Source organism: Pseudomonas sp. B13(2017) (assembly GCF_002113245.1).
GTDB classification, from domain to species: domain Bacteria; phylum Pseudomonadota; class Gammaproteobacteria; order Pseudomonadales; family Pseudomonadaceae; genus Aquipseudomonas; species Aquipseudomonas putida_Z.
Genome location: NZ_NEJX01000008.1, coordinates 115,344 through 171,116 on the forward strand (window position 1 = coordinate 115,344; position 55,773 = coordinate 171,116).

A 55,773-nucleotide genomic window follows, 5' to 3' on the forward strand; every position below is an offset into this window, starting at 1 on the left:
AAACGCCGGAGCAACAGCAGGCCATCGAGGCTCGTAACCTGGGCCGAGAAGGTGGCGCGCGGCCTACCATGCGCGAATACACGCCACGGCGCATCGACCTGGTGACCAATGAGCTGGACATCGACTTCGTGCTGCACGGCGATGGCCCTGCCTCTACCTGGGCAGCCCAGGCGGCACCCGGGCAAACCCTGGACATTGCCGGGCCGCGGGCTTCGATGGTGGTGCCAGACATCTTCGACAGCTACCTGCTGATCGGCGACGAAACCGCCATTCCGGCCATTGGCCGCCGCCTGGAGGAATTGCCAGCGGGCCGCCAGGTACTGGCGGTTATCCAGATCGAAGACGAGCAGGAACGCCAGCCACTGCCGAGCAAGGCGCAGGTGGAAGTGATCTGGGTACGTCGCCAACAGGAAGACCTGCTGGCGCTGGTGAAGAACCTGACCTTGCCACAAGGTCGGCTGTATGGCTGGGTGGCACTGGAAAAAGCCCTGACCCGGCAGGCCAAGGCACTGTTGCTGGAGAAAGGTTTGCCTGAGGATGCGCTCAAGGCTGTGGCCTACTGGCGTGCCGACGGGACTGCGGACGACGAATGATTAATTATTGCTGCCCCGGCCCTATCGCCGGCAAGCCAGCTCCCACAGGTACCCCGCAGCGTTCAAGGGCTGCGCAATTCCTGTGGGAGCTGGCTTGCCGGCGATAGGGCCAGTGCAGGTCAAGCCAATCTGTGCAGCCCCCGCCACCTGTCCAGCCCCAGCAACACCAGCCCAATCCCCCAGAACCCCGCCAACACCCCCAGGGCATTGAGCAATACCTGCCCATACCCCAGGCTCGCCACATCGATGAACGGGTAGGCATACACGCCAATCTCGCTCCCCCGCCACAGCGCGTAGGCAAAATACGTCGCCGGGTACACCGCCCAGACCAGCAGATGCCATAGCCGCAACCTGCCCTTGGGCACCTCGCACCACCAGTACAAGGCATATAGCACGGGCATTACATCGTGCAGCAACTCGTCCGCCAGCCATTGCCAGCCCTGCGGTTGCCACAAGTGACGCAACAGCACGCTGTAGGCCAATGCCACCAGCACGATGCTGGCGGCCACCGCAGAACTCACCGCAGGCGACAGGAAAAAGCGCTTGGCACGGCCTTCCCGGCCGAACGCCGCATAACTGAGCACCGTTGCCACCAGGGTATTGGTCAACACGGTGAAATACCCGAACACATTGATCAGGCCACCCACCAGACTGGCCTGTTCCTGCCAACGCGCCAACAGCACCAGGTACACCTGCACGGCCAGGCCGAACCAACCCAGCACGGCCATGCCGGTCAGCCAGGGACGGCGCGGCATGTCAGGCCTGGCGCTGCAGCTTCACGTACAGCTGCTCGACCTTTTCCCGTGCCCACGGCGTCTTGCGCAGGAAGGTCAGGCTCGACTTGATGGTCGGGTTGCTTTTGAAGCAGCGCACATCGATGCGCTCGGCCAGGCCCTGCCATTGGTAGTGCGCCACCAGCTCGGTGAGGATCTGTTCGAGGGTCTTGCCGTGCAGCGCGTTGTGTTGGGCCGTGCTCATGCCAGTGCTCCGTAGGAAAGATGCGCACCTTACACGAGTGTAGTGGTGGGTGGGATCAGGTGAGTCGACAGAAAAACCGCTGGCCAAGCGCAAAACCTCTGTGCTGAAATAGAGATGTTATATTGTAACAATACAAAAGCATCTGCCAAGGAACGCCCCATCCCCATGCTGTACACACCGCTTCGCCTCTCTCCCCTCGCCGTCGCGCTGTGGCTGGCCGCATCACCCAGCCACGCCGTGGAACTCGAACCCCAGGTCATCACCGCCAATCCTTTGGGCAACAGCCAGCTGGCCGCCCCCAGCACCGTGCTCGAAGGCAACAACCTGCTGCAACAGCAGCACGGCAGCCTCGGTGAAACCCTGAACAAGCAGCCCGGGGTCGCCTCCACCTGGTTCGGCCCAGGCGCCAGTCGCCCGGTGATTCGTGGCCTGGATGGCGACCGCATTCGCATCCTGCGCAATGGCGTCGGCGCCCTGGATGCTTCATCGCTGTCCTACGACCACGCGGTGCCGCTGGACCCGGTGACCGTCGACCGTGTCGAGATCGTCCGTGGCCCGGCTGCCCTGCTCTACGGCGGCAACGCCATCGGCGGCGTGGTCAATACCTTCGACAATCGCATCCCGGATACCCCCATCGAGGGCATCCAAGGTGCCGGTGAACTGCGCTACGGCGGCGCCGATACCACCCGCAGCAGCGCTGGCAAGCTGGAGGCCGGCAACGGTGCCTTCGCCCTGCACCTGGATGCCAACAGCCGCCAGTTCAACGACCTGCGCATCCCCGGTTACGCGCGCAGTTCCAAGGTGCGCGACGCCGACGAACCCGGCGGCAAGCACCGCCTGGAAAACAGCGACGGCCGCCAGGACGGTGGCGCCGTGGGTGGCGCCTACCATTGGGACCACGGTTACGCCGGCCTGTCGTACAGCCGCTACGACAGCAACTATGGCTCGGTGGCCGAGCCAGGTGTGCGCCTGGACATGAAGCAGGACCACTACGCCTTCGCCTCCGAGCTGCGTGACCTGGACGGCCCATTCACTTCGGTCAAGGTCGATGCCGGCTACACCGACTACGAGCACCGTGAAATCGAAGAAGGCGAAGTCCACACCACCTTCAGGAACAAGGGCTATGAAGCACGTATCGAAGCCCGCCACCAACCGCTAGGGCCGGTAGAAGGCGTGATCGGCGCCCAGGTCAGCCGCAACGAATTCTCCGCCTTGGGCGAGGAAGCCTTCGTCCCGCACACCGACACCGACAGCCTGGCGCTGTTCATGCTGGAGCAGTGGCAAGCCACCGAGCGCCTGAACCTGAGCCTGGGCGCACGCATGGAGCACACCCGGGTCGACCCGGATGCCAAAGGCAACGAGAACTTCGCCGACGCCAACAGCGCCAGCAGTTTCAACGCTTTCAGCCTGTCTTCCGGGGCGGTGTACCAGCTCGACCCGATCTGGTCGCTGGCCGCCAACCTCGGCTACACCGAGCGCGCCCCGACCTTCTACGAGCTGTATGCCAATGGTGCCCACGTGGCCACTGGAGCCTTTGAAGTCGGCGATGCCAGCCTGAACAAGGAAAAAGCAATTTCTACCGACCTGGCCTTGCGTTTCGACAATGGCACCCACAAGGGCAGTGTCGGGGTGTTCTACAGCCACTTCCGCAACTACATCGGCCTGATCGGCACCGGCAACACCCGCGAGGGGCATGACCACGACCATGGCGAGGATGACCATGACCACGATCACGACCATGACGGTTTCCCGGAATACCAGTACCAGGGCGTGCGGGCGCGCTTCTATGGCATCGAGGCCCAGGACCGCTGGCAACTGGCCGAGAACCGCTATGGCAGCTTTGCCCTGGAGCTCTCCGGTGACTACACCCGGGCGAAAAACCTCGACAGTGGCGAGCCGCTGCCACGCATCGCCCCACTGCGCCTGAACAGCGGCCTGGTCTGGGAGCTGGACCGCTGGCAGGCGCGGGTCGACGTGCAGCATGCTGCGTCGCAGCATCGCAAACCGGCCAACGAAACCAGCACCGATGGCTATACCACGCTGGGGGCCAGCGTTGGCTACCGCTTCGAAGTTGGCCAGAGCCAGTGGCTGGCGTTTGTGCGCGGCGAGAACCTGACTGACCAGACCGTGCGCTATGCCAGCTCGATCCTGCGCGATATCGCCCCGGCGCCGGGGCGTAGTGTGGAAGTGGGTCTGCGTACCACCTTCTGAAATCGCGGGGGCGCTTCGCGCCCCTTTCGCCGGCAAGCCAGCTCCCACCGGTATTGCTTCTGCCTCAAGTGCAACGCGATCCTGTGGGAGCTGGCTTGCCGGCGATTGGGCTGCAAAGCAGCCCCCTCTGCAGCCAATTGTTACCTGTCGAACAACAATCCACTGCGACAATTTGTCTTTTTTTCTTACAACTTCCCCTATATCCTCCCCGCCGCAAGCTGAATCGCTTCATCGAAACCATCTTGTCGTCATTTCCATTGAAGGGCCCGCCCTTCGATGCGCTTGCCGTTTATTCAATAATCAAAAGATAGCGCTATCTCATGCTCCAACTGCCCAAAACCTGTTACATCGGCCTTGCCCTCAGCGCCCTGGCGACCCCCACCGGCGCCAGCGAGATGTTCGCCAGCGACTCCCCCTGGATGCTCGGCGACTGGGGTGGCACCCGCAGCGAACTGCTGGAAAAAGGCTACGACTTCACCCTCGGCTACACCGGCGAGATGGGCAGCAACCTGCATGGTGGCTACGACCACGACCGCACCGCGCGCTACAGCGACCAGTTCACCTTCGGCAGCCACCTGGACCTGGAGAAGATTCTTGGCTGGCACGACACCGAATTCCAGCTGACCATCACCGAGCGCCACGGCGACAACATCAGCAACGACCGCATCAATGACCCGCGTGTCGGCGGCTTCACCTCGGCCCAGGAGGTATGGGGCCGTGGCGAAACCTGGCGGCTGACGCAGATGTGGATCAAGCAGAAGTACTTCGATGGCGCACTGGACGTGAAATTCGGCCGTTTCGGCGAAGGCGAGGACTTCAACAGCTTCCCCTGCGACTTCCAGAACCTGGCCTTCTGCGGCTCGCAGGTAGGCAACTGGGTGGGCGGCATCTGGTACAACTGGCCGGTCAGCCAGTGGGCCCTGCGCGTGCGCTACAACCTCAGCGACGCGCTCTACGCCCAGGTCGGCGTGTTCGAGCAGAACCCCTCGAACCTGGAATCGGGCAACGGCTTCAAGCTCAGCGGCAGCGGCACCCAAGGCGCGGTAATGCCGATAGAACTGGTATGGAGTCCACAGGTCAATGGTCTGAAAGGGGAATATCGCGCCGGCTACTACTACAGTAATGCCAAGGCACAGGATGTTCTCAAGGACAGCAACGGCCAGCCGGCAGCCCTCAGCGGCGCCGCCTACCGCAGCAGTTCGAGCAAGCACGGCTTGTGGCTCGGCGCCCAGCAGCAGGTGACTTCGCTGGCGTCCGACCAGTCGCGTGGCCTGAGCCTGTTCGCCAACGCCACGGTGCACGACAAGAAGACCAATGCCATCGACAACTATGTGCAGGCAGGACTGGTATACAAAGGGCCCTTCGACGCCCGCGCCAAGGACGACATCGGTTTCGCCCTGGCCCGTGTGCACGTCAACCCTGCCTATCGCAAGAACGCGCGCCTGGCCAACCAGGCCGCCGGCCTCTACGACTACGACAACCCTGGCTTCCTGCCGGTGCAGGACACCGAGTACAGCGCCGAGTTGTACTACGGCATCCACCTGGCCGACTGGCTCACGGTCCGCCCCAACCTGCAGTACATCCGCCACCCGGGCGGGGTGTCGCAGGTCGATGGCGCCCTGATCGGCGGCCTGAAGATCCAGAGCAGTTTCTAACCCCCTTTTTGACCTGACGGAGAACCTACGATGAGCACTGAAGGTGCCAACAATGGAAGCCGCTGGCTACCGCGCCTGATCGGCGCGCTGCTGTTGCTGATGGGCCTGGCCCTGCTGGCCGGCGGCATCAAGCTGAGCCAGCTGGGCGGATCGCTGTACTACCTGATCGCCGGTATCGGCTTTGCCCTGTCGGGCATCCTGCTGCTGGCCCAGCGCCGCATCGCCCTGGGCCTGTACGGCCTGGTACTGCTGGGCAGCACCGTGTGGGCCCTGCTCGAAGTGGGCCTGGACTGGTGGCAACTGGTACCGCGCCTGGCCATCTGGTTTGCCATCGGTGTGGTCCTGCTGCTGCCCTGGGCGCGTCGCCCGCTGATCGGCCCGGCCAACAAGGCCAACACTGCGCTGCTCGGCATTGCAGTGGTCGCTTCGGGCGCTTGCGCCCTGGGCAGCCAGTTCACCCACCCCGGTGAAGTGTTCGGCGAACTGGGCCGAGACAGCAGCGAAATGGCCAGCGCCGCCCCGGCCATGCCCGACGGCGAATGGCAGGCTTACGGCCGCACCGAGCACGGCGACCGCTATTCGCCGCTGCGCCAGATCACCCCGCAGAACGCCTACCGCCTGGAAGAGGCCTGGCGCATCCGCACCGGTGACCTGCCGACCGAAAACGACCCGGTGGAGCTGACCAACCAGAACACCCCGCTGAAGGTCAACGGCATGCTCTATGCCTGCACCGCGCATAGCCGCGTGCTGGCCCTGGACCCGGACACCGGCGCGGAAATCTGGCGCTACGACCCGCAGGTCAAGAGCCCGGTCGGCACCTTCAAGGGCTTCGCCCACATGACCTGCCGTGGCGTTTCGTACTATGACGAAAACCGCTACGTCAGCCGCGACGGCAGCCCGGTACCGAAAATTACCGACGCCGGCCAGGCCGTGGCCCAGGCCTGCCCGCGCCGCCTCTACCTGCCTACCGCAGACGCCCGCCTGATCGCCATCAACGCCGACAACGGCAAGGTCTGCGAAGGCTTCGCCAACCAGGGCGTGATCGACCTCACCACCGGCATCGGCCCGTTCACCGCCGGCGGCTACTACTCCACCTCGCCAGCCGCGGTCACCCGTGACCTGGTGATCATCGGTGGCCATGTCACCGACAACGAGTCAACCAACGAGCCATCCGGCGTGATCCGTGCCTACGATGTGCACGATGGCCACCTGGTGTGGAACTGGGACAGCAACAACCCAGACGACACCCAGCCACTGGCTCCCGGCAAGATGTACAGCCGCAACTCGGCCAACATGTGGTCGATCGCCAGCGTCGACGAAGACCTCGGCATGATCTACCTGCCACTGGGCAACCAGACCCCGGACCAGTGGGGCGCCAACCGCACCCCAGGCGCCGAGAAGTACAGCGCCGGCGTGGTCGCCCTGGACCTTGCCACCGGCAAGGCTCGCTGGAACTACCAGTTCACCCACCACGACCTTTGGGACATGGACGTCGGCAGCCAGCCGACCCTGGTCCACCTGAAGACCGACGATGGCGTGAAGCCGGCAATCATCGTGCCGACCAAGCAAGGCAGCCTGTACGTGCTCGACCGCCGCGACGGCACGCCGATCGTGCCGATCCGCGAGATCCCCACCCCGCAAGGTGCGGTGAAGGGCGACCACACCTCGCCGACCCAGGCCCGCTCCGACCTCAACCTGCTCGGCCCTGAACTGACCGAACAGGCCATGTGGGGCGCCACGCCGTTCGACCAGATGCTGTGCCGCATCCAGTTCCGCGAGCTGCGTTACGAAGGCCAGTACACCCCGCCGTCCGAGCAAGGCTCGCTGATCTACCCGGGCAACGTCGGTGTGTTCAACTGGGGTAGCGTGTCGGTCGACCCGGTGCGCCAACTGCTGTTCACCTCGCCCAACTACATGGCCTTCGTGTCGAAGATGATCCCGCGTGAGCAGGTGGCCGAGGGCAGCAAGCGTGAAAGCGAGACCAGCGGCGTGCAGCCGAACACCGGTGCGCCGTACGCGGTGACCATGCACCCGTTCATGTCGCCACTGGGCGTACCGTGCCAGGCCCCGGCCTGGGGCTATGTCGCCGCCATCGACCTGTTCACCAACAAGGTGGTGTGGAAGCACAAGAACGGCACCACCCGCGACAGCACCCCGGTGCCGATCGGCATGCCGGTTGGCGTGCCGAGCATGGGTGGTTCGATCGTCACCGCCGGTGGCGTCGGCTTCCTCAGCGGCACCCTGGACCAGTACCTGCGCGCCTATGACGTGAACAACGGCAAGGAACTGTGGAAAGCCCGCCTGCCAGCGGGTGGCCAGGCCACGCCGATGAGCTACAGCGGCAAGGATGGCAAGCAGTACGTGCTGGTGACTGCCGGCGGGCATGGCTCGCTGGGCACCAGGATGGGCGACTACATCATCGCCTACAAACTGGCTGAATAAAGCTGCCGAGCCCCGCCAGCGGGGCTCACTCGCTGTACTGGCCTCATCGCCGGCAAGCCAGCTCCCACAGGTACTCCACTAGCCTTGAAAGCAGTGGGTCACCTGTGGGAGCTGGCTTGCCGGCGATAGGGCCGGAACAGGCCACCAAAGATCCCCTTCCCTCCTGCCATCATCTACCATTGAAACCCATCCCCCCCCGCCCCATCTAAGCACCATAGTCATTCACGCAGGTGCCCCATGAGCGACCAGCAGGATTTCCCGGAACATCCCGACGAACACAGCGAAGTCGAACACACCACTCCCCAGGCCGAAACCGGCCACGCCCTCGCCCTGCCCGGCCAGCAGCTGCCGGACAAGGTCTATGTGATTCCGATCCACAACCGTCCGTTCTTCCCGGCCCAGGTGCTGCCGGTCATCGTCAATGAAGACCCTTGGGCAGAAACCCTCGACCTGGTGGCCAAGTCGCCAGACCACAGCCTGGCCCTGTTCTTCATGGATACCCCGCCAGAAGACCACCGCCACTTCGACACCTCGGCGCTGCCGCAGTACGGCACGCTGGTGAAGGTGCACCACGCCAGCCGCGAAAACGGCAAGCTGCAGTTCGTCGCCCAGGGCCTGACTCGGGTACGCATCCGTACCTGGCTCAAGCACCACCGCCCGCCGTACCTCGTCGAGGTGGAATACCCGCGTCAGCCAGCCGAGCCGACCGACGAGGTCAAGGCCTACGGCATGGCGCTGATCAATGCGATCAAGGAGCTGCTGCCGCTCAACCCGCTGTACAGCGAAGAGCTGAAGAACTACCTCAACCGCTTCAGCCCCAACGACCCGTCGCCGCTCACCGACTTCGCCGCCGCCCTCACCTCGGCCACCGGCAACCAGTTGCAGGAAGTGCTCGACTGCGTACCCATGCTCAAGCGCATGGAAAAGGTCCTGCCGATGCTGCGCAAGGAAGTCGAGGTGGCGCGCCTGCAGAACGAGATCTCGGCCGAGGTCAACCGGCAGATCGGCGAGCACCAGCGCGAGTTCTTCCTCAAGGAACAGCTCAAGGTCATCCAGCAGGAGCTGGGCCTGACCAAGGACGACCGCAGCGCCGACCTCGAGCAGTTCGAGCAGCGCCTCGAAGGCAAGACCCTGCCGGACCAGGCACGCAAGCGCATCGACGAAGAGATGGGCAAGCTGGCCATCCTCGAAACCGGCTCGCCCGAATACGCCGTCACCCGCAACTACCTGGACTGGGCCACCGCCCTGCCCTGGGGCGTGTACGGCAAGGACAAGCTCGACCTCAAGCACGCACGCAAGGTCCTCGACCAGCACCACGCCGGCCTCGACGACATCAAGGAGCGCATACTCGAATTCCTCGCCGTGGGCGCCTGGAAAGGCGAGATCAGCGGCTCGATCGTGCTGCTGGTGGGCCCGCCCGGGGTAGGCAAGACCAGCATCGGCAAATCCATCGCCGAATCGCTCGGCCGGCCGTTCTACCGCTTCAGTGTCGGCGGCATGCGTGACGAGGCCGAGATCAAGGGCCACCGCCGCACCTACATCGGCGCCCAGCCCGGCAAGCTGGTGCAGGCCCTGAAAGACGTCGAAGTGATGAACCCGGTGATCATGCTCGACGAGATCGACAAGATGGGCCAGAGCTACCAGGGCGACCCGGCTTCAGCGCTGCTGGAAACCCTGGACCCGGAGCAGAACGTCGACTTCCTCGACCACTACCTCGACCTGCGCCTGGACCTGTCCAAGGTGCTGTTCGTGTGCACCGCCAACACCCTGGATTCGATCCCCGGACCATTGCTCGACCGCATGGAAGTGATCCGCCTGTCCGGCTACATCACCGAAGAGAAACTGGCCATCGCCAAGCGCCACCTGTGGCCCAAGCAGCTGGAAAAGGCCGGCGTGGCCAAGACCAGCCTCGGTATCAGCGACAGCGCCCTGCGCGCGGTGATCGAAGGCTATGCCCGCGAAGCCGGGGTACGCCAGCTGGAGAAACAACTGGGCAAGCTGGTGCGCAAGGCAGTGGTCAAGCTGCTGGAAAACCCCGAGGCCAAGCTGAAGATCGGCACCAAGGACCTGGAAGCCGCGCTTGGCATGCCGGTGTTCCGCAGCGAGCAGGTACTGGCTGGCAAAGGCGTGATCACCGGCCTGGCCTGGACCAGCATGGGCGGCGCCACGCTGCCGATCGAAGCCACCCGCATCCACACCCTCAACCGCGGCTTCAAGCTGACCGGCAAGCTGGGTGATGTGATGAAAGAGTCGGCCGAAATCGCCTACAGCTACGTCAGCTCCAACCTCAAGCAGTTTGGTGGTGACCCTGGCTTCTTCAACGAAGCGTTCATTCACCTGCACGTGCCCGAAGGCGCCACGCCCAAGGACGGCCCGAGTGCCGGCATCACCATGGCCAGCGCCCTGCTGTCGCTGGCCCGAGACCAGGCGCCGAAGAAGGGCGTGGCCATGACCGGCGAGCTGACCCTGACCGGGCAGGTACTGCCGATTGGCGGTGTGCGCGAGAAGGTGATTGCGGCGCGGCGGCAGAAGATCTTCGAGCTGATCTTGCCGGAGCCTAACCGTGGGGACTATGAGGAGCTGCCGGACTACCTGCGCGAAGGCCTGACGGTGCATTTCGCCAAGCGCTTCGCCGACGTGGCCAAAGTCCTGTTCTGAGCTGCTCCGGCCCCTTCGCGGGCTTGCCCGCTCCCACAGGGAAACCACAGTTTTCAAATACTGTGCAATACCTGTGGGAGCGGGCAAGCCCGCGAAGGGGCCGGCACAAGCAACACAAATCTCCTTGATCATCGGTTATCCTCAGGCCATCGTCAGCCTCCGGAGCCAACATGACCGCCCCTCGTCTGCTCGTCCCCCTGAGCTTCGCCCTGATTTCCGCCTGCGCCCAACAGCCCACGCAACCCGTCGAACTGGACGCCGAAAGCGAATGCCCGACGCGACTGCAGGTTGGCCAGGCGCTGATCCTGAGCTTGCCCAGCAACCCGTCCACCGGCTACCGCTGGCGCGTCGAAGCACCTGCCTCCAACGTACTGCGCAGCCTTGGCCCGGAGGTGTATAGCGCTCCCGAGGAGGAAGACGTGGTCGGCAGCGCCGGTGTCTCCACCTGGCGCTACCAGGCCAGCGATACCGGCGATGGTCAGTTGGTGCTGGTGTACCAACAGCCGTGGGCCGCAGATATCGCCCCCGTGCAAACCTTCGACTGCAAGATCATCGTCCGCTAAAGTCCGCAGCTTCGCTCATAGGCAACCTGCACACCCACCAGGCAGGCGCAGAGGTCCCTCAGCGCCCGCCCCTGAAGCGCTGCCATGGCAAGAATCGCGGCCTTTGGCTAAAATGCGCCTCCGTTTCACCCTGTATCGAGCCCGCCGTGAGCAAACAACCCGACCGCCTTTTCGCCCAGCCCTTGGAGCAAGTGCCCGACTTCGTCTTCAACGAGGATGTGGTGCGTGTGTTCCCGGACATGATCAAGCGCTCGGTTCCGGGCTACCCGACCATCGTCGAGAACCTCGGCGTGCTGGCCGCGCGCTTCGCCCAGCCGCATACCGCGCTGTACGACCTGGGTGCGTCGTTGGGTGCCGTTACTCAATCGCTGCGCCGCCATGTGCGCAGTGACGGCTGCCGGGTAATCGCCGTGGACAACTCCGCGGCGATGGTCGAGCGTTGCCGCCAGTACCTCACCGCCCAGGACTCGATGTTCCAGGAACTGCTGCCGGTGCAGGTGCTGGAAGCCGACATCCTGGCCCTGCCCTTCGAGCCCGCCTCGGTGGTGGCGATGAATTTCACCCTGCAATTCATCGCCCCCGACCAGCGCCTGGAGCTGCTCGGCCGCATCCGCCAGGCACTGTTGCCCGGTGGTGCGCTGATCCTCTCGGAAAAACTGCGCTTCGCCGATGATGAACAGCAGGACTTGCTCAATGAACTGCACCTGGACTTCAAACGTGCCAATGGCTACAGCGAACTGGAAATTGCCCAGAAGCGCAGCGCCATCGAGAACGTGATGAGGCCCGACACCCTCGAAGCCCACCAGGCGCGCCTGCGCGCAGCCGGTTTCTCGAAGGTGGTGCCCTGGTTCCAATGCCTTAATTTCGCCTCTTTGATTGCCCTGCCATGATCGATCTGTCCCCCCTCGTCCGCCGCCTGGCGGGCACGCCCCTGGCTTCCTGGTCGCAAGGCCTGCAAGCGCAACTGGAAGCCAAGCTGGAGAAGGGTCACGGTGACCTCGACCGCTGGCGCGGTGCGCTGGAAGCCTTGCCCGCCCTGAATCCGAGCGAAATCGACTTGGTCAACGGGCTGCGCCTGGACTGCGATTGCGACGACGCCACCCGCGCGCAGATGCGCCAGGCACTGATGGGCCTGTCCCCTTGGCGCAAAGGGCCATTCGACCTGTTCGGCGTGCATGTGGACACCGAATGGCGTTCGGACTGGAAATGGTCCCGGGTCGGCCCGCACCTGGACCTCAAGGGCAAGCGCGTGCTCGACGTGGGCTGCGGTAACGGCTACTACCAGTGGCGCATGCTCGGTGCCGGCGCCGACATGGTGATTGGCGTCGATCCCAACTGGCTGTTCTTCTGCCAGTTCCAGGCCGTTCAGCAATACCTGCCAGAGCTGCCCGCCTGGCACCTGCCATTCGCCCTGGAAGACCTGCCGGCCAACCTCGAAGGTTTCGACACGGTGTTTTCCATGGGGGTGTTCTACCATCGCCGCTCGCCCATCGAGCACCTGCTGGCGCTCAAGGACTGCCTGGTCAAAGGCGGTGAACTGGTGCTGGAAACCCTGGTGATCGAGGGTGACGAAAACCAGGTGCTGGTACCTGAGGACCGCTATGCACAGATGCGCAACGTCTGGTACCTGCCGTCGGTACCGGCCCTGGAGCGCTGGTTGCGCCGTGCCGGTTTCAGCGACGTGCGTTGCGTCGACGTAAGCGTGACCAGCGTCGAGGAACAGCGCAGCACCGAGTGGATGCGCTACCAGTCACTGGGCGACTTCCTCGACCCGAACGACCACAGCAAGACCATCGAAGGCCTGCCGGCCCCACGCCGCGCCACCCTGCTGGCGCGCAAATAAAAAAGGCGCCCGGATGGGCGCCCGAATACACCTGCGCCGAGGAGCTGTCACGGCGTAGGTGCTGTTACCTCAGTCCTTGGCCAACTCGCGGGCCTTCTCCTGCACCTTGCGCTCACGCTCGGCAACGGCCTGTTGCTTGTCGTCGTGCAGGCGCTGCTGGTCTTCGCGGAACGCTTGCCAGAATTGTTTGGAACGTTCCGCACCGCCCTCGGCGTAAACACTGGCGCTGCCCAGGGCAAGGGTGGCCAACAGCAGGTATTTGGTCAGGTTCATCGTGGTTGCCTCGTGATAACCGATCAGACAGGGCCATCCTAGCGAGGGCTAGCTAACGGCAAGGTGAGGCGGGGATTACAGTCTTGCAATGTGGCCTTGTTTTGCCTGTTCAGGCCCTATCGCCGGCAAGCCAGCTCCCACAAGATCATCACAAGTCTTGAAAACTGTGCAGTACCTGTGGGAGCTGGCTCCCACAGGATCACCACAGGTCTTGAAAACTGTGCAGTACCTGTGGGAGCTGGCTTGCCGGCGATAGGGCCCGAACAGACAGCCAGATAACACCAGGATTACAAATCCGTTATCTGCGCCGCGCGCCCTTACTCATGCCGTAACATCCCACGCCTTGACCCTGATGCCACTACAGGGTCGAGAATCGCCCCCTTTCATCACACCGAGCCCACCCATGCGTCTACTGATCATCGAGGACGAACTGCGTACCGCCGACTACCTGCAGCAGGGCCTGCGCGAGAACGGCTACGTGGTCGACTGCGCCCACACCGGCACCGATGGCCTGCACCTGGCCCGCCAGCAGCCCTACGACCTGGTCATCCTCGACGTCAACCTGCCCGAACTCGATGGCTGGACCGTGCTGCAGCGGCTGCGCGCCGAATCGGCCACGCGCATCATGATGCTTACCGCCCACGGCCGCCTGGCCGACCGGGTCAAGGGCCTGGACCTGGGGGCCGACGATTACCTGCTCAAACCTTTCGAGTTCCCGGAACTGCTGGCCCGTATCCGCAGCCTGCTGCGCCGCAACGACCAGCAACTGCAGCCCAGCACCCTGCGCGTCGCCGATCTGGAGCTGGACCCCGGCCGCCACCGCGCCTACCGCGCGGGGCAGCGTATCGACCTGACCGCCAAGGAATTCGCCCTGCTGCACCTGCTGATGCGCCAGACCGGCGAGGTGCTGTCGCGCACCCAGATCATCTCGCTGGTGTGGGACATGAACTTCGACTGCGACACCAATGTGGTCGAAGTTTCGATCCGGCGCCTGCGGGCAAAGATCGACGACCCGTTCGACAACAAGCTGATCCATACCCTGCGTGGCGTCGGCTACGTGCTCGAGGCACGCTTTTGAAAAACGCCAGCCTGTCACTGCGCCTGGGCCTGAGCGTGACGCTGATGGGCGCCGCACTGGTGCTGCTGCTGGCCTGCCTGGCCGTGTTCGCCCTCGATCACGAACTGGACAGCCGCGCACGCAAGGACCTGGCGCGCAAGATGCTGCAGGTCGAGCACAACCTTCGGGTCGACCTGCGTAGCGAAGACCTGGGCAGCCGCGCCCATCCCTTGCTCGACCTGGTGATGGGACACGACAACCTCAGCCTCAGCGTGCTGGCCCTCGAAGGCCGCCACCCGCACCTGCTCAGCCTGGGGCCAGCGCTGGAATCGCAGGTAGGCGATCTGCGCACCGATGCCCGCCTGGCCTTTCATGCGTGGCGCGACAGCAATGGCAACCAGATACTCACCGTGACCCGGCTGATGCGCCTGCGCGACGACACCCCGGTCAAGGTGATGATGTCGCTCAACCGCGCCGACGACAACGCCCTGCTGCAGGCCTACCTGCACTCCACCTTGCTCGCGCTGCCGTTGCTGCTGCTGCTGATCGGGGCCGGTGCCTGGTGGCTGATGCAGCGCGGCCTGAAGCCACTGCGGCACTTCCGGCGCATTGCCGGGCGGGTGTCGGCCCAGGACCTGCAACATCGGCTGCCCGCTACCGGCCTGCCGCTGGAACTGGCAGAGCTGGCCAGTAGCATCAACGTGATGCTCGACCGCCTCGATCAGGGCGTCAGCCAGCTGTCGCAGTTCTCCGATGATCTGGCCCATGAACTGCGCACACCGTTGAGCAACCTGATGGGCAAGGCGCAAGTGACGCTGGCCCGCGAACGGGACAACGCGAATTACCGGGAAGTGCTGGAAGACAGCATCGAAGAACTGACCCGGCTCAACCGCATCATCAATGACATGCTGTTTCTCGCCCAGGTCAGCCAACCCCAGGCCCAGGTTGCGCTCAAGCCCATGGCATTGGCCGACGAGACGGCGCGGGTTGTCGAGCTGTTTGCGTTCAGTGCCGAGCTGAAAGGGGTTGAGTTGCGTGTGCAAGGCTGGGGGACGGCGCAGGGTGATCGGCTGATGTTTCAGCGGGCACTGTCGAACCTGTTGAGCAATGCCATTCGGCACTGCCCCGATGACAAGCCTGTGGAACTGCGTATCGAGCGCGTGGGCAGCGAAGTTCGGCTTTCGGTGGAAAACCAGGGGCCTGGTATTGCTGAAGAACACCAGTCGCGCTTGTTCGAGCGGTTTTACCGAGTGGGCTCGGGGCGCTCGCGGCTGGAGGGAGGGACCGGGTTGGGGCTGGCGATCGTGAAATCGATCATGCAGTTGCATGGCGGGCGGGTCGAGGTCAGCAGCAGCCCCTTGGGGCCTACCCGGTTTACCCTGGTGTTTCCTGCCGAGTGATCGGCTGCCTGCACTGGCCTCTTCGCGGGCTTGCCCGCTCCCACAGGTACCCCACAGGCCTTGAAGCTTGTGCATTCCCTGTGGGAGCGGGCAAGCCCGCGAAGAGGCCGGTACAGGCAACCAACGATTAGCGCGAAGCCGCCACGATCAGCGCCTTCATCTCGGCCACAGCGGCCTTGAAGCCGACGAACAGCGCATGCGCCACCAGCGCATGGCCGATGTTCAGCTCATTGATGCCTTTGATTGCCGCCACCGCCTCGACGTTGTGGTAATGCAAGCCGTGGCCGGCATTGACGATCAGCCCCTGCCCCACGCCAAACGCCACGCCATCGACGATACGCTTGAGTTCCTCGGCCACTTCGGTCGGGGTTTCGGCATCGGCGTAACGCCCGGTGTGCAGTTCGATGGCAGGCGCGCCAACGCGACGCGAAGCCTCGATCTGCCGCTCGTCGGCATCGATGAACAGCGACACTTCGGCACCGGTACGCGACAGGCGCTCAACCGCAGCCTTGATCCGTGCTTCCTGGCCCGCCACGTCCAGGCCGCCTTCGGTGGTCAGCTCCTGACGGGTTTCGGGTACCAGGCAGATATGCGCCGGGCGGATCTTCTCGGCAAAGGCCATCATCTCTTCGGTGACGCCCATCTCGAAGTTCATGCGCGTCTGCAGCACGTCCTTGAGCAGCACCACGTCACGCTCCTGGATGTGCCGGCGGTCTTCACGCAGGTGCACGGTGATGCCATCGGCGCCTGCTTCCTCGGCATCCAGGGCAGCCTTGACCGGATCAGGGTAACGCGTGCCCCGGGCCTGGCGCAGGGTCGCCACGTGGTCGATGTTTACGCCGAGAAGCATGCGGTTGCTGTGAGTCACGAAAGGCTCTCCTGAAGATTGAGCCCCACAGCATACGTCGTGATCAGCGCTTGCGAAACAGTTCCCGGCTGACCAGCGGTTTTGCCCCCAGGTGAACCGCCAGTGCCTGGCGCATCAGGCGCTTGGCGGCGAGCAAGGCACCTGGGGCATCCCAGTCGGCTTCGGCCAGGGCCAGCAGTTCGGTGCCGCGGAACAGCCCGGGTTGCACCAGCTCGACCCGCTCCAGGCCGGCGTCCACACGCAAGCGGTACAGGCCATCGACCGCGATCGCCTGGTCATTGACGTCGTGGTGCAACGAAAACGCGTAACCGAGCTCGTCCAGCAGCCGCCATTCGAAGGAGCGCAGCAGCGGCTCCAGCGGGCGACCGGCGGCCAAGGCTTGCAAGGTCAGGGTGTAGTGCTCGAACAGCGCCGGGAAAGGCGCTTCGGCGGGCAGCAGGCGCATGAGCAGTTCGTTGAGGTACAACCCGCTGAACAGGGCATCGCCATGCAGCCAGGCGGCGATGCCGGCACTGTCCATGCGCCCGACATTTTTCAGCTCGCCACGCCCACGCAGTTCCAGCTCCAGCGGCACGAACGGCCGCACCAGGCTGCCACCCTTGCCACGCGCACGGCGCAGCACCGCGCGCATGCGGCCCTGCGGGGTGAAGAAGTCCACCAGCGCGCTGGTTTCCTTGTAGGCACGGCTGTGCAGCACATAGGCTGGCTGGCCGACAGGTTGTTCCATAAACGCTCTCTAAAAGCCCCAGACAACTGTGGGAGCGGGTTTACCCGCGAATGCGATGGTGAACCCACTGACGCATTCGCGGGTAAACCCGCTCCCACAGAGTAACCTGAGCCGTCAGGCGAATTTACAGGTCGCCGTAGCCCAGCGAGCGCAGGGCGCGCTCGTCATCGGACCAGCCGCCTTTCACCTTGACCCACAGGTTGAGCATGACCTTGGAGTCGAACAGCACCTCCATGTCCTTGCGCGCCTCGGAGCCGATGCGCTTGATGCGCTCGCCCTTGTCGCCAATGATGATCTTTTTCTGGCCGTCGCGCTCGACCAGGATCAGCGCATGGATGTGCAGCACGTGGCCCTGCTGCTTGAATTCTTCAATTTCCACGGTGATCTGGTACGGCAATTCCGCACCCAGCTGGCGCATGATCTTCTCGCGCACCAGTTCGGCGGCCAGGAAGCGGCTGCTGCGGTCGGTGATCTGGTCTTCGGGGAAGAAGTGCTCGTTCTCGGGCAGGTGCTTGGCGATCTGTGCTTCCAGCGCCTGCAGGTTGTGCCCCTGTTGCGCGGAAATAGGCATCACTTCGGCGTTCGGCAACTGCTCCTGCAGCCATTGCAGGTGCGGGATCAGTTCGGCCTTCTCTTCCATGCGGTCGGTCTTGTTGACCGCGATGATCAGTGGGCCCGTCACGTACTGCACGCGCTCCAGCACCAGTTGGTCCTCGTCGGTCCATTTGGTGCGGTCGACCACGAAGATCACCACGTCGACGTCCTTCAGGGCCGCCGAGGCGTTGCGGTTCATGTAGCGGTTCAAGGCCTTGTCGTTGGCCTTGTGCATACCGGGGGTATCGACGTAGATCGCCTGCACGTCACCCTCGGTCTTGATGCCGAGCATGTTGTGGCGGGTGGTCTGCGGCTTGCGCGAGGTGATCGCCAGCTTCTGGCCGAGGATGTGGTTGAGCAGGGTCGACTTGCCCACGTTCGGGCGGCCGACAATGGCCACGTAGCCGCAGCGGGTCGGGTTGCTATCAGTCATTGCCATTCTCCACGCCCAGGGCGATCAGTGCAGACGCGGCAGCGACTTGCTCGGCGATACGCCGGCTAACGCCCTGGCCACGGCTCTTGTTGTTCAGCAGCACCACTTCGCATTCGACGAAGAAGGTCCGGCAGTGCGGTTCGCCCTGGATGTCCACCACTTCGTAACGCGGCAGCTCGCAGCTGCGCGACTGCAGGAACTCCTGCAGGCGGGTTTTCGGGTCCTTGTTGGTATCGACCAGGGTCAGGCCTTCGAACTCATCGGCCAGCCACGCCAGCACGCGCTCCCGGGCCGTTTCCATGTCGGCGTCCAGGTAGATGGCGCCAATCAGCGCCTCCAGGGCATCGGCCAGGATCGACTCGCGGCGGAAGCCACCGCTCTTGAGCTCACCCGAACCCAGGCGCAGGTGATCGCCCAGGTCGAAACCACGGGCCAGGCGGGCCAGGGTCTCACCCTTGACCAGGCGCGCGCGCAGGCGCGACAGCTGGCCTTCGCGGGCCTGCGGGAAACGCTCGAACAGCGCTTCGCCGGCGACGAAGTTGAGAATGGCGTCACCGAGAAACTCCAGGCGCTCATTGTTGCGCCCGGCGTAACTGCGATGGGTCAGTGCCAGGAGCATCTGGTCCTGGTTCTTGAAGGTATAACCGAGCTTTCGCTCCAGACGGGCAAGGGGAGCACTCATGCAGCCACCCGTTCGTTGTTCAACGCGTTGTTCAAATCAACATCCTGAAAGACTGTTTGGCTGTGGCCCGCCGCGATGTGCGGCGAATCTCCCGATCCCTGAGAACACAGCCTATGTCAGAAATGCATTCGGCGCTGCCTGCTGGCCAGCGCCGATGGGTATCAATGGATCAGACCGACCCGCGACAGGTTGGGCAGGTGGCTGAGCTTGGGCTCTGGCCAGCTCATCCACACCGCGAAGGCCTTGCCGACGATGTTCCGGTCCGGAACCATGCCGTGCAGTTCCTTCGGGATGTTCGGGTCATCCCAGTAACGGCTGTCGTTGGAGTTGTCGCGGTTGTCGCCCATCATGAAGTAATGGCCTGCCGGCACGGTCCATTGCTGGTCCGGCGGCATGCGGTAACGGCTCATTTCCTTGCGGATCAGGTGTTCGGCCTCGCCGAGCTTTTCCTTGTACAGCTCGGCGCTGCCCAGGGTGCCCGGCTCGGTGCCCACCAGTTGTTCGGCAATCGGCTGGCCGTTGACGAACAACCGCTTGTCGCTGGTGTAGCGCACCTGGTCACCCGGCAGGCCTACCACACGCTTGATGTAGTTGACGTTCGGGTCGCTCGGGTAGCGGAACACCATCACATCACCGCGTTGCGGGTCACCCACCTCGATGACCTTCTTGTCGATCACCGGCAGGCGAATGCCGTACGAGAACTTGTTCACCAGGATGAAGTCGCCCACTTCCAGGGTCGGCTTCATCGACCCCGAAGGGATCTGGAACGGCTCGACCAGGAACGAACGCAGCACCAGCACGATAAACAGCACCGGGAAGAACGACTTGCCGTACTCGACCAGCAACGGCTCCTTGCCCAGGCGCTCGACCACCGCCATCTCGGGCTGGCTGACGCTGCCCTGGTAGTTGGCGATTGCCGCACGCCGGCGCGGAGCCAGGAACAGCAGGTCGATCAAGCCCAGCAGGCCGCAGACGAAGACGGCGATGACTAGCAACAGCGGGAAATTTAGCGACATAGGACCTAGCTATCCAACCTGAGCACGGCGAGGAAGGCTTCTTGTGGAATCTCCACGTTACCCACCTGTTTCATGCGTTTCTTACCGGCCTTCTGCTTCTCCAGCAGTTTCTTCTTACGGCTGACGTCACCACCGTAGCACTTGGCCAGTACGTTCTTTCTGAGCGCCTTGACGGTTGTCCGCGCGATGATCTGGCCGCCGATAGCTGCCTGGATCGCCACATCGAACATCTGCCGAGGGATCAGCTCCTTCATCTTCTCGGTCAACGCACGGCCTTTGTAGGCCGCGTTGTCGCGGTGCACGATCAATGCCAGGGCATCGACCTTGTCGCCGTTGATCAATACATCCAGCTTGACCAGGTTGGCCGACTGGTAGCGATCGAAATGATAGTCCAGCGAAGCATAGCCGCGGCTGGTGGACTTGAGGCGGTCGAAGAAGTCCAGCACCACTTCGTTCATCGGCAGGTCGTAGCGCACCTGCACCTGGCTGCCGAGGAACTGCATGTCGCGCTGCACGCCACGCTTCTCGATGCACAGGGTGATGACGTTGCCCAGGTGTTCCTGCGGTACCAGGATGGTGGCAGTGACGATCGGCTCGCGGAAATCGGCGACCGCCGAGACGTCTGGCAGCTTCGACGGGTTGTCGACGGTGATGGTCTCGCCGGTTTTCAGTTCCAGCTCGTAGATCACGCTTGGCGCCGTGGTGATCAGGTCCAGGTCGTATTCGCGCTCCAGGCGCTCCTGGATGATCTCCATGTGCAGCATGCCGAGGAAGCCGCAACGGAAGCCGAAGCCCAGGGCGTCGGAGCTTTCCGGCATGTATTGCAGCGACGAGTCGTTCAGGGTCAGCTTCTGCAGCGCATCGCGGAAGTCCTCGAAGTCGTCGGAGCTGACCGGGAACAGGCCGGCGTAGACCTGCGGCTGGATCTTCTTGAAGCCTGGCAGCACTTCGACCTCAGGGGTCGAGGACAGGGTCAGGGTGTCACCGACCGGGGCACCGTGGATGTCCTTGATGCTGGCAATGATGAAGCCCACTTCGCCGGCCTTCAGGTCGGCGGTCTGGGTGTGTTTCGGGGTGAACACGCCCACGCTGTCGACCAGGTGCACCTTGCCGGTGGACTTGACCAGGATCTTGTCGCCTTTCTTGACGCGGCCGTGGCGCACGCGCACCAGCGAGACCACGCCCAGATAGTTGTCGAACCAGGAGTCGATGATCAGTGCCTGCAGCGGCGCCTCGATATCGCCTTCCGGGGCGGGGATGGTCTGTACCAGGCGCTCGAGCACCTCGTCCACGCCCATGCCGCTCTTGGCACTGCAGGCCACGGCGTCGGTGGCGTCGATGCCGATGATCTTCTCGATCTCGTCCTTGACGCGATCCGGATCGGCCTGCGGCAGGTCCATCTTGTTCAGTACCGGCATGACCTCAAGGCCCTGCTCGATGGCGGTGTAGCAGTTGGCTACGGACTGGGCCTCGACGCCCTGGCCAGCATCCACCACCAGCAGCGCGCCTTCACAGGCCGCCAGCGAACGCGAGACTTCGTAGGTGAAGTCGACGTGGCCGGGGGTATCGATGAAGTTCAGCTGGTAGACCTTGCCGTCCTGCGCCTTGTAATTGAGCGTGACGCTGTGGGCCTTGATGGTGATACCGCGCTCACGCTCCAGGTCCATGGAATCGAGCACCTGGGCTTCCATCTCGCGTGCCGACAGGCCACCGCACATCTGGATGAAACGGTCGGCCAGCGTCGACTTGCCATGGTCGATGTGGGCGATGATGGAGAAATTGCGGATATGACTCAAATCACTCACGGGTCAACACTCGAAAAGGCTGCGAGCCGGACGCCCGCCGAAAAATAGCCGGGAATTGTACCTTAAGCTGCCGGGATATGGGAGATTCCTCTATCGGGCTGTACACAGCATTCGCCCCTGCAATTGTGAACTTTCATGAAAAAGGGCAGCCGAAGCTGCCCTTTCCTCCCTGCCAAGCCGCTTATTCAGCCAGCTTGAAGGTAATGAAGCTGGCACGGCCCTGACGCAGCACGCGCATCGACACCGAACGGTTCTTCGGCAGTTCCTTGGCGATTTCGGTGAATTCCTTGGCCGAACCGATGGCCTGGTTGTTCAGGTGGCTGATCACGTCACCCGGGCGCAGGCCGATCATCGCGGCCGGGCCATCCTGGACTTCCTTGATGACCACGCCACCCTTGAGCTCCAGGGCTTTCTTCTGCTCGGCGGTCAGGTCGGCCACCGAGACGCCCAGACGGTTGCTGCTGCGCTCGGCGCTGCCTTCGGCGCCGGTACCGATGTCGGCATCGTCGTCCGGCAGTGCGCCAACGCTGATGTCGAGGTTCTGGCGCTTGCCGTTGCGGATGATCTCAAGCTTGGCCTTTTCGCCGTCCTTGAGGCTGCCAACCAGGTGCGGCAGGTCGGCCGACATGACGATCGGCTGACCGTTCATGCTCAGGATCACGTCACCCACCTGCAGGCCGCCCTTGGCTGCCGGGCCGTTTTCCAGCACCTGGGCCACCAGGGCACCGGCCGGCTTGTCCAGGCCGAACGACTCAGCCAAGTCTTTGTTGACCTCCTGGATCACCACGCCCAGCCAGCCGCGGCTGACCTTGCCGTCTTTCTTCAGCTGGTTGGAGACATCGATCGCCACATCGATCGGGATGGCGAACGACAGGCCCATGAAACCGCCGGAACGGGTGAAGATCTGCGAGTTGATACCCACCACTTCGCCGTTCATGTTGAACAGCGGGCCGCCGGAGTTGCCCGGGTTGATGGCAACGTCCGTCTGGATGAACGGTACGTAAGTGTCGTTGGGCAGGGTGCGCCCCTTGGCGCTGACGATACCTTTGGTCACCGAATGGTCGAAGCCGAACGGCGAACCGATGGCCAGTACCCACTCGCCCACCTTGAGCTTCTCGGAATCACCCAGCTTGACGGTCGGCAGGTTCTTGCCTTCGACCTTGAGCAAAGCCACGTCGGTGCGCGGATCGGTGCCGACCAGCTTGGCTTGCAGCTCGCTGCGGTCCGACAGGCGGACGATGATCTCGTCGGCATCGGCTACCACGTGGTTGTTGGTCAGCACGTAGCCATCGCTGGAAATGATGAAGCCCGAACCCAGCGACTGGGCCTCGCGCTGGCGGTCGCCACGCGGCGAGCGCGGCTGCTGCGGCATGTTGCGCTCGAAGAACTCGCGGAACATCGGCGGCAGGCCTTCCAGGTCGGGCATCTGCCCGGCGGCCATGCGGCGGTCCGGCAGCTTCTGCTTGGTGCTGATGTTGACCACGGCTGGCGAGGCCTGCTCGACCAGGGTAGTGAAGTCCGGCAGGGCTTCCTCGGCCTGGGCGCTGAGCACCTGGCCGAGCATCAGCACGGCGGCGAACATCGATAGGTAGGATTTCAAGCGTGGTATTGACATACGGCTCCCGTCACAACGAGCGGTAGTTTAGAAAGGCCCCTGCACAAAGCAGGAAAGGCCAGGCTCCAAGAAGCCTGACCTATAGAAAATTTGCCGATGGATTGCAAATGACAATGCTTTAATTTCATTTCAGAGGCATGTCCGCACGCCTTGGCATGGCCCGCACGCAGGCCCCAAATGCGCGCCATCACTGGCGCGCCTGGCCATCCTGGGGGCGCATCGACAGCGCCACACGTTCTGCGGTACCCAGCGGAATCTCGCCGACCACAGTGACCATCACCTTGCCCTTGGGCGTGTTCAGCCGACGCGAGACCGCCGAAGTCGGGCCAAGCTGGGTACGCATGTCGGTCCCGCCCTCATCCTTTACCAGCTCGAGGAACACCGAGAAGCGCGCCAGGCCATCGTCGTACATCAGGCTGCTGACCGTGCTGTCATTCTTGGGGTCGCGGCGTACCGAGCTGTTGACCAGTTCGAAGCCAGGCGGCAGCCAGTCCGAACGCCAGCCGGCGACCGTGTCATTGGCGGCAGCGGCCACATGCTGCACCGGCTTGCACGCAGCGCTGGCGCGCAGGTCGTCGTCGCTAGGTGCTTCGGTATCGAGACGGGTCATCTGGAAGCGCTCCAGCAACTGCCCCTTGTCGTTGACCATCAACGAGCGCAGCGGCAGGCCGGTAGCACGGTCCAGGTGCAATTCGAAGGCATAACGGTGCTGGTCGCGCGGGGTGAGCGTCACGATCACGGCATCGCGCCCGGCGACCCGTGACTTGCCCGCCACGCTCAAGTCATACCAGCCCATCAGTTTCAGCGGATCAAGCACACGCTGCGCGGTGTCCGGGGGCGTTGTCACACCACTGGCCAAGGCCCCGCTGACGCACTCTACCTTGCCATCCACGCGCACGATCTCCTGGGCGGCGCCATCGAGCTGCAACAGCCGCTCGCTGACCTTGCCGTCGTCGACCCTGTGCCAGATCTCGTGAGAAGAGAAGCTGCCATTGCGTTCGTAGACAAAAGAGCCTTGGTAGCTCTGCTTTTGCTCGGCCTGTGCCAGCTTGCTCAACCACTCGCTCGCCTCAGGCGAGGAATTGGCCGCCAATGCTGGCACCGTCATGCAGCTGCCAATCAGCAGCGACAGGAGAGGTAGCGCGCGCATGATCCTCCTTACTTAACGGTTTTCCAGGCTGGCGGCGCGGGCATACGGCAATGCGGTTTCAGTGCCCTTGAGCGCAGATTCCTGGGCATGCTGGCGCAGGTAGCCTGGCAGACGCTGGTCCCAGCCGGCCTGGTTCTGCAGCACGCCGTTGGCCATCGGCCCGGTCGGTTGCTCACTGCTCTCACTATAGCCTGCCAAAACGGCCGGGCCTTGTGCTTGTGGCACACTCAGGCCTTGCTGGGCAGGTTGCTGGGCAGCAAGCTCGGCGCCAGTGATCTCGTCCTGGTTGTACATGCGCACACCGGCCAGCACCGCTACGGTGACCGAGGCAGCTACCGCCAGGCGGCCAATGCTGCGCCATGGCCCTTTCTTGGCCTTGGCCGGCACGGCTTCGTCAGCCAGCGCTGCAGACACCGCCGAGGCGATATCCAGATTGGGCAGCAGCAGCTCCTTGTGCATGGCTGCGCGGGCAACCTGGTAACGCGACCAGGTGGCACGGGTTTCAGCATCGTCTACGGCGTTCAACACACGACGCAGTTCAAGCTCGTCCGCTTCGTTATCCATCACCGCGGACAGCGATTCCTGCAAAGCTTCACGACTCATGGCGGTTCCTCTCTTGGCTGTCGCCGCTGTCTCAGGTTTCCTGCAGCAAAGGTTGCAGGGCTTTGTCTATGGCCTCCCGAGCGCGGAAGATTCGAGAGCGCACGGTACCCACCGGACATTGCATGACACTGGCAATGTCTTCGTAACTCAGCCCGTCGAACTCGCGCAGGGTCAGTGCCGTGCGCAAGTCTTCAGGCAGTTGCTGGATGGTGCGATGGACAGTGCCTTCGATTTCATCCCGCAACAACGAGCGTTCTGGGGACTCGAGATCCTTGAGACCATGATCGCCGTCGTAAAACTCCGCATCCTCGGAGCTCACATCACTGTCTGGCGGCCGTCTTCCACGGGACACCAGGTAGTTCTTCGCCGTGTTGATGGCGATGCGGTACAGCCACGTATAGAACGCACTGTCTCCGCGGAAGTTGCCAAGCGCACGGTAGGCCTTGATGAAGGCTTCCTGTGCTACATCCTGGGCCTCGTGGGTATCGTGAACGAACCGCACGATCAACCCGAGAATCTTGTGCTGATACTTCAGCACCAACAGATCGAAAGCTCGCCTGTCACCGCGCTGAACGCGCTCGACAAGCTGCTGATCCTCTTCCTGGGTTAGCATGAACACTCCTCAGTGAACTCGAAGGAGCGTTGCAACAGCCATCGTTCAGGCTTGCAACCATAGACTCGGGCTTTGCGCAAAAGTTCTCCCCTCCAAGCAAGTTTCCTGCAGCCCTTGGTCGGGTTGCACGGAAGACGCGGCACGGTCACGGCCGGCTACGTCGATAATCAGGTTTCGAGTACGCAGGGACAGCCCGGACAGGCCTGCCGCCCTGCGTCGCCGCGGCAAGTTGTGGCGCGTGGGCAGCCTTCATAGGATTTCCGGCCATGTCGGAAAGTTCCCACAAAGGTTGTCGCGACCAGGCAAGTGGCATGGAAATTGGCCACCCTGGGCTGCTATAAAGGCAACCCGGCCAGCTTTAACGATAGTTTCACAATGCCATCGGCGCGTGACTATTGTGCCGCGCCCCTTCCAAAGAATACTAGTGTCCCGACATGAGCCAACAATTCCAACATGATGTCCTGGTGATCGGCAGCGGTGCCGCCGGTCTCAGCCTGGCACTGAACCTCCCCAGCCACCTGCGAGTCGCCGTGCTCAGCAAGGGCGACCTGGCCAACGGCTCGACCTTCTGGGCCCAGGGCGGTGTCGCGGCAGTGCTGGACAATACCGATACCGTGCAGTCGCATGTCGAGGACACCCTCAATGCCGGCGGCGGCCTGTGCCATGAAGAAGCTGTGCGCTTTACCGTCGAGCACAGCCGCGAAGCCATCGAGTGGCTGATCGAGCAAGGCGTGCCCTTTACCCGCGACGAGCACTACAGCGTCGACGACGGTGGCTTCGAGTTCCACCTGACCCGAGAAGGCGGCCATAGCCACCGGCGCATCATCCATGCCGCCGACGCCACCGGCGCAGCCATCTTCACCACGCTGCTGGAGCAGGCCCGCAAACGCCCGAACATCCAGCTGCTGGAGCAGCGCGTGGCGGTCGACCTGATTACCGAACGTCGCCTCGGCCTGCCCGGCGAGCGCTGCCTGGGTGCCTATGTGCTCGACCGCAACACCGGCGAGGTGGACACCTTCGGTGCGCGTTTCACCGTGCTGGCCACTGGCGGCGCGGCCAAGGTCTACCTGTATACCAGCAACCCCGATGGTGCCTGCGGCGACGGCATCGCCATGGCCTGGCGGGCCGGTTGCCGGGTGGCGAACCTGGAGTTCAACCAGTTCCACCCGACTTGCCTGTACCACCCGCAGGCCAAGAGTTTCCTGGTCACCGAAGCCCTGCGCGGCGAAGGTGCCCTGCTGCGCCTGCCCAATGGCGAGCGTTTCATGCCACGCTTCGACCCCCGCGAAGAACTGGCCCCGCGCGACATCGTGGCCCGCGCCATCGACCACGAGATGAAGCGCCTGGGTGTGGACTGCGTGTACCTGGACATCACCCACAAGCCGGCCGACTTCATCAAGAGCCACTTCCCCACCGTGTACGAGCGCTGCCTGGCCTTCGGCATCGACATCACCCGTCAGCCGATCCCGGTAGTACCGGCTGCGCACTACACCTGCGGCGGAGTGATGGTCGACGACCGCGGCCACACCGATGTACCGGGCCTGTATGCCATAGGTGAAACCAGCTTCACCGGCCTGCACGGTGCCAACCGCATGGCCAGCAACTCGCTGCTGGAGTGCTTCGTCTATGGCCGTGCCGCCGCGGCCGACATCCAGGCGCACCTGGATGAAGTGGTCATGCCCAAGGCCCTGCCCGGCTGGGACGCCAGCCAGGTCACCGACTCGGACGAGGACGTGATCATTGCGCACAACTGGGACGAACTGCGGCGCTTCATGTGGGACTACGTCGGCATCGTGCGCACCAGCAAGCGCCTGCAGCGAGCGCAGCACCGCATTCGCCTGCTGCTGGACGAAATCGACGAGTTCTACAGCAACTACAAGGTCAGCCGCGACCTGATCGAATTGCGCAACCTGGCGCAGGTTGCCGAGTTGATGATCCTGTCGGCCATGCAGCGCAAGGAAAGCCGCGGACTGCATTACACCCTGGATTACCCGGGGATGCTGGACGAGGCCAAGGACACCATTCTCAGCCCGATCTAAAATCGGCGTCTCGGCCTTCGCGGGCGCGCCCGCTCCCACAGGATTCCCACTGCCTTGCAGGCTTGCGCAGTACCTGTGGGAGCGGGCAAGCCCGCGAAGAAGCCAACTCGGTATGGTTTTATACCCGGCTCACCCCTGCCCACCTGCGCCGGCTGAATTTCAACCGCACCCGCAAGCGCCTGTGCTCATCAGCCCCCAGCGCATCCCGTGGCACGCATTGGCTCTCCCCCAACCAGCGCCCCGCCCGCACAAAGCGCAACACCACCAGCGCCGGCAACGCCACGCTGTCCCGGCACAAGCGCACCGGCTGCCAGCCACGGGCACGGCTGAACACCTGCCAGCCGCGCACATCACGGCGCAGGCCAACAACGGCATGCTCATGCGTCAGCAGAATACGTCGGGGAATGGCCCAGCCTGCGTGGGCAATACAGGTGGCGACAACAGCAAGGGCCGACCACCCGGGCAGCGGGCTCGCCCATACGGCGAACCACGCCAGTACCTGGCACCCCAGGTAGGCCGCCAGCAGCAGGCGCGAGCCTTGCCAGCGGCACTCGAAGCACTCACTTGGGCTGGACACGGTCCAGGATGATGCGAACCATGCGCTGCAGCTCCGGGTCTTCGGACTCGGTGCGCTCCATGAACCAGCCGAACATGTCCTGATCCTCGCAGCTCAACAGACGCACGTAGAGTTCGCGGTCGGTTTCGTTGAGCGTGGGGTAGACTTCCTGGGTGAAAGGCACCAACAGTACGTCCAGTTCCAGCATGCCGCGGCGGCTGTGCCAGAAAAGCCGGTTGAGTTCAGTTTGTTCGACCATGGGGCCCTCCTCGAATGGCCCGCCAGTATACAGCCAGGCGAGCGAAGCGACACCGGGCGTTGGTCTAGTCACCTACCTATTTTGTTACCGGCGTTCTATGATGGCCGCCAGTCTTTAGCCACCGCGATGACCCATGGCCGATTCCGCTTTCTTCTGCCCCCTGTCCCACGAGGGCATCCTCGCCGTCCGCGGCTCCGATGCAGGCAAGTTCCTGCAAGGCCAGCTGACCTGCAACATCAACTACCTCAGCCCGGAACACGCCAGCCTCGGCGCCCGCTGCATGGTCAAGGGGCGCATGCAGTCGAGTTTCCGCATCCTGCCCGAAGGCAACGGCTACCTGCTGGCCATGGCCAGCGAGCTGCTCGACGCCCAGCTGGCCGACCTCAAGAAGTACGCCGTGTTCTCCAAGGCGACGCTGACCGATGAAAGCGCTGCCTGGGCACGCTTCGGCCTGCAAGGCGGCGATGCGGCGCTGCAGGCCCTGGGGCTCGATGTGCCTGCGGCAGCTGGCAGCACCGTGCGCCACGACGGGTTGATCGCCATTGCCGTGTCCGCTGGCCGCGTGGAGCTGTGGGCACCGGCAGACAAAGCCGACAGCGTTCGCCAGGCGCTGGCCGCCGCACTGCCTGAAGGTAGCCTCGACAACTGGCTGCTGGGGCAGATCCGCGCCGGGATCGGCCAGGTAATGGGGCCGACCCGCGAGCTGTTCATCCCGCAGATGATCAACCTGCAGGCCGTCGACGGCGTCAGCTTCAAGAAAGGCTGCTATACCGGTCAGGAAATCGTTGCCCGCATGCAGTACCTGGGCAAGCTCAAGCGCCGCCAGTACCGCCTGGCACTGGACCAGCAGGCCATTCCGGCCCCGGGCGCCGAGATCTTCTCGCCCACCCATGGTTCGTCGGTTGGTGAAGTGGTCATTGCTGCCAGCAACGGCACAGGCTGCGAACTGCTCGCCGTGCTCAGCGCCGAAGCGGTGGAAGACGACAACCTGCACCTGGGCAGCCTGGAAGGCCCGCGCCTGCAGGTGCTGACCCTGCCCTACGAACTGGACCGTGACCGGGAAATCCAGCGTTGACCAGCCTGCCCCGCCTACGTGGCGGGGCCGCACCACCACTGCGGTAGACACGCCCATGAACAAGCTGGCCGAGATGGTTCAAGCACAGTTGCTCGATGCCATCGAAAAGGATGACCTGGTCCTGCCGACCCTGCCCGAGGTTGCCTTGAGCATCCGCGAGGCGGCGGAAGACAGCGAGATCAGCGTGGCGGCCCTGAGCAAGGTGATCGGTCGCGATGCGGCCCTTTCAGCGCGCCTGATCAAGGTCGTCAACAGCCCGCTGCTGCGCGCGGCGGTCGAGGTCACCGACCTGCACACCGCCATCACGCGGCTGGGCATCAACTACAGCTGCAACCTGGCCATTGGCCTGGTGATCGAGCAGATTTTCCACGCCCGGGCGCCGGCGGTGGAGCAGAAGTTACGTGATATCTGGGCCAACAGCCTGGATGTGGCGGGCATCAGCTACGAAATTTGCCGCCGCTTTACACAACTCAAGCCCGACCAGGCCACCCTCGGCGGGCTGGTCAACCAGATTGGCGCACTGCCGGTGCTGATCTATGCCGAAGAGCACAACGAACTGCTGTCCGACCCGGTGTGCCTGCATTATGTGATCGAGCAGATCCAGCCGGTGCTGGGCGACAAGATCCTCAAGGCCTGGGAATTTCCGGAGCAACTGGTCAACCTGCCGAGCCAGGTGCAGGACCTGGACCGGCAGACTGACAAGATCGACTACATCGACATCGTGCAGATCGCCCGCTGCATCAGCCAGCGCGGGCGCCACCGGCCGCTGGCAGCACTACCGGCATACCGCCACCTGGGCCTGCCGTACGGCACCGAGCTTGAAGTAGGTGAACTGATCGAGGCGCGGAGCATGTTGCGCTGACCAGTGTCAGCCTGTTCGGCCCTATCGCCGGCAAGCCAGCTCCCACAAGTTGCCCGCTGTTCTTGAGGGCAGTTAAACCTGTGGCAGCATATCTTGTGCTGCCTGTACTGGCCTCATCGCCGGCAAGCCAGCTCCCACAGGGATAGCACATGACTTGAGGTCAATGCAGTCGAGGTGGGGCTGGCTTGCCGGCGAAAGGGCCGGTACAGGCCACACATCAATCCGCGATAAAACTCACCCGCACCCGCAACCCGCCATTCGCACCGTCATGCAGGCTCACCTGCGCCAAGTGCGCCCGGCAGATCTCGCCGACAATCGCCAAGCCAAGCCCACTGCCCTGCGCACTGCGCCGGTAGAAGCGCTCGAATACCCGCTCACGCTCAGCCTCGGGAATCCCCGGCCCGTCGTCCTCCACCTCAAGCACCGCCGGCGCCAGCACCCGCAAGATCACGTTGCCGCCAGCCGGCGTATGCGCCAAGGCATTGTCCACCAGGTTGCTCAACAGCTCGTTGAGCAGCGTCGGCTCCCCCTTCAGCCACACCGGCGCCTCGGCCTCCAGGGCCAGCGCCACCCCGCGTTTGTGCGCCAGCGGTGCCATGGCCATGCCCAGCTCACGAGCCAACTGGCTCAGGTCCAGGCGCTGCGCCCCGCCTTCGGCAATCGCCCGCGCACCGTTCTCGACCCGCGCCAGCGACAGCAGCTGGTTGGCCAGGTGGGTCAGCCTGTCAGTGCCCTGGGCCGCGGACTCCAGTGTCTGCCGCCACTCCTGCGGCTCGGCCGAACGCAAGCCCAGCTCGACCCGCGCCTTCAGCGCCGCCAGTGGCGTGCGCAACTCGTGGGCGGCGTCGGCGATGAACTGCGCCTGGCGCTCGAACTGGCCACGCAAACGCTCGGTGAAATGGTTCAAAGCCCGCACCAGTGGGCCCAGCTCACGCTGCACCTGCACCACCGGCAAGGCCCGCAGGTCGTCCGGCTGGCGCTCTTCCACCGCCGTGCGCAGGCGCTCCAGCGGCCGCAACGCGGCACTCACGGCAAACCACACCATCACCAGCGCGCCCAGTGCCAGCATCCCCAGGCGCAGCAGGGTATCGGCCATCAGGCCACGGGCCATGCGCACCCGCGCTTCCTCGGTCTCGGCCACACGGATTTCCGCCATGCCGTTCATATTCGGCTCGCTCACCGGCTTCAGCAGGCTGACCACCCGCACGTCCTGGCCCAGGTAGGTGGCGTTGTAGAACCGCGCCAGCGCCGGGTAATCGTCGGTACGCGGCGTGCCCGGCGGCGGCGCTGGCAGGTTCTCGTAACCGGAAATCAGCCGCTGCTGGATGTCCAGCACCTGGTAGTAGATGCGCCCGGCACTGTCGTAGGCGAAGGTGTCCAGGGCCACGTAGGGCACATCTGCGCTCAGCGAGCCGTCACGCTGGGACAGGCCTGCGGCAATGGTCCGCGCCGAGGCCAGCAGGGTCCGGTCGTAGGCGGTGTCGGCGGCCTCGCGGCCATTCCAATAAGCGCTCAGGCCACTCGCCAGCATCAGCACCACCAGCAGCAAGGCCAGGTTGCCGAGCAAGCGCCCGCGCAGGCTACCGTTGTCACGCATCGCGGTGCTCGAGCAGGTAGCCCAGGCCACGGAAGGTGACGATGGCCACCGGGTGGCCGTCGAGCTTCTTGCGCAGGCGGTGGATGTAGATTTCGATGGCGTCGGGGCTGGCCTCTTCGTCCAGGCCGAACACCTGGGCGGCCAGTTGCTCCTTGCTCATCACCCGGCCCGGTCGGGCGATCAGCGCTTCCAGTACGCTCTGTTCGCGCGAGGTCAGGGTCAGGTTTTCCCCACCCAGGGCAAAGCGCCGGGTGTCCAGGTCGTACACCAGCGGCCCGCAGCGTTGCTGGCGCTCGCCACCGAGCACGCTGCGCCGCAGCAGGGCCTTGACCCGTGCTTCCAGTTCGGTCAGCTCGAACGGCTTGGCCAGGTAGTCGTCGGCGCCCAGGTTCAGGCCGTGGACCCGGTCCTTGACGTCGCTGCGCGCGGTCAGCATCAGCACCGGCAGGGTCTTGCCACGGCCGCGCAGGCGCGCCAGCACCTCGAAGCCGTCCATGCGCGGCAAGCCGACATCCAGCACGGCCACGGCGTATTCCTCGCTGGCCAGGGCCAGGTCGGCGGCCACGCCGTCATGCAGCACATCCACGGTCAGGCCATGGCTTTTCAAGGCCTGGGCCACGCTTTCGGCCAGTTGCAGGTGGTCTTCGACCAGCAGCACACGCATCGGATTCTCCCTGCTCGGGTGGGACGGTGGCGCGGAGTGTACCGCTGTCGGCAGGCCTGTGAAGCCCTGTCGACAAACCTTTCACGCTGAAAGGTTAGCGAAAGGTTGGTTACCTAGCATCGCACCACGGTCGCCCTTCGCGCCGAAAAAAGCACCAGCAAGGTGCAACGAATAAGAACAATAAACGGAGCCATCAGTGATGCTGTCATCGCAGCCGCAGGCGTTCGCGCCTACCCGTTCCTTTGCCGCACGCCCCTCCGCCATCGCCAGCGCCCTTGCGCTTGCCGGTGTCGCCCCGATGAGCCAGGCCGCCTTCTTCGAAGACAGCACGGCCACCTTCGAAACCCGCAACATGTACTTCAACCGCGACTTCCGCGACGGCACCAGTGCGCAGCAATCCAAGCGCGACGAGTGGGCCCAGGGCTTCATGCTCAACTTCGAGTCTGGCTACACCGATGGCACCGTGGGCTTCGGCCTGGATGCGCTGGGCATGCTCGGCATCAAGCTCGACTCCAGCCCCGACCGCACCGACACCGGCCTGCTGCCGACCCACGATGACGGCAAGGCCGCCGACGAGTACTCCAAGCTCGGCCTGACCGGCAAGGTGAAGGTGTCGCAGACCGAACTGAAGATCGGCACGCTGATCCCCGAACTGCCGACCCTGCAGCCCAACGATGGGCGCATCCTGCCGCAAACCTTCGAAGGCGGCCTGCTCACCTCGAAGGAGGTCAAGGGCCTGACCTTCACCGGCGGCCGACTGGACAAGGCCAAGGACCGCAACGACACCAACTGGGAAGACCTGGCCCTGAACAACAAGAACGGCCGCTTCGGTGGCTCGTTCAGCGCCGACAACCTAGACCTGGCCGGCCTCGACTACCAGTTCACCGATCGCATCACCGGCAGCTACCACTTTGCCCAGCTCGACGATATCTACCGCCAGCACTTCATCGGCATGGTCGCCACCCAGCCATGGGGCCCGGGCACCTTCGGCGCCGACCTGCGCCTGGCGGTGAGTGACGACGCCGGCGCCGCCAAGGCCGGCAACATCGACAACACCACCGTCAACGGCATGCTCAGCTACGCCCTGGGCGGGCACAAGGTCAGCGCCGCCTGGCAGCAGCTGTCCGGCGACAGCGCCTTCCCGTACGTCGATGGTGCCGACCCGTACCTGGTCAACTTCGTCCAGATCAACGACTTCGCCGGCGCCGACGAGCGCTCCTGGCAGGCGCGCTACGACTACAACTTCGCCGCACTCGGCGTGCCCGGCCTGACCTTCATGACCCGCTATATCAGCGGCGACAACGTCAGCCGCGCGGCCGGTGGCGAGGGCAAGGAGTGGGAGCGCAACACCGAACTGAAGTACGTGGTACAAAGCGGCCCGTTGAAGAACGTCGCCGTGCGCCTGCGCAACGCCACCTTCCGCTCCAACTTCGCCCGCGACGCGGACGAGGTGCGGCTGCTGGTGAGCTACAGCGTGGCGCTGTGGTAACCCCATAGCGATAACTTGATAACAACAACGCTCACGGAGATAGACGATGACCTTTTCACTGCGCCGCCTCGTCCTTGCTACCGGCTGCCTGCTGCTGGCCGGCAACGCCCTTGCTGCCGAACCGAAACGCCCCGAATGCATTGCCCCCGCCTCGCCCGGCGGCGGCTTCGACCTGACCTGCAAACTGGTGCAGAGCGCCCTGGTGCAGGAAAAGATCCTCACCAAGCCGATGCGCGTCACCTACATGCCCGGCGGTGTCGGCGCGGTGGCCTACAACGCCGTGGTCGCCCAGCGCCCGGCCGATGCCGGCACCCTGGTGGCCTGGTCCAGCGGCTCGCTGCTGAACCTGGCCCAGGGCAAGTTCGGCCGCTTTGACGAAAACGCGGTGAAATGGCTGGCCGCCGTCGGCACCAGCTACGGCGCCATCGCAGTGAAAAGCGACTCGCCCTACAAGACCCTCGACGACCTGGTCGCGGCGCTGAAGAAAGACCCGAGCAAGGTGGTGATCGGCTCCGGCGGTACGGTCGGCAGCCAGGACTGGATGCAGACCGCCCTAATCGCCAAGGCCGCCGGCATCAACCCGCGTGACCTGCGCTACGTGGCCCTGGAAGGCGGCGGCGAAATCGCCACGGCGTTGCTGGGCGGGCATATCCAGGTAGGCTCGACCGACATCTCCGACTCCATGCCGCACATTCAGAGCGGCAACATGCGCATCCTCGCGGTGTTCTCGGAAAACCGCCTGGACGAGCCCGAGATGAAAGACATCCCCACCGCCAAGGAGCAGGGCTACGACATCGTCTGGCCGGTGGTACGCGGTTTCTACCTGGGGCCAAAGGTGAGCGACGAGGACTACGCCTGGTGGAAACAGTCATTCGACAAGATGCTGGCCTCGGAAGACTTCGCCAAGCTGCGTGACCAGCGCGAACTGTTCCCCTTCGCCATGACCGGTGCAGAGCTGGACGGCTATGTGAAGAAGCAAGTGGCTGACTACAAGGCACTGGCCAGGGAGTTTGGCCTGATCCAGTAAGCCACCCACGATCTTTCACTGATCCCTGTGGGAGCGGGCGTGCCCGCGAAGAAGACACCGCGGTGCCTGGCACCGGCGTTGCCGGTGTTCGCGGGCACGCCCGCTCCCACAGAGTCCGTGCTCAATGAGGACTCTCTGATGATCCTGCAACGCATCTTCGCCCTGGCCCTGCTGGCGGTGTGCGCCGCCCTGGCCGTGATGGCCTGGCCTTACCAGGCGGCGTTTTCCTATGAACCGGTGGGCCCGCGCGCCTACCCGCTGTTGATGCTCGGCCTGCTTTGCCTGGGCCTGCTGTACCTGGTGTTCCGCCCCACGCCCATCGTGCGCAAGGACGACGAACCAGAGCTGGACCGCGAAACCCTGATCAAGATCACCGCCTGCGTCGGCCTGCTGATCGTTTTCGCCAGCACCTTCGAAGCCTTGGGCTTCATCCTAAGCGCCATCCTGGTTGGCGTGCCTATGGCCCGCCTGTACGGCGGCCGCTGGCTGCACAGCGCCATCGTGGTGGTGGGCATGAGCCTGTTCCTCTACTGGCTGTTCGACCGCGTGATGGACGTGCCCCTGCCCCTTGGCCTGCTGAGCGTACTGGAGAACTGACACATGGATACCTTGAGCTACCTGGGCCAGGGCTTCGGCGTCGCCCTGTCCCCCTACAACCTGGTCACCGCCCTCTCCGGCACGCTGATCGGCACCGTGGTCGGCCTGCTGCCGGGCCTGGGCCCGATCAACGGCGTGGCCTTGCTGATCCCCATCGCCTTCGCCCTCGGCCTGCCGCCGGAGTCGGCGCTGATCCTGCTGGCGGCGGTGTACCTGGGCTGCGAGTACGGGGGGCGCATAAGTTCGATCCTGCTGAACATCCCCGGCGAAGCCTCGACCGTGATGACCACCCTCGATGGCTACCCGATGGCCCGCAATGGCCTGGCTGGCGTAGCGCTGTCGCTGTCGGCCTGGAGTTCGTTCATCGGTGCGCTGATCGCCACCTGCGGCATGGTGCTGTTCGCCCCGCTGCTGGCGAAATGGGCAATCGCCTTCGGCCCGGCGGAGTACTTCGTGCTGATGGTGTTCGCCATCGTCGCCCTCGGTGGCATGGCCGGCGACAAGCCGCTGAAAACCTTCATTGCCGCACTGATCGGCCTGTTCCTGTCGGCAGTCGGCATCGACGCCAACAGTGGCGTGTACCGCTTCACCGGCGACAGCGTGCATCTGGCCGACGGCATCCAGTTCGTGGTGCTAGTGCTGGGCCTGTTCTCCATCAGCGAAATCCTCCTGCTGCTGGAAAAGACCCACCATGGCCACCAGGCAGTCAAGGCCACCGGGCGCATGCTGTTCAACTTCAAGGAAGCGGCCTCGGTGTTCGTGGTCAACATCCGCTGCGGCCTGCTGGGTTTCATCATGGGTGTGCTGCCTGGCGCCGGTGCGACACTGGCCAGCGCCGTGGCCTACATGACCGAAAAACGCCTGGCAGGTGACAAGGGCAAGTTCGGCAAGGGCGACGCCCGCGGCCTGGCCGCCCCGGAAACCGCCATCGGCGCCTCCTGCTGTGGCGCACTGGTACCGATGCTGACCCTGGGCGTACCCGGCTCGGGCACCACCGCGGTGATGATCGGTGCGCTGACCTTGTACAACATCACCCCGGGCCCACTGCTGTTCGAACAGCAGCCAGACATCGTCTGGGGCCTGATCGCCTCGCTGTTCATCGCCAACATCATGCTGGTGATCCTCAACATCCCGATGATCCGCATCTTCACCCGCATCCTCGCCGTGCCGAACTGGGCGCTGGTGCCGGTGATCGCCATCATCACGGGGATCGGGGTGTACGCCGTGCATGCCACCACCTTCGACCTGTTCCTGATGGTCGGCATCGGCATCATGGGCTATATCCTGCGCAAGCTGGACTTCCCGCTTTCGCCGATCCTGCTCGGCTTCATCCTCGGTGGGCTGATGGAGCAGAACCTGCGCCGGGCGCTGTCGATCTCCAACGGCGAACTGGGCATCCTCTGGTCGAGCCCGATCAGCATGTCGGTATGGGTACTGACCATTTGCATGCTGACCCTGCCGCTGCTGCGCATCTGGCGCAAACGCAGCCAGCAGCGCCGGGCGATGGCCGATGCCTGATCGCTCGTTGCCGTTGTTTGTCGCGACCGGGCTGGTCGGCCTCGCTGGCGGTTTTGCCGCCAGCAAGGTCGGCTGGCCTTTGCCGTGGATGGTCGGCTCGTTGCTGGCGATCATCCTGGTACGCTGCCTGACACCCTGGCAGCTGCCGGAAATCCCCAATGGTCGCAAATGCGGGCAGTGGATCATCGGCATAGGTATCGGCCTGCACTTCACCCCGGCGGTGATCGAGCAGGTGGCCAGCCATTTCGCGTTGATCTTTTTCGGCGCGCTGTTCACCACCCTGTCCAGCGTGATCAGCGTATGGCTGTTGCGGCGCACCGGTGAAGACCGTGCCACGGCATTCTTCGCCAGCATGCCGGGCGGTTCGGGGGAGATGGTCAACCTTGGCGCGCGCAACGGCGCGGTGCTCAGCCAGGTAGCGGCGGCGCAGAGCCTGCGCGTGCTGGCGGTAGTACTGTGCGTGCCGGCGCTGTTCAAGTTCCTGCTGGGTGACGGAGTACCGCTGAATCACACCGGAAGTGTGAGCTGGGGCTGGCTGGCGCTGATTGCGCCGCTGGGCGTTGCCGTCGCCCTGCTCTGGCAGCGCTTGCGCCAGCCCAACCCGTGGCTGTTCGGGCCATTGCTGGTGGCAGCCACCGTGAGCCTGGTGGGCAACCTGCAGATAACCCTGCCCAATGGCGCCAGCCAGATCGGCCAGTGGTTGATCGGCAGTGGCCTGGCCTGCCACTTCAACCGCGCGTTCTTCCGCCGCGCACCGTCGTTCCTGGGGCGTACCCTGGTGGCCACGGCGTTGTGCATGGCGATTGCCGGCAGCGCCGCTTGGGTATTGAGCGTGATGACCGCGCTGGACCTGCGTTCGCTGACATTGGGGATGATGCCGGGCGGAATTGCCGAGATGAGCCTGACGGCAGAGACCCTGCAACTGTCGGTGCCGCTGGTGACGGCGCTGCAGGTGATGCGCTTGTTGTTCGTGCTGTTTCTGGCAGAGCCGTTGTTCCGGGTGTGGAACACCAACTCGGAATAATCGCGTCGCCTGCTTCGCGGGCTTGCCCGCTCCCACAGGTACTGCACCGCCCTCAAGGCAGGTGCTATCCCTGTGGGAGCGGGCAAGCCCGCGAAGCAGGCGACGCGTTCTTTCAGGTGATCAGAGCGGTGGCAATGCCCAGTTGATCGGCGCCAGCCCGCGCTGCTCGAGGAAACTGTTGGCCCGGCTGAAATGCCCGCACCCCAGGAACCCACGGTAAGCCGACAACGGCGATGGATGCACCGATTTCAGCACCAGGTGCTTGGTCCCGTCGATCAGCTTCTGCTTGCTTTGCGCATGCGAGCCCCACAGCAGGAACACCACGTTCGGGCACTGCTCGCTGACCACCTGGATGACCCGGTCGGTAAAGAACTCCCAGCCTTTCTTGGCATGCGACGCGGCATTGGCGCGCTCCACGGTCATGGTCGTGTTGAGCAACAGCACGCCCTGCTCGGCCCAGCTCTGCAGGTAGCCATGGTTGGCAATCGGGATGTTCAGGTCGCGCTGCAGCTCCTTGTAGATGTTGACCAGTGACGGTGGCGTGGCCACGCCCGGCTGCACCGAGAAGCACAGGCCATGCGCCTGGCCCGGCCCGTGGTACGGGTCCTGGCCGAGGATGACCACCTTCACCTGGTCCAGCGGCGTCGAGTTGAGCGCATTGAAGATCAACGGCCCTGGCGGGTAGATCTCTTTGCCGGCGGCGTACTCGCCGCGCAGGAACTCGCGCAGCTGATGCATGTAGGGCTGGTCGAATTCGGCGCGCAAGGCAGCCTTCCAGCTGGGTTCGAGTTTGATGCGATCGTCGTCAGTCATGGGGCCTTCCATAAACAATGGCGCGACACTAGGTAAGCCCTTCCCGCTTGTCAAACGATCCGACCGACGACCGGCATGTTCGGCCAGGCAAGCCATACTTGTCCGATGACTTGCGCGAGGTAGTCCATGACCATTCATTGCGAGGTACTCACCGGCGCCGATGGCGCCCGCATCGGCATCGCCACCCTGGATGCGCCCAAGGCGCTCAATGCCCTGAACCTGCCGATGATCGAGGTATTGGGTGAACAGTTGCACGCCTGGGCTCGCGACCCAGGGATCGTTTGCGTGCTGCTGCGCGGCAACGGTGCCAAGGCCTTCTGTGCCGGCGGTGATGTGCGTGCGCTGGTGCAAGCCTGCCGCGACCACCCCGGCAGCGTACCCCCGCTGGCCGCCACCTTCTTCGCCGCCGAATATCGCCTGGACTTTGCCCTGCACACCTATCCCAAGCCGCTGCTGTGCTGGGGGCACGGGCATGTGCTGGGCGGCGGCATGGGCCTGCTGCAGGGCGCCAATGTACGTATCGTCACCCCCAGCAGTCGGCTGGCCATGCCGGAAATCAGCATCGGCCTGTACCCGGATGTGGGCGCCAGCTGGTTCCTTGCGCGCCTGCCGGGCAAGCTGGGGTTGTTCCTCGGCCTGACAGGCGCGCCGATCAATGCCCACGACGCCTTGGACCTGGGCCTGGCCGACCGCTTTCTGGGTGAGTACCAGCAAGAGGCGCTGATCGAAGAACTGCTGCAACTGAACTGGCAGGAACAGACTGCCCTGCAACTGAACAGCCTGCTCAAGGCCGAACAGCACCGCGCCTGCGCCGAGTTGCCCGAGGCCCAGTGGCTGCCGCGGCGACAGGTAATCGATCAGTTGCTCGACGTGGCCGACGCAGCCGCCGCCTGGCGTGCGCTGGAGGGGCTAAAGCACCACGACGACCCGCTGCTGGCAGATGCCGGCCAACGGTTGCATGAAGGTTGCCCGCTGACCGCACATCTGGTGTGGGAACAGATCCGCCGGGCACGGCACCTGTCGTTGGCGCAGGTGTTTCAGATGGAGTACAGCATGAGCCTGAACTGCTGCCGCCACCCGGAGTTCAGCGAGGGCGTGCGTGCGCGCTTGCTGGACAAGGACAACCAGCCGCACTGGCACTGGCCCGATGTGGCGCAAGTGCCGGCGGCGGTGGTGGAAGCGCATTTTGCCAAGGTGTGGGAGGGGCGGCATCCGCTGGCGGATCTCGGGTAGCTTCGAGAAGTTGGGGCTGCCTTGCAGCCCATCGCGACACAAGGCCGCTCCTACAAACGGATCGCGGTCCCCTGTGGGAGCGGCCTTGCGTCGCGAAAGGGGCGCACCGCGCCCCCGATTTTCAATTCATCTACCGCTGCCAGTTCCCCCCTTGCCCGTGCCCACGCCGCCCGTCCCCGCGCCGGTCACCATCCCCCCGCCCGTTGGAGTGCCAACGGTCATGCTGCTGGTAGCGCTGGCTGCCACCGCGATAATCATGACGGTCCCGGTCGCGCCCATAGTCATACCGCTGGCGGTTGCCATAGTCATTGCGAGGGTTGCCATACCACTGCTTCATCCCCGGCTGTGGGTGAGACCGGTAGTGAGGCGCAGGCGCCGAGCGGTAGTAGTAACGCGGCGCCGGCTGGTAGTAATAGCGCTGTTGCGGCGTTACGTAATAGCGGTCATAGCGGTAATAATCCGGTGATACATAACGGTCGGAGTAGTAGTGGTCCGACCGGTAATAGCCCCCGCTCTCGTAGTACGGAACGCAGGCGGAAGTCATCAGCCCCAGCAGGGCGATCAACAGGATTCGATAGGACATGGCGGCCTCCTGGACCGCTGGAGTGCCCGAACAGCGGCGCTGGCGAGCATCGATGCGAAATGCGATCATCGACATTGAATAAGACAGTGCCGCCAAGGTGCAGTGCCATTTCTGCAACAATTTGATACAGGTGAGCGGCAGCCATGCCCGACAACCAGCACTGCCCCGCTTGCGGCGCCCTCAACCAGTGCAGCCTGGCCGACCCGCGCCGGGCCACCCAGGCCTGCTGGTGTTACAGCGTGACCATCGACCCTGCCGTGCTCGAGGCCCTGCCCCCCGAGCTGCGCGACAAAGCCTGCCTGTGCCCGCGCTGCGCCGCCGTCGAAGAACAACTTCGCTCCCCCGCTTCCGACTGACCGTTTGCCATGCGCCTCGACCGTTTCCTCGCCAACCTGCCCAGCCACAACCGCCAGCAAGTCCGCCTGATGCTCGCGCAACGCCGTGTGCGGGTGGATGGCCAGGTGGTCAGCGACCCGCTGGCCGAGGTGCGCGAGTTCAGCCGCGTGGAGCTGGACGACCAGCTGCTGCAGGCTGGCCGCCCGGCGCGCTACCTGATGCTGCACAAGCCCGCTGGCTGCGTCAGCGCCACCCAGGACCCGCAACACCGCACTGTGCTCGACCTGCTGCCAGCCGGTTTGCGTGAGGACCTGCACATTGCCGGGCGGCTGGACTTCAACACCACGGGCTTGATGATCCTGACCAACGATGGCCAATGGTCACGCCGGCTTACCCAGCCCGCGACCAAGCTGCCCAAGCACTACCTGGTGCAAACCGAGGACGAGATTGGCGAGCACTATGTGGCCAAGTTCCTCGAGGGCTTCTACTTCGCCTTCGAAGACCTCACCACCTTGCCCGCCCAGCTGGACATCCTCGGGCCGCGCCAGGCACGGCTGTCGATCGTCGAAGGACGCTATCACCAGGTGAAGCGCATGTTCGGCCATTTCGACAACAAGGTGGTGGGGTTGCATCGGGAGAGCATGGGGGCGATCCGGCTGGACCCGGGGTTGGCGCCAGGGGCGTTTCGTGAGCTGACGGCGGATGAAATAGCGACGGTCTAGGTTGGCTGTTCCGGCCTCTTCGCGGGCACGCCCGCTCCCACAGGTACACCACAGGCCTCCGGGTTGGTGTGATCCCTGTGGGAGCGGGCGAGCCCGCGAAGAGGCCGGACCAGACAGATCAGGGTCGTCATACGACCGCTCAGCGACAAAAGTCACATTTTCCCCCGAACGGCACTTGCGGGATCCCCGACCCACTGCTTGAATCCAAATCGTCAGTCTGCATGTGACTACCAAGTCACGCCCGCAGTCGAAGACACCTTTTGCCGGCCACCCAGGGCCTCGATGCCTTGGGGCACGGCAAATTGCCCACCAAAAACAATACCGTCGACGCACGTGCCAAGGATCGACACAGGGCCCCCCGGTTTCTCTTCAGGCAAATGCCTACCTGTCATAAAGAACGTGCACCCTAGGTGACGCGAATACCCTTTTTGCGCCAGGAGTCGATGACATGAGGCCAGAAATCGCTGTACTTGATATCCAAGGTCAGTATCGGGTTTACACGGAGTTCTATCGCGCGGATGCGGCCGAGAATACGATCATTTTGATCAATGGCTCGCTGGCCACCACGGCCTCGTTCGCCCAGACGGTACGTAACCTGCACCCGCAGTTCAACGTTGTACTGTTCGACCAGCCATACGCGGGCAAATCCAAGCCGCACAATCGGCAGGAACGCCTTATCAGCAAGGAGACCGAAGCACATATCCTCCTCGAGCTGATCGAGCACTTCCAGGCAGACCACGTGATGTCGTTCTCGTGGGGTGGCGCAAGTACGCTGCTGGCGCTGGCGCACCAGCCGCGGGGTGTGAAGAAGGCTGTAGTGAGTTCTTTCTCGCCGGTGATCAACGAACCGATGCGCGACTACCTGGACCGTGGTTGCCAGTACCTGGCCGCCTGCGACCGCTATCAGGTCGGCAACCTGGTCAACGACACCATCGGCAAGCACCTGCCGTCACTGTTCAAGCGCTTCAACTACCGCCACGTCAGCAGCCTGGACAGCCACGAGTACGCGCAGATGCACTTCCACATCAACGAGGTGCTGCAACATGACCTGGAGCGGGCGCTGGATGGTGCACGCAATATCGACATCCCGGTACTGTTCATCAACGGCGACCGCGACGAGTACACCACGGTCGAAGATGCGCGGCAGTTCAGCAAGCACGTGGGCCGCAGCCACTTCAGCGTGATCCGCGATGCAGGCCACTTCCTGGACATGGAAAACAAGACCGCTTGCGAGGACACCCGCAGCGTCATGCTGGGGTTCCTGAAGCCAACCATGCGTGAACCTCGTCACCGTTACCAGCCTGTAAAACAGGGGCAGCATGCATTGGCCATCTGAGCAGCTCGGCGTCCTGTGGATGAGACCCGCAAGCCAGGGGGCGCCGACAAGCTTTTTTATAACTTGGGCTTCTAATTCGTTGAGGGTTCTGGTAAAAAGTGCTGCGCAAACGCGGGTATAGTTTAGTGGCAAAACGAAAGCTTCCCAAGCTTTAGTTGAGGGTTCGATTCCCTCTACCCGCTCCACATCGCATTCCCGCATGGCGTTCCCGCAACGTCATCGCTGTTAAAAGGAGCCCAGGCTCCTTTTTTCGTTTCTCCCCTCCCTTTGACCTGCCCCATGGCCATTTGCCTGCCGATCCGCTTCAATGCGTGGATGGATTCGTGAAGCATTTCGAAAGGACGACGCATGTTTCTCTCCCGCTGGCTACCAGGCCTTGCCAACCTGCTGCACTACCGCCGCGAGTGGTTCCACGCCGACCTGCAGGCCGGCCTCTCGGTGGCAGCGATCCAGATTCCCATAGCCATCGCCTACGCGCAGATCGTCGGCCTGCCGCCGCAGTACGGCCTGTACGCCTGTGTGCTGCCGATGATGGTCTACGCCCTGATCGGCAGCTCGCGCCAGCTGATGGTCGGCCCTGACGCCGCAACCTGCGCGATGATCGCAGGCGCCGTGGCGCCGTTGGCCATGGGCGAGCCGCACCGGATTGCCGAACTGTCGGTGATCGTCACCTTGCTGGTCGGGGTAATGCTGATCGCGGCCGGGGTGGCCCGGGCCGGGTTCATCGCCAGCTTCTTCTCGCGGCCGATCCTGATCGGCTATCTCAACGGTATCGGCCTGAGCCTGATCGCCGGGCAGTTGTCCAAGGTGGTGGGGTTCAAGATCGAGGGTGACGGCTTCATCCTCAGCCTGATCAACTTCTTCCAGCGCCTGGGCGAAATCCACTGGGTGACGCTGCTCATCGGTCTCGCCGCTCTGGGCCTGCTGATCTGGCTGCCACGGCGCTACCCCCGCCTGCCTGCGGCGCTGACGGTAGTGGCGCTGTTCATGCTGTTGGTCGGCCTGTTCGGCCTCGACCGCTTCGGCGTCGCCATTCTCGGCCCGGTCCCTGCCGGCATCCCGCAGCTGGCCTGGCCACACAGTAACCTGGCAGAAATGAAAAGCCTGCTGCGCGACGCCTTGGGTATCGCCACCGTCAGCTTCTGCAGCGCCATGCTCACCGCACGCAGCTTTGCCGCCCGGCACGGCTACGCGATCAACGCCAACCACGAATTCGTCGCCCTGGGCGTAAGCAACCTGGCTGCCGGCGTTTCCCAGGGTTTTGCCATCAGCGGCGCAGACTCGCGCACGGCGGTCAACGACATGGTCGGTGGCAAGAGCCAACTGGTGGGCATCATCGCCGCGCTGGTCATCGCCCTGATCCTGCTGTTCTTCACCGCGCCGATGGCGTGGATCCCGCAGGCCGCGCTGGGCGCCGTGCTGCTGATGGCCGGCTGGGGGCTGATCGACATCAAGTCGCTGGGGCACATTCGACGCCTGAGCCGCTTCGAGTTCTGGCTGTGCCTGCTGACCACGGTCGGCGTGCTGAGTCTGGGCGTACTACCCGGTATCGTGTTTGCCGTGACCCTGGCAATCCTGCGCCTGCTGTACAGCATCTATCAGCCCACCGACGCGGTGCTGGGCTGGCTGCCGGGCACCGAAGGCCAGGTGGACATCCGCAAACACAAGGATGCCCGCACCGTGCCAGGCCTGGTGGTGTACCGCTTCGACGACGCGATCCTGTTCTTCAACGCCGACTACTTCAAGATGCGCCTGCTCGAGGCGGTGCAGAGCCAGGACCAGCCCAAGGCCGTGCTGTTCGATGCCGAAGCGGTAACCAGCATCGACGTCAGCGGTATCGCCGCCCTGCGCGAAGTGCGCGACACCCTGGCCGCCCAGGGCATCTTCTTCGCCATCGCCCGCGCCCGCGGCACCTTCCTGCGCATGCTGGTGCGCTCGGGGATGGCCCGCGAGATGGAAGACAAACTGCTGTTCGGCTCGGTGCGGGCGGGCATTCGCGCCTATCGGGTTTGGCGCAACAGGAGTCGTATTGTGAAGGTGACCGAACAAGGCTGACGGCGAGTTGATGCCACAAATTTGCCTCCTACAGAGGAAAGGACTAATCGGCATTCGGAAAGGGATGATGGGCTAGCGACAACCTTGTTCGCTAGCCTCGTTTTCCCGCTCTGAAAACACGGCCGGGCACTCCCTTATCTGTAGCGCTGGATAACCGGCAGCTACGCCAATGGCGTACACGCTGCTATGCTTTTCACTGAAACAACCTTGTTCACCAAACGAGTCAGAGAACTCCTTGATGATGACACCTATCGCTTGCTGCAAGTCAGGCTCATGGCTTCACCTGAGACAGGAGACCTGATTGAGGGAACCGGTGGCCTACGCAAAATACGAGTGCCCGCTAACGGGCATGGAAAACGCGGTGGTGCCAGGGTTATCTACTACCACTTCATATCCAGATCACAGATAGCCATGCTCTACATCTACGGCAAAAATGAGCAGCCCGATCTGTCCAGCGAGCAGCGCAAGGCATTGAAGTCCATCATTGAACACTGGAGGCATGCATGAACCGCTTTTTTGACGAACTGATGGAGAGCGTTCAACAGATGGACGACATCGTCCAGGGCAAGTGCGCGCCGTCTCGCGAATTCGCAATCGATGCTCTTCAGGTACGAAGCATCCGCAGGGCAACAGGGCTTTCACAAGTACGCTTTGCCGAGATGATCGATGTTCAGGTCGCCACGCTGAGAAATTGGGAACAAGGCCGACGAGAACCGACCGGGCCAGCCAAGGCATTGTTACGTGCGATACGCAACGATCCAGATCATGTACTGAAGGCCCTTGCTCACTGACATAGGCCCGCCTGACCAGCATGATCACCTGTGACCGACTGTTCAGCGCTTTGGCCGCTACAAACCGTCCGCCTGCAACCATTCAGTATCCCAACCTCTCCAGCATCACAACCTCTGGCTCCGCCGGACGCTGATAGAACCGTAGCAACGCCCCCGTGCGGTTGGTAAAGATCCCGTCGACACCCGCCTTCATCGCCTTGTCGAAGTCCACCGGTTCGTCGAGGGTGTACGCATGCACCAGCAAATCCCGCGCCTGGCTGGCCTGGTTCATCCAGGGCTGGATCAGGTCGGCATAGCTCTGTTCGCCCAGATGAGTGCGCTTTGCAGAAGGCCCCGTACCGACCGCACCGCCCTGCCTGGCCTGATCGAGCCAGCGCAGGAATTCTGCCTGGTCCTTCGGCTGCTGACGGGCATAGAACGCGGCCTTGTCGGTTTCACCCGAGTCAGCGAAATCCTGCCCGGAAGCGGGCTCGATGGTTTTTGTCCCCACCCACAACAGGAGTACCTTCGGCACCTGCGGCATGGCCTCGTGCAGCAACGCCAGGCTGTTGCGGTCGAAGGTCTGCAACACCACACGGCCTGGCCGGTCGAGCCAGCCGCGGGCTGCGAGGCGCGCCTTCAGGTCCTGCTCGATACCCGGGAACTGCTTGGGGACCTTGGTCTCGATGTACAACCCGGGGTGCCGCTCGGGGTTGCCTTCAGCGATGTCGATGACCTCGTCCAGGGTGAGGATCGGCAGTTTGCGGAAAGAGGCCCGGGCACGCGCCGGGTAGGCCTGGTTGAACCAGCTGCCAGCATCCAGCGACTTCAGCTCGGCGAGCGTGAAGGCGCTGACCGGGCTGTCCTTTCGCTCTGGGAAGCGCTCGGCGACATCGCTGGTACGCGACAGCACATCGTCATGGACCACCACCAGCACGCCGTCACTGCTACGTTGCAGGTCGAGTTCCAGGTAGTCGGCGCCCTGGTCACGGGCCAGCAGGTATGCAGGGGTGGTGGATTCCGGGGCATCGTACGAGGCGCCGCGGTGGGCGATCACCGCCGGGTGCGCAATGCCGTGGGCGGTGGCCAGGGCCTTGCCATTGCTGGCGGAAGCGGCCGATACAGTGAACAAAGCGGTCAAAGCCAAGAAACTGAAGATGGGATTGCGCATGGATAAGTCCTTTATCGTCCTGTGAACCTTGCGCTGCCTGTTCTGGCCTCTTCGCGGGCACGCCCGCTCCCACAGGTACTGCACTGAATTCAAGGGCAGTGTAATTCCTGTGGGAGCGGGCGTGCCCGCGAAGGGGCCGGCATTGCCGACACAAGGCCCTTGCCTGGATACAACCCTCGCACACCTTGCATGACATGCTAAAGTCGCCCCCGTTCCCGCTCCACCCAACGGACCCCAGCATGCCCGCACTAGACGCCACCCTCACCCCCTGGCCGGAACTCGCCGCCCACCACCCTTGCGACGCCCTGCTGCTGGGCAACGGCGCCAGCCGCGTGCTGTGGAAGCCGTTCGGCTACTTCTCGCTGTTCGAGGAAGCGCAACGTGCCGGCCGCAAGAAAGGCCTGGCCGTGAGCGACCAGGCACTGTTCAAGTCGCTGGGTACGGAACTGTTCGAGCCGGTGCTCAGCGCCCTCAACACCACCGTGCGCACCAACGCCGCGCTGGCCATCAACTCCACCGCGCCGCTGAACCGCTACTACTCGATCAAGGAAGCGCTGATACACGCCGTACGCACGGTGCACCTGCCGTGGCCACTCATGCCGGCCACGACCCTGGCAACCCTCAACCAGGCCCTGCGCGGCTACCGCAGCGTCTACACCAGCAACTACGACCTGCTGCTACCGTGGGCCGTGCAACACGCCCCGCACGGCTTCGCCGAACTGTTCGACGAGCAAGGCTTCTTCGACGTGCGCCGCACCAACGGCGAAGGCACGCGGGTGCTGCATCTGCATGGCGGCCTGCACCTGCTCAAGCTGCCCGACGGCACCACCCGCCAACGCAGCGCCGACAGCGCCGAACTGCTCGATGGTTTTGCCGTGAACATCCCGGGCGAAGTGCCGCTGTTCATCAACGAAGACCGCAGCGACGAGAAACTGCGCGCCATCCGCAACTCTGACTACCTGGGCTGGTGCCTGGGGCAACTGGCGCGGGAAAGCCAGGGGCTATGCCTGTTCGGGCTGCACCTGGACAGCAGTGACCAGCATCTGCTCGAAGCCATCCGACAGGCCCGACCGATGCATCTGTCGATTGCCATAAGGCCGTTGAGCGAGGCATCGGTGATCAACCAGAAGCAGCATTTTGTCGACAGGTTCGGGGATATGCCCGGGACCGTGCTGCATTTCTTCGATGCCAGTACGCATCCGTTGGGGCAAGCAGCGTTGGCTATTGAAGCACCGCTCACCCACAGGTGAAGTGGACCAATTGGGGGCCGCTTTGCGGCCCATCGCAGGCAAGCCAGCTCCCACAGGGATCGCGCAACTCCTGAATTCTGCGCGGTACCTGTGGGAGCTGGCTTGCCGGCGATGGGCTGCGTAGCAGCCCCGTTTACGCTATCTGTCAGGCATCAGGGCTTGCCCGCTCCCACAGGGATCGCGCAACTCCTGAATTCTGCGCGGTACCTGTGGGAGCCGGCTTGCCGGCGATGGGCTGCGTAGCAGCCCCGTTAATGCTATCTGACAGGCATCAGGGCTTGCCCGCTGAATCACTCGCCCCATCAAGGCGCCGACGCGGTTGTCACCTGCACGGCCGGGCCAACTGCAACCGGCTCGGGCATCGCTACATCGCCGCCCAGCTGGCGGATTTGCCGAATCTGCTGGACCCTGTTCAGGTTTTCCCAGGCGACGGGATAGTGCCCCGGCGACAACTCGATCGCGCTGCGGAAGAACTGCTCAGCCACATCCAGCTTGCCTTCCACCAGGCAGACATAGCCGACATCATTGCTGGCCTCTGCACGCTTTTCGACCTGTTCGAAGGCAGACACCGCCTCCTCATAGCGCCCCATGCGAGCCAGCAGCAACCCATAATTGCGCCAAAGCGGTTTGTAGGTGCCGTCGTAGCTCACACCACGCTTGTACCGGAGCTCGGCATCGGCCCATTGCCCGGCCATGTAGTAGGAATACCCCAGGCTGTTCTGCACCAACGCCGAACGTGGATCGATGAGCTCGGCCAGGCGGTAGTAGGTCTGCGCCTCGGCGAAGTTGTCGGCCAGATCCGCGAGCACCCCCAGCCCGTTGTAGGCCTTGAGCGGCGACTTGCTGTCGACCCTGAGCGCAGCCGCCCCTGTCTGGGTGTTGGCCGCGTCCTTGGCGAAGCGTTTCTGATCCACGGCAACTGCCTTCAACAGCATTACCTTGGCCTGCTCATGTTTACGCATGGACAGGTTCAGCAGGCCCATTTCCGTCAAGGCATCGGGGTTTTCAGGTGCCTTGCTCAGTACCTCGGTGAAGGCCATCTCGGCAAGCTGGTTATTGCCCCGTTCGCGGTGGATACGACCAACCCAGACCAGGGCCTCATAACGTTCGGGCGCCAGCTCGAGGACGCGCAGGTACTGGTACAGCGCCTGGTCCAGGTCACCGGCCTGGTAAGCCATAGCAGCCATCTGCATCGCCTGGTCGGGCGAGTTGCTTTGCGACTGCACTTGGTAGAGCACCGAATTGCCAGCGGAGTAGACAGAACGCACCCCATTCAAGTCTGGCCCAGTGCTCTGGCAACCCGAGAGCACGGCGATCATGGTCAACAGCAAGCTGATCCTGTTCATGTCATGGATTCCCGAACGTTTTAAGTATCCCGATGATCACCGGGCCGATGGCTACCAGAAAGAAGCTTGGCCACAGACAGAAAATTAGCGGAAAAACCAGCTTTGTTCCGATCTTCGCGCCCATTTCCTCGGCGGCCTGCATGCGCCGGTCACGAAACTCCTCGGCGTAGATTCGCAAGGTGGCCGCTACGCTGGTGCCGAAGCGGATGCTTTGGGCCAACAGGCTGACCAAGCCTTGGATGTCTTCCAGCCCGGTCCGGTCCGCCAGTTGCCTGAGCGCTTCGGTACTGGAAATACCGGCGCGGATTTGCGCATTGACCAACGCCAGTTCCTCGGCCAGCTCGGCCTGGCTGACCGACATTTCTTCGGCCACCCGCTCGATTGCATGGGGTAACGCCAGACCCGATTCTACGCACACCACCATCAAGTCCAGGGCATCTGGAAAGGCCGCACGCAACCGACCCTGCCGAGCCGTCTTGCGCTTGTCGATATACAGTGCCGGCAGCAACCATCCGACTGCAGCCCCTGTGAGCACCACAGCGATAATCACGGTTGAGGAAAGGTTGGGTACCAGTGGCAGTGTCAACAGCGATATACCAACCAGAATCAGCGGCAACAGCAAACGAACCGCCCAGTACACCTGTACCGCTGACGCCGAGCCGTAACCCGCGTGGGTCAAAAGGGTTCGGGTGGCTGACGCCTGCCCTTGCTCAGACGGGCCAAGGCGCCGACCGACCCGCTCCAGCAGGAGTTGCAGATTGCCTGGCGCCTCCCGCCCGGCCGCAGCGCTGGAGTGATCACGCTTGATTAATGCAAGACGACGTTGCAGAGGGCTCTGCAACCCCAGCACCAGTAACGTCACGGTGATCACCGCAATGACCGTACTCACCCCGATCGCACCGACGATCAGCAGGCGTGTCAGTGCCTCATTGTCCGTCACCCGACTTAATAAACCGAGCAAATAATCCATGACCGACGCCCCCGTTGCGAGAACTGCTTAAACCTGGATTCGGATGATTTTGCGAATCCAGAAGATCCCGACCAGCATGGAGCCAAAAGCCGCCATGATGAGCTTTTGGCCGAAAGGATCGTTGACCAGCGTTGGCAAATACGTGGGGCTAGTGAGCATGATCCCCGCCGCCAGCACAAAGGGTACGGCCACCAGGACCCAAGCCGACATTCGCCCTTCGGCCGACATCGTCTTGACCTTGCGTTGAAAGCGAAAACGCCCCCGGATCAGGCTACTCAGACGCTCCAGAACTTCGGTAAGGTTGCCGCCAGTCTCGCGATGAATGAGGATCGAAGTCACCATCATCATCACCGTCATACTCGGCACCCGTTCCAGCAGGCCAAGCATGGCCCGGCGCACATCGTTACCGTAGTTGATATCGGCGAAGGTCAGGCCGAATTCATGCGCCACCGGTCCCTTGTGCTCCTCTGCCACCAGGCGCAGGGTTTCATTGAAGGGATGCCCAGCGCGCAATGCCCGGCACATGGCTTCCAGCGCATCCGGCAAACCCTCCTCGAATCTGGCGAAACGCATGCCACGGTCATGGGTGATTTTCAGCAGCGGCAACCAGAACGCCACGAACGCTACCGCCAGCGCCAACCACCAGTAAGGAAAGAACATCCAGGCCAGCATCCCGGCAGCCGCTGCCAGAACGAGCCCCATCAGCAATACCCGATAGGCCCGGTACTCATGCCCGGCTTGCTCGATCATTTGCGTCAGCGACGCCATGAAGGGTAACTGCTCGAGCCGCGCCTCCAGCGGCGACAAGCGGTTCAGGTACTTCTGCCGCAGCACAGTCTGCATGTTCGGCAGATGGCTTGCCCGCTCCAGGAGCACCAGTCGGCCGCGAATACGTTTGCGTACCTTGCCCGCTTCGCCGAACACTGGCACGACCAATCCTTGGCTGAGGAGAAACACGGCAACAAACACCATGCCTAGAAATATCAGGATGTATTCAACGGGTATCTGGCTCATGGCTGACCAACCTCCATCCATTCCGGCCTGAACATAGTCAACGGCAACTCGATCCCGCGCTTGGCCAAAGAATCGCGAAAGGCCGGGACCATGCCACTTGGCCGGAAATCACCAAGCACCTGGCCCTGCTCGCCCAGGCCATTGCGGACGAACGAGAATATCTCGGTCATGGTGATGATTTCGCCCTCCATGCCGTTGATCTCCTGCACACTGACCAACCGCCGCTTGCCGTCTTCCTGTCGCTCCAGCTGGATCACCACATCGATGGCCGATGCGATCTGCTGGCGCATGGCCTTGATCGGGAAAGTAGCGCCAGACATCAAGACCATGTTCTCGACCCGGCCCAGCGCATCGCGCGCGGTGTTGGCGTGGATGGTAGTCAGTGAACCATCGTGACCAGTGTTCATCGCCGTCAGCATGTCCAGCGCCTCGGCACCACGCACCTCGCCGATCACGATGCGGTCTGGGCGCATCCGCAGGCTGTTGCGCACCAACTCACGCTGGCCCACCTCGCCGCGCCCCTCGATGTTCGCCGGCCGTGTTTCCAGGCGCACCACATGCGGCTGCTGCAGTTGCAGCTCGGCCGAGTCCTCGATGGTGACGATGCGCTCGTTATGGGGAATGAAACTGGACAGCACATTGAGCATGGTGGTCTTGCCGCAGCCGGTGCCGCCGGAGATCAGCACGTTCAGCCGCCCCCGCACGATCGCCTTGAGCAGCAAGGCGATGGCCGGCGTCAGCGCGCCCGCCTGGATCAGGCTGTCGGTATTGAGCAGGTCCACCGCAAAGCGGCGTATCGAGATACTTGGCCCGTCGATGGCCAGCGGCGGGATGATCGCATTGACCCGCGAACCGTCCTTGAGGCGTGCATCGACCAACGGCGAAGACTCGTCGATACGCCGGCCGAGGCTGGAGACGATGCGGTCGATGATGTTCAGCAGGTGCTGATCATCGCGAAATCGCACATCGGTGCGCTGCAACTTGCCGAACCGTTCGACGTACACCGAGTCATGCCCGTTGACCAGAATGTCGGACACCGTATGGTCGGCCAGCAGCGGCTCCAGCGGGCCAAGGCCAAGCACTTCGTCGGTGATCTGCTTGATGATCAACTGGCGGCTGGCAGAGCTTACCGGCGCCGAATGCTCATCGAGCAGACGCTGGCAGATATCACGGATCTGCCGCACGGCCTCGGCCTGCTCAAGCGAATCGAGCAAGGACAGGTCCATGACCTTGAGCAGTTGCTGATAGGTTTTTTCCCGCCACTCGGCTTCCACCGATGTGACCTGGCTTTTCGTTTCAAACAGAACATCCGGTGCCGAATGTTCCCACGCCATCAACGCCTCTGCCGGGTCCTTCGCGCCTCCACCCTGCTTCGACGGCGTCAACGCCTCGGGGGTGGCTGCCTGTTTGCGCAAACGGTTACGGAAATCGCTAAGCATGGTTCACCCCCGAAAAACACGCTTGAAGGCGCGTTTGAACAGTCCCGTGTCAGTGTCCACCTGCTTGCCAACCAACTCCTCGGCCAGCCCACGCAGCGCCTGGGTGATCGCGGAGCGAGGTGCTTGCAGGCCTAATGGCACACCCGTGTTCTGGCTCTGATTGATGACGCTGAAGTCATTCGGCAGTTTCACGATATTGGTGCAGCGCAGCGCCTCGCCAATATCCTTTAGGCTGACCGGTGCCGCCTTGTCGTAACGGTTGACGACCACCTCCAGCTGATTGCCGCGCACGCCCAGGTCATCGCGCAGAATGCGCGCCAGGGAACTGGCATCGCGCAGGTGGTTGACGCTCTGCTGCACCACGACGTACACCCGGTCGGCCTGCTCCAGCACCGAAGCGGTGATGTGATCGATCTGCCGCGGCAAGTCCGTCACCACCCAGTCATAGTTGGCCCGCGCCAGCTGCAGCAGCGCATCCAGCTGTTCGGCCTGCACATCCTGCGGCAGGCACAGCTCATTGGCGCGGCTGCCAAGCACATGCAAGGACGGGCTGAAATGGCTGCAGAAGCCGCGCAGTGCAACACCATCCATTTCTTTTATCTGCTGCAACACGTCCAGTTGGCTGTGCGACTGCGCCACATCCAGATGATGCGACACGCTGCCAAACTGCAGGTCCAGGTCAAGCAACAGGGTGTTGCCCTTGAGGCTGAGCTGATGCGCCAGGTTGCAGGCCAGCACCGTGCCGCCGGAGCCACCCTTGGCATTCATCACCGCGACCAGTTTGCCTGTTGCCGTGCTGTTGGTCTGGGTTTCCATGACCATACGGTTCAAGGCAGCGATAAGCTCCGTGGCAACGATAGGCTCTGGCAGAAAATCACGCGCACCGGCCTGCATCGCCAGGCGCATGCCTTCCCGATCGTCCAGCAGGCCACACACCAACAGCGGCGGGCGCTCATGGGCCGGGCGTTGCAACAAGGCTGCCAGTTCCTCACGCCACAGCTGGCCAACGCGCAGCAGCAGGAAATCGGGCATCCGGTCGAGCCCGTAAAGCGGGTCGCAATGCCCATTGCTCACCTGACGAACATTCACCTCCAGACCGGAGATGCGCTGACAGATTTCTTGCAATTGACGCAAGGCCAAGGCGTCGGAACTGCTGATCAACAGACGCATCCCGGGCTTGATGGAAGTAGCGGATACGGAACTCTCCCTAAGATTCAGCATGGCGTGATCTCCGGTACGACACCCGCCCCGGTATGACGCCCGAGGCTCTCGCGAGGTAAGGTCGCCTTGAATACTGGCAGGGTAATGGGCACCCCAAAACCTGGAATAAACAGGCTGAATTGAAAGTTCTGCAGCGTCAGCTGGACATAGCGGACAGCGGCAAACCCGGTGGCGTTCACCAGATCACCGGGGTTGGCGACCTGTGCACCGTTCTTGTCCAGATAACGCAGGGTAAGGTCCGAAGTGTCCAGGTCGGCCAGCAGGCCACTGGCTCCGCTGTCGCCCGCACTGTTGAATATTGCCCGGCGCAGCACCACCGGATCGCTGATATTGCACACCGCTGCCAGCCGTGCGCCACGCCGAACGGACTCATTCAGCACATTCACGGTGTAGTACAGCCGGCCTATTTCCAGCACCCCGAACAGCAGCGTGAACATCAACGCACTGACGATGGCGAACTCCACCACGTAAACGCCCTGCATGCCTCTGCGCTTCATCACAGTGCCCTCATCACAGTGGTGGCGACCAACGGAAAGTTCAGCGCCGTGCCGCCTCCGATAAAGGCCGGAATGCCGTTGGCGATCAGTGGGGAAAAGACCGCGCTGATGGTGACCTGAACGTGGTCGTTGGTGCCCGCCACCTTGGCCACCTGCACGGTAGTATCAGCCGGCATCCCGGTCAGGCTGCAGGGCGGCGCTGAAGGTGCACCGTACACCGCCACTTTCTTGGTCATGCACTCGAGGTCGGCGCTCACTTCGACCTTGCCAAGGGTCGAGTTCCAGGCCTGGCTGGCGACAAAGCGTGCGGCATCCCGGCTGCCCTGCAGCAAGCTGTTGTACTGGTAAAGCATGCGGCCAAATTCGCCGAAAGCCAGCAAGGTCAGGAGCAACAGTGGCAGGGTGATGGTGAACTCGACGATTGCCACCCCTTGCTGACGTTGTGCACGCTTGAGCCGATAAAGTTCCATGACACGCTCCTAGGAGTCGGTGCTCGGTGTGCCACTGCCATTGATAAAGGTTTTGTACAAC

Annotated in this window: 54 protein-coding genes and 1 tRNA gene (2 of these 55 running past the window's edge); 27 read left to right on the plus strand and 28 right to left on the minus strand. The window is 63.4% G+C overall.

What is annotated here, in order from left to right:
• A protein-coding gene (locus CAG44_RS13025; protein WP_085692277.1) for a siderophore-interacting protein crosses the window boundary here: on the plus strand, positions 1–593 show its 3' portion. 169 nt of this gene lie to the left of the window's left edge; the window shows 593 of its 762 coding nt (coding positions 170–762); its start codon lies beyond the left edge, outside the window; the stop codon is at positions 591–593.
• A gap of 119 nt (positions 594–712) precedes the next feature.
• On the opposite strand, the gene CAG44_RS13030 is transcribed toward CAG44_RS13025, so the two are convergent.
• Both CAG44_RS13030 and CAG44_RS13035 read right to left on the minus strand, forming a co-directional pair.
• Positions 713–1,348, minus strand: coding sequence for a Pr6Pr family membrane protein (locus tag CAG44_RS13030; protein ID WP_085590256.1), 636 nt, complete (start codon positions 1,346–1,348; stop codon positions 713–715).
• 1 nt (position 1,349) lies between these two features.
• Positions 1,350–1,571 carry a VF530 family DNA-binding protein gene (locus CAG44_RS13035; RefSeq protein ID WP_003252112.1) on the minus strand — a complete coding sequence of 74 codons (222 nt, stop codon included), beginning with the start codon at positions 1,569–1,571 and terminating at the stop codon, positions 1,350–1,352.
• A gap of 165 nt (positions 1,572–1,736) precedes the next feature.
• Here CAG44_RS13035 and CAG44_RS13040 point away from each other — a divergent pair, with 165 nt between their 5' ends.
• The 7 genes from CAG44_RS13040 (at position 1,737) to cmoB (ending at position 12,943) form a co-directional block, all read left to right on the plus strand.
• Entirely contained in the window at positions 1,737–3,782 is a 2,046-nt protein-coding gene (locus CAG44_RS13040) for a TonB-dependent receptor (RefSeq protein ID WP_085692278.1), read from the plus strand.
• A 320-nt stretch (positions 3,783–4,102) separates the two neighbouring features.
• Entirely contained in the window at positions 4,103–5,437 is a 1,335-nt protein-coding gene (locus tag CAG44_RS13045; RefSeq protein WP_085692279.1) for a carbohydrate porin, read from the plus strand.
• Positions 5,438–5,467: 30 nt separating this feature from the next.
• The gene (locus CAG44_RS13050; protein WP_085614224.1) at positions 5,468–7,879 is read left to right on the plus strand and encodes a glucose/quinate/shikimate family membrane-bound PQQ-dependent dehydrogenase; all 2,412 of its coding nucleotides are present in this window, start codon (positions 5,468–5,470) and stop codon (positions 7,877–7,879) included.
• 237 nt (positions 7,880–8,116) lie between these two features.
• Complete coding sequence (gene lon, locus CAG44_RS13055) at positions 8,117–10,537, plus strand: endopeptidase La (protein WP_025340416.1); 2,421 nt, start codon at positions 8,117–8,119, stop codon at positions 10,535–10,537.
• Between the two features lie 170 nt (positions 10,538–10,707).
• Positions 10,708–11,100, plus strand: coding sequence for a protease inhibitor I42 family protein (locus CAG44_RS13065; protein ID WP_075046169.1), 393 nt, complete (start codon positions 10,708–10,710; stop codon positions 11,098–11,100).
• Positions 11,101–11,246: 146 nt separating this feature from the next.
• Positions 11,247–11,990, plus strand: a complete 744-nt coding sequence (cmoA, locus tag CAG44_RS13070) for a carboxy-S-adenosyl-L-methionine synthase CmoA (protein WP_025340420.1) — start codon at positions 11,247–11,249, stop codon at positions 11,988–11,990.
• The gene (cmoB, locus tag CAG44_RS13075) at positions 11,987–12,943 is read left to right on the plus strand and encodes a tRNA 5-methoxyuridine(34)/uridine 5-oxyacetic acid(34) synthase CmoB (protein ID WP_085590264.1); all 957 of its coding nucleotides are present in this window, start codon (positions 11,987–11,989) and stop codon (positions 12,941–12,943) included. Before cmoA ends, cmoB begins: the two co-directional genes overlap by 4 nt.
• A gap of 69 nt (positions 12,944–13,012) precedes the next feature.
• On the opposite strand, the gene CAG44_RS13080 is transcribed toward cmoB, so the two are convergent.
• Entirely contained in the window at positions 13,013–13,216 is a 204-nt protein-coding gene (locus CAG44_RS13080; protein ID WP_085590266.1) for a hypothetical protein, read from the minus strand.
• Between the two features lie 403 nt (positions 13,217–13,619).
• Here CAG44_RS13080 and CAG44_RS13085 point away from each other — a divergent pair, with 403 nt between their 5' ends.
• Complete coding sequence (locus tag CAG44_RS13085; protein WP_003258489.1) at positions 13,620–14,294, plus strand: heavy metal response regulator transcription factor; 675 nt, start codon at positions 13,620–13,622, stop codon at positions 14,292–14,294.
• Positions 14,291–15,673 (plus strand): heavy metal sensor histidine kinase, encoded by a 1,383-nt coding sequence (locus CAG44_RS13090; RefSeq protein WP_085692280.1) that lies wholly within the window; start codon positions 14,291–14,293, stop codon positions 15,671–15,673. Before CAG44_RS13085 ends, CAG44_RS13090 begins: the two co-directional genes overlap by 4 nt.
• Before the next feature lie 127 nt (positions 15,674–15,800).
• Here the strand turns inward: CAG44_RS13090 and pdxJ are convergent, their stop codons facing one another.
• From pdxJ to rpoE, 10 genes are all read right to left on the minus strand, one after another.
• The gene (pdxJ, locus tag CAG44_RS13095; RefSeq protein WP_153670549.1) at positions 15,801–16,523 is read right to left on the minus strand and encodes a pyridoxine 5'-phosphate synthase; all 723 of its coding nucleotides are present in this window, start codon (positions 16,521–16,523) and stop codon (positions 15,801–15,803) included.
• A 61-nt stretch (positions 16,524–16,584) separates the two neighbouring features.
• A complete protein-coding gene (gene recO, locus CAG44_RS13100) occupies positions 16,585–17,268 on the minus strand; it encodes a DNA repair protein RecO (RefSeq protein ID WP_015271594.1) in 684 nt (227 codons plus the stop codon).
• A 124-nt stretch (positions 17,269–17,392) separates the two neighbouring features.
• Positions 17,393–18,295, minus strand: coding sequence for a GTPase Era (era, locus tag CAG44_RS13105; protein ID WP_015271595.1), 903 nt, complete (start codon positions 18,293–18,295; stop codon positions 17,393–17,395).
• Positions 18,288–18,977, minus strand: a complete 690-nt coding sequence (rnc, locus tag CAG44_RS13110; protein WP_003258487.1) for a ribonuclease III — start codon at positions 18,975–18,977, stop codon at positions 18,288–18,290. Before rnc ends, era begins: the two co-directional genes overlap by 8 nt.
• A 161-nt stretch (positions 18,978–19,138) precedes the next feature.
• Entirely contained in the window at positions 19,139–19,993 is an 855-nt protein-coding gene (gene lepB, locus CAG44_RS13115; protein WP_003258486.1) for a signal peptidase I, read from the minus strand.
• Positions 19,994–19,998: 5 nt separating this feature from the next.
• Positions 19,999–21,798 (minus strand): translation elongation factor 4, encoded by a 1,800-nt coding sequence (gene lepA / locus CAG44_RS13120; protein WP_025340425.1) that lies wholly within the window; start codon positions 21,796–21,798, stop codon positions 19,999–20,001.
• A 181-nt stretch (positions 21,799–21,979) separates the two neighbouring features.
• The gene (locus tag CAG44_RS13125; protein ID WP_371257967.1) at positions 21,980–23,380 is read right to left on the minus strand and encodes a DegQ family serine endoprotease; all 1,401 of its coding nucleotides are present in this window, start codon (positions 23,378–23,380) and stop codon (positions 21,980–21,982) included.
• 220 nt (positions 23,381–23,600) lie between these two features.
• Complete coding sequence (locus tag CAG44_RS13130; protein WP_085692281.1) at positions 23,601–24,563, minus strand: MucB/RseB C-terminal domain-containing protein; 963 nt, start codon at positions 24,561–24,563, stop codon at positions 23,601–23,603.
• Positions 24,564–24,575: 12 nt separating this feature from the next.
• Positions 24,576–25,166: a sigma-E factor negative regulatory protein gene (locus CAG44_RS13135; protein ID WP_013973999.1), complete on the minus strand. Its 591-nt coding sequence runs from the start codon at positions 25,164–25,166 to the stop codon at positions 24,576–24,578.
• Between the two features lie 31 nt (positions 25,167–25,197).
• Positions 25,198–25,779, minus strand: coding sequence for an RNA polymerase sigma factor RpoE (gene rpoE / locus CAG44_RS13140; RefSeq protein ID WP_003252049.1), 582 nt, complete (start codon positions 25,777–25,779; stop codon positions 25,198–25,200).
• 434 nt (positions 25,780–26,213) lie between these two features.
• On the opposite strand from rpoE, the gene nadB reads away from it, so the two are divergent.
• Positions 26,214–27,818, plus strand: coding sequence for an L-aspartate oxidase (gene nadB / locus CAG44_RS13145; protein ID WP_075046174.1), 1,605 nt, complete (start codon positions 26,214–26,216; stop codon positions 27,816–27,818).
• Between the two features lie 118 nt (positions 27,819–27,936).
• On the opposite strand, the gene CAG44_RS13150 is transcribed toward nadB, so the two are convergent.
• Positions 27,937–28,395: a protein YgfX gene (locus CAG44_RS13150; RefSeq protein WP_085692282.1), complete on the minus strand. Its 459-nt coding sequence runs from the start codon at positions 28,393–28,395 to the stop codon at positions 27,937–27,939.
• A complete protein-coding gene (locus CAG44_RS13155) occupies positions 28,379–28,633 on the minus strand; it encodes a succinate dehydrogenase assembly factor 2 (RefSeq protein WP_003252043.1) in 255 nt (84 codons plus the stop codon). The genes CAG44_RS13150 and CAG44_RS13155 overlap by 17 nt, the downstream gene beginning before the upstream one ends.
• Before the next feature lie 133 nt (positions 28,634–28,766).
• On the opposite strand from CAG44_RS13155, the gene CAG44_RS13160 reads away from it, so the two are divergent.
• Together CAG44_RS13160 and CAG44_RS13165 are read left to right on the plus strand one after the other, a co-directional pair.
• Complete coding sequence (locus CAG44_RS13160; protein ID WP_085692283.1) at positions 28,767–29,708, plus strand: folate-binding protein YgfZ; 942 nt, start codon at positions 28,767–28,769, stop codon at positions 29,706–29,708.
• 55 nt (positions 29,709–29,763) lie between these two features.
• Positions 29,764–30,570: an HDOD domain-containing protein gene (locus CAG44_RS13165; protein ID WP_015271603.1), complete on the plus strand. Its 807-nt coding sequence runs from the start codon at positions 29,764–29,766 to the stop codon at positions 30,568–30,570.
• Between the two features lie 217 nt (positions 30,571–30,787).
• Here the strand turns inward: CAG44_RS13165 and CAG44_RS13170 are convergent, their stop codons facing one another.
• Both CAG44_RS13170 and CAG44_RS13175 read right to left on the minus strand, forming a co-directional pair.
• Positions 30,788–32,167 (minus strand): sensor histidine kinase, encoded by a 1,380-nt coding sequence (locus CAG44_RS13170; RefSeq protein WP_085590282.1) that lies wholly within the window; start codon positions 32,165–32,167, stop codon positions 30,788–30,790.
• A complete protein-coding gene (locus CAG44_RS13175) occupies positions 32,160–32,831 on the minus strand; it encodes a response regulator (protein ID WP_025340433.1) in 672 nt (223 codons plus the stop codon). The genes CAG44_RS13170 and CAG44_RS13175 overlap by 8 nt, the downstream gene beginning before the upstream one ends.
• 199 nt (positions 32,832–33,030) lie before the next feature.
• Between CAG44_RS13175 and CAG44_RS13180 the strand changes: the two genes are divergently transcribed.
• The 5 genes from CAG44_RS13180 to CAG44_RS13200 all read left to right on the plus strand — a co-directional run bounded on the left by CAG44_RS13180 (position 33,031) and on the right by CAG44_RS13200 (position 38,486).
• Positions 33,031–34,320, plus strand: a complete 1,290-nt coding sequence (locus tag CAG44_RS13180) for an OprD family porin (protein ID WP_025340434.1) — start codon at positions 33,031–33,033, stop codon at positions 34,318–34,320.
• Between the two features lie 46 nt (positions 34,321–34,366).
• Positions 34,367–35,347, plus strand: a complete 981-nt coding sequence (locus CAG44_RS13185) for a tripartite tricarboxylate transporter substrate binding protein (protein ID WP_025340435.1) — start codon at positions 34,367–34,369, stop codon at positions 35,345–35,347.
• Between the two features lie 138 nt (positions 35,348–35,485).
• The gene (locus CAG44_RS13190; protein WP_085590285.1) at positions 35,486–35,944 is read left to right on the plus strand and encodes a tripartite tricarboxylate transporter TctB family protein; all 459 of its coding nucleotides are present in this window, start codon (positions 35,486–35,488) and stop codon (positions 35,942–35,944) included.
• 3 nt (positions 35,945–35,947) lie between these two features.
• A complete protein-coding gene (locus CAG44_RS13195) occupies positions 35,948–37,462 on the plus strand; it encodes a tripartite tricarboxylate transporter permease (RefSeq protein WP_025340437.1) in 1,515 nt (504 codons plus the stop codon).
• The gene (locus tag CAG44_RS13200; RefSeq protein WP_085692284.1) at positions 37,455–38,486 is read left to right on the plus strand and encodes an AbrB family transcriptional regulator; all 1,032 of its coding nucleotides are present in this window, start codon (positions 37,455–37,457) and stop codon (positions 38,484–38,486) included. Before CAG44_RS13195 ends, CAG44_RS13200 begins: the two co-directional genes overlap by 8 nt.
• Positions 38,487–38,606: 120 nt before the next feature.
• Here CAG44_RS13200 and ung read toward each other — a convergent pair whose 3' ends face one another.
• A complete protein-coding gene (gene ung, locus CAG44_RS13205; protein ID WP_085590289.1) occupies positions 38,607–39,299 on the minus strand; it encodes a uracil-DNA glycosylase in 693 nt (230 codons plus the stop codon).
• A 126-nt stretch (positions 39,300–39,425) separates the two neighbouring features.
• Between ung and CAG44_RS13210 the strand changes: the two genes are divergently transcribed.
• Entirely contained in the window at positions 39,426–40,532 is a 1,107-nt protein-coding gene (locus CAG44_RS13210; RefSeq protein WP_025340440.1) for an enoyl-CoA hydratase/isomerase family protein, read from the plus strand.
• A gap of 130 nt (positions 40,533–40,662) precedes the next feature.
• Here CAG44_RS13210 and CAG44_RS13215 read toward each other — a convergent pair whose 3' ends face one another.
• Positions 40,663–41,115 (minus strand): hypothetical protein, encoded by a 453-nt coding sequence (locus CAG44_RS13215; RefSeq protein ID WP_085692285.1) that lies wholly within the window; start codon positions 41,113–41,115, stop codon positions 40,663–40,665.
• A gap of 143 nt (positions 41,116–41,258) precedes the next feature.
• Here CAG44_RS13215 and CAG44_RS13220 point away from each other — a divergent pair, with 143 nt between their 5' ends.
• From CAG44_RS13220 to nadS, 7 genes are all read left to right on the plus strand, one after another.
• The gene (locus CAG44_RS13220; protein WP_085692286.1) at positions 41,259–41,471 is read left to right on the plus strand and encodes a cysteine-rich CWC family protein; all 213 of its coding nucleotides are present in this window, start codon (positions 41,259–41,261) and stop codon (positions 41,469–41,471) included.
• Between the two features lie 9 nt (positions 41,472–41,480).
• The gene (locus CAG44_RS13225; RefSeq protein ID WP_015271612.1) at positions 41,481–42,173 is read left to right on the plus strand and encodes a pseudouridine synthase; all 693 of its coding nucleotides are present in this window, start codon (positions 41,481–41,483) and stop codon (positions 42,171–42,173) included.
• Positions 42,174–42,621: 448 nt separating this feature from the next.
• Positions 42,622–43,509 carry a (R)-3-hydroxydecanoyl-ACP:CoA transacylase gene (phaG, locus tag CAG44_RS13230; protein ID WP_085692287.1) on the plus strand — a complete coding sequence of 296 codons (888 nt, stop codon included), beginning with the start codon at positions 42,622–42,624 and terminating at the stop codon, positions 43,507–43,509.
• Between the two features lie 111 nt (positions 43,510–43,620).
• A tRNA-Gly gene (locus CAG44_RS13235) sits at positions 43,621–43,694 on the plus strand.
• Between the two features lie 163 nt (positions 43,695–43,857).
• A complete protein-coding gene (locus CAG44_RS13240; RefSeq protein WP_075046185.1) occupies positions 43,858–45,564 on the plus strand; it encodes a SulP family inorganic anion transporter in 1,707 nt (568 codons plus the stop codon).
• 186 nt (positions 45,565–45,750) lie between these two features.
• Positions 45,751–46,071 (plus strand): type II toxin-antitoxin system RelE/ParE family toxin, encoded by a 321-nt coding sequence (locus tag CAG44_RS13245; protein WP_075046186.1) that lies wholly within the window; start codon positions 45,751–45,753, stop codon positions 46,069–46,071.
• Positions 46,068–46,355 carry a NadS family protein gene (nadS, locus tag CAG44_RS13250; RefSeq protein WP_075046187.1) on the plus strand — a complete coding sequence of 96 codons (288 nt, stop codon included), beginning with the start codon at positions 46,068–46,070 and terminating at the stop codon, positions 46,353–46,355. Before CAG44_RS13245 ends, nadS begins: the two co-directional genes overlap by 4 nt.
• An 82-nt stretch (positions 46,356–46,437) precedes the next feature.
• Here the strand turns inward: nadS and CAG44_RS13255 are convergent, their stop codons facing one another.
• A complete protein-coding gene (locus CAG44_RS13255; protein WP_085692288.1) occupies positions 46,438–47,505 on the minus strand; it encodes a glycerophosphodiester phosphodiesterase family protein in 1,068 nt (355 codons plus the stop codon).
• A 239-nt stretch (positions 47,506–47,744) separates the two neighbouring features.
• Between CAG44_RS13255 and CAG44_RS13260 the strand changes: the two genes are divergently transcribed.
• Complete coding sequence (locus CAG44_RS13260) at positions 47,745–48,755, plus strand: DUF4917 family protein (protein WP_085692289.1); 1,011 nt, start codon at positions 47,745–47,747, stop codon at positions 48,753–48,755.
• 302 nt (positions 48,756–49,057) lie between these two features.
• Here the strand turns inward: CAG44_RS13260 and CAG44_RS13265 are convergent, their stop codons facing one another.
• The 8 genes in view from CAG44_RS13265 to CAG44_RS13300 are tightly spaced (at most 27 nt apart) and all read right to left on the minus strand, a layout consistent with a single transcriptional unit that may run on beyond the window.
• Entirely contained in the window at positions 49,058–50,101 is a 1,044-nt protein-coding gene (locus CAG44_RS13265) for a lipopolysaccharide assembly protein LapB (RefSeq protein ID WP_085590309.1), read from the minus strand.
• 1 nt (position 50,102) lies between these two features.
• Positions 50,103–51,071, minus strand: a complete 969-nt coding sequence (locus CAG44_RS13270) for a type II secretion system F family protein (RefSeq protein WP_085692290.1) — start codon at positions 51,069–51,071, stop codon at positions 50,103–50,105.
• A 27-nt stretch (positions 51,072–51,098) separates the two neighbouring features.
• On the minus strand, positions 51,099–52,085 hold the full coding sequence (locus CAG44_RS13275; protein ID WP_085692291.1) for a type II secretion system F family protein: 987 nt from the start codon (positions 52,083–52,085) through the stop codon (positions 51,099–51,101).
• Positions 52,082–53,524 carry a CpaF family protein gene (locus tag CAG44_RS13280; RefSeq protein ID WP_085590315.1) on the minus strand — a complete coding sequence of 481 codons (1,443 nt, stop codon included), beginning with the start codon at positions 53,522–53,524 and terminating at the stop codon, positions 52,082–52,084. The genes CAG44_RS13275 and CAG44_RS13280 overlap by 4 nt, the downstream gene beginning before the upstream one ends.
• A 3-nt stretch (positions 53,525–53,527) precedes the next feature.
• Complete coding sequence (locus CAG44_RS13285; RefSeq protein ID WP_085590317.1) at positions 53,528–54,745, minus strand: AAA family ATPase; 1,218 nt, start codon at positions 54,743–54,745, stop codon at positions 53,528–53,530.
• On the minus strand, positions 54,739–55,242 hold the full coding sequence (locus tag CAG44_RS13290) for a TadE/TadG family type IV pilus assembly protein (RefSeq protein ID WP_085590319.1): 504 nt from the start codon (positions 55,240–55,242) through the stop codon (positions 54,739–54,741). Before CAG44_RS13290 ends, CAG44_RS13285 begins: the two co-directional genes overlap by 7 nt.
• Entirely contained in the window at positions 55,242–55,712 is a 471-nt protein-coding gene (locus CAG44_RS13295; protein WP_085692292.1) for a TadE/TadG family type IV pilus assembly protein, read from the minus strand. The genes CAG44_RS13290 and CAG44_RS13295 overlap by 1 nt, the downstream gene beginning before the upstream one ends.
• Positions 55,713–55,721: 9 nt before the next feature.
• On the minus strand, positions 55,722–55,773 hold the final stretch of the coding sequence (locus tag CAG44_RS13300) for a TadE/TadG family type IV pilus assembly protein (RefSeq protein WP_085590323.1). 1,292 nt of this gene lie beyond the right edge of the window; the window shows 52 of its 1,344 coding nt (coding positions 1,293–1,344); its start codon lies beyond the right edge, outside the window; its stop codon occupies positions 55,722–55,724.

Excerpts from the sequence above, each read along its gene's own strand:
- CAG44_RS13030 (WP_085590256.1), bottom strand. The coding sequence starts at position 1,348 with ATGCCGCGCCGTCCCTGGCTGACCGGCATGGCCGTGCTGGGTTGGTTC.
- CAG44_RS13035 (WP_003252112.1), bottom strand. The coding sequence starts at position 1,571 with ATGAGCACGGCCCAACACAACGCGCTGCACGGCAAGACCCTCGAACAG.
- CAG44_RS13040 (WP_085692278.1), top strand. The coding sequence starts at position 1,737 with ATGCTGTACACACCGCTTCGCCTCTCTCCCCTCGCCGTCGCGCTGTGG.
- CAG44_RS13045 (WP_085692279.1), top strand. The coding sequence starts at position 4,103 with ATGCTCCAACTGCCCAAAACCTGTTACATCGGCCTTGCCCTCAGCGCC.
- CAG44_RS13050 (WP_085614224.1), top strand. The coding sequence starts at position 5,468 with ATGAGCACTGAAGGTGCCAACAATGGAAGCCGCTGGCTACCGCGCCTG.
- lon (WP_025340416.1), top strand. The coding sequence starts at position 8,117 with ATGAGCGACCAGCAGGATTTCCCGGAACATCCCGACGAACACAGCGAA.
- CAG44_RS13065 (WP_075046169.1), top strand. The coding sequence starts at position 10,708 with ATGACCGCCCCTCGTCTGCTCGTCCCCCTGAGCTTCGCCCTGATTTCC.
- cmoB (WP_085590264.1), top strand. The coding sequence starts at position 11,987 with ATGATCGATCTGTCCCCCCTCGTCCGCCGCCTGGCGGGCACGCCCCTG.
- CAG44_RS13080 (WP_085590266.1), bottom strand. The coding sequence starts at position 13,216 with ATGAACCTGACCAAATACCTGCTGTTGGCCACCCTTGCCCTGGGCAGC.
- CAG44_RS13085 (WP_003258489.1), top strand. The coding sequence starts at position 13,620 with ATGCGTCTACTGATCATCGAGGACGAACTGCGTACCGCCGACTACCTG.
- pdxJ (WP_153670549.1), bottom strand. The coding sequence starts at position 16,523 with ATGCTTCTCGGCGTAAACATCGACCACGTGGCGACCCTGCGCCAGGCC.
- recO (WP_015271594.1), bottom strand. The coding sequence starts at position 17,268 with ATGGAACAACCTGTCGGCCAGCCAGCCTATGTGCTGCACAGCCGTGCC.
- era (WP_015271595.1), bottom strand. The coding sequence starts at position 18,295 with ATGACTGATAGCAACCCGACCCGCTGCGGCTACGTGGCCATTGTCGGC.
- rnc (WP_003258487.1), bottom strand. The coding sequence starts at position 18,977 with ATGAGTGCTCCCCTTGCCCGTCTGGAGCGAAAGCTCGGTTATACCTTC.
- lepB (WP_003258486.1), bottom strand. The coding sequence starts at position 19,993 with ATGTCGCTAAATTTCCCGCTGTTGCTAGTCATCGCCGTCTTCGTCTGC.
- CAG44_RS13125 (WP_371257967.1), bottom strand. The coding sequence starts at position 23,380 with ATGTTCGCCGCCGTGCTGATGCTCGGCCAGGTGCTCAGCGCCCAGGCC.
- CAG44_RS13130 (WP_085692281.1), bottom strand. The coding sequence starts at position 24,563 with ATGCGCGCGCTACCTCTCCTGTCGCTGCTGATTGGCAGCTGCATGACG.
- CAG44_RS13135 (WP_013973999.1), bottom strand. The coding sequence starts at position 25,166 with ATGAGTCGTGAAGCTTTGCAGGAATCGCTGTCCGCGGTGATGGATAAC.
- rpoE (WP_003252049.1), bottom strand. The coding sequence starts at position 25,779 with ATGCTAACCCAGGAAGAGGATCAGCAGCTTGTCGAGCGCGTTCAGCGC.
- nadB (WP_075046174.1), top strand. The coding sequence starts at position 26,214 with ATGAGCCAACAATTCCAACATGATGTCCTGGTGATCGGCAGCGGTGCC.
- CAG44_RS13155 (WP_003252043.1), bottom strand. The coding sequence starts at position 28,633 with ATGGTCGAACAAACTGAACTCAACCGGCTTTTCTGGCACAGCCGCCGC.
- CAG44_RS13160 (WP_085692283.1), top strand. The coding sequence starts at position 28,767 with ATGGCCGATTCCGCTTTCTTCTGCCCCCTGTCCCACGAGGGCATCCTC.
- CAG44_RS13165 (WP_015271603.1), top strand. The coding sequence starts at position 29,764 with ATGAACAAGCTGGCCGAGATGGTTCAAGCACAGTTGCTCGATGCCATC.
- CAG44_RS13170 (WP_085590282.1), bottom strand. The coding sequence starts at position 32,167 with ATGCGTGACAACGGTAGCCTGCGCGGGCGCTTGCTCGGCAACCTGGCC.
- CAG44_RS13175 (WP_025340433.1), bottom strand. The coding sequence starts at position 32,831 with ATGCGTGTGCTGCTGGTCGAAGACCACCTGCAACTGGCCGAAAGCGTG.
- CAG44_RS13180 (WP_025340434.1), top strand. The coding sequence starts at position 33,031 with ATGCTGTCATCGCAGCCGCAGGCGTTCGCGCCTACCCGTTCCTTTGCC.
- CAG44_RS13185 (WP_025340435.1), top strand. The coding sequence starts at position 34,367 with ATGACCTTTTCACTGCGCCGCCTCGTCCTTGCTACCGGCTGCCTGCTG.
- CAG44_RS13190 (WP_085590285.1), top strand. The coding sequence starts at position 35,486 with ATGATCCTGCAACGCATCTTCGCCCTGGCCCTGCTGGCGGTGTGCGCC.
- CAG44_RS13195 (WP_025340437.1), top strand. The coding sequence starts at position 35,948 with ATGGATACCTTGAGCTACCTGGGCCAGGGCTTCGGCGTCGCCCTGTCC.
- CAG44_RS13200 (WP_085692284.1), top strand. The coding sequence starts at position 37,455 with ATGCCTGATCGCTCGTTGCCGTTGTTTGTCGCGACCGGGCTGGTCGGC.
- ung (WP_085590289.1), bottom strand. The coding sequence starts at position 39,299 with ATGACTGACGACGATCGCATCAAACTCGAACCCAGCTGGAAGGCTGCC.
- CAG44_RS13210 (WP_025340440.1), top strand. The coding sequence starts at position 39,426 with ATGACCATTCATTGCGAGGTACTCACCGGCGCCGATGGCGCCCGCATC.
- CAG44_RS13215 (WP_085692285.1), bottom strand. The coding sequence starts at position 41,115 with ATGTCCTATCGAATCCTGTTGATCGCCCTGCTGGGGCTGATGACTTCC.
- CAG44_RS13220 (WP_085692286.1), top strand. The coding sequence starts at position 41,259 with ATGCCCGACAACCAGCACTGCCCCGCTTGCGGCGCCCTCAACCAGTGC.
- CAG44_RS13225 (WP_015271612.1), top strand. The coding sequence starts at position 41,481 with ATGCGCCTCGACCGTTTCCTCGCCAACCTGCCCAGCCACAACCGCCAG.
- phaG (WP_085692287.1), top strand. The coding sequence starts at position 42,622 with ATGAGGCCAGAAATCGCTGTACTTGATATCCAAGGTCAGTATCGGGTT.
- CAG44_RS13240 (WP_075046185.1), top strand. The coding sequence starts at position 43,858 with ATGTTTCTCTCCCGCTGGCTACCAGGCCTTGCCAACCTGCTGCACTAC.
- CAG44_RS13245 (WP_075046186.1), top strand. The coding sequence starts at position 45,751 with ATGCTTTTCACTGAAACAACCTTGTTCACCAAACGAGTCAGAGAACTC.
- nadS (WP_075046187.1), top strand. The coding sequence starts at position 46,068 with ATGAACCGCTTTTTTGACGAACTGATGGAGAGCGTTCAACAGATGGAC.
- CAG44_RS13255 (WP_085692288.1), bottom strand. The coding sequence starts at position 47,505 with ATGCGCAATCCCATCTTCAGTTTCTTGGCTTTGACCGCTTTGTTCACT.
- CAG44_RS13260 (WP_085692289.1), top strand. The coding sequence starts at position 47,745 with ATGCCCGCACTAGACGCCACCCTCACCCCCTGGCCGGAACTCGCCGCC.
- CAG44_RS13265 (WP_085590309.1), bottom strand. The coding sequence starts at position 50,101 with ATGAACAGGATCAGCTTGCTGTTGACCATGATCGCCGTGCTCTCGGGT.
- CAG44_RS13270 (WP_085692290.1), bottom strand. The coding sequence starts at position 51,071 with ATGGATTATTTGCTCGGTTTATTAAGTCGGGTGACGGACAATGAGGCA.
- CAG44_RS13275 (WP_085692291.1), bottom strand. The coding sequence starts at position 52,085 with ATGAGCCAGATACCCGTTGAATACATCCTGATATTTCTAGGCATGGTG.
- CAG44_RS13280 (WP_085590315.1), bottom strand. The coding sequence starts at position 53,524 with ATGCTTAGCGATTTCCGTAACCGTTTGCGCAAACAGGCAGCCACCCCC.
- CAG44_RS13285 (WP_085590317.1), bottom strand. The coding sequence starts at position 54,745 with ATGCTGAATCTTAGGGAGAGTTCCGTATCCGCTACTTCCATCAAGCCC.
- CAG44_RS13290 (WP_085590319.1), bottom strand. The coding sequence starts at position 55,242 with ATGAAGCGCAGAGGCATGCAGGGCGTTTACGTGGTGGAGTTCGCCATC.
- CAG44_RS13295 (WP_085692292.1), bottom strand. The coding sequence starts at position 55,712 with ATGGAACTTTATCGGCTCAAGCGTGCACAACGTCAGCAAGGGGTGGCA.